At 71.7% G+C, this 56,538-nt stretch carries 50 protein-coding genes and 1 pseudogene (1 of these 51 only partly in view); 23 read left to right on the top strand and 28 right to left on the bottom strand.

Going from position 1 to position 56,538, the window contains the following annotated elements:
• Positions 1-1,132, top strand: the 3' portion of a protein-coding gene (locus E9998_RS03470) for a hypothetical protein (protein ID WP_136528308.1). 17 nt of this gene lie to the left of the window's left edge; only the last 1,132 of its 1,149 coding nucleotides appear in the window; its start codon lies beyond the left edge, outside the window; its stop codon occupies positions 1,130-1,132.
• 1 nt (position 1,133) lies between these two features.
• Here E9998_RS03470 and E9998_RS03475 read toward each other — a convergent pair whose 3' ends face one another.
• From E9998_RS03475 to E9998_RS03515, 9 genes are all read right to left on the bottom strand, one after another.
• Positions 1,134-2,243, bottom strand: a complete 1,110-nt coding sequence (locus E9998_RS03475) for a hypothetical protein (protein WP_136528309.1) — start codon at positions 2,241-2,243, stop codon at positions 1,134-1,136.
• On the bottom strand, positions 2,240-2,614 hold the full coding sequence (locus E9998_RS03480; protein ID WP_136528310.1) for an antibiotic biosynthesis monooxygenase: 375 nt from the start codon (positions 2,612-2,614) through the stop codon (positions 2,240-2,242). The genes E9998_RS03475 and E9998_RS03480 overlap by 4 nt, the downstream gene beginning before the upstream one ends.
• A gap of 25 nt (positions 2,615-2,639) precedes the next feature.
• Positions 2,640-3,023, bottom strand: a complete 384-nt coding sequence (locus E9998_RS03485; RefSeq protein ID WP_136528456.1) for a Fur family transcriptional regulator — start codon at positions 3,021-3,023, stop codon at positions 2,640-2,642.
• A gap of 26 nt (positions 3,024-3,049) precedes the next feature.
• Positions 3,050-3,364 (bottom strand): ArsR/SmtB family transcription factor, encoded by a 315-nt coding sequence (locus tag E9998_RS03490; protein WP_240037481.1) that lies wholly within the window; start codon positions 3,362-3,364, stop codon positions 3,050-3,052.
• Between the two features lie 62 nt (positions 3,365-3,426).
• On the bottom strand, positions 3,427-4,329 hold the full coding sequence (locus E9998_RS03495) for a metal ABC transporter permease (protein ID WP_136528312.1): 903 nt from the start codon (positions 4,327-4,329) through the stop codon (positions 3,427-3,429).
• Positions 4,326-5,096 (bottom strand): metal ABC transporter ATP-binding protein, encoded by a 771-nt coding sequence (locus E9998_RS03500; RefSeq protein WP_136528313.1) that lies wholly within the window; start codon positions 5,094-5,096, stop codon positions 4,326-4,328. The genes E9998_RS03495 and E9998_RS03500 overlap by 4 nt, the downstream gene beginning before the upstream one ends.
• Before the next feature lie 14 nt (positions 5,097-5,110).
• Complete coding sequence (locus tag E9998_RS03505; RefSeq protein ID WP_136528314.1) at positions 5,111-6,130, bottom strand: metal ABC transporter solute-binding protein, Zn/Mn family; 1,020 nt, start codon at positions 6,128-6,130, stop codon at positions 5,111-5,113.
• Between the two features lie 307 nt (positions 6,131-6,437).
• The gene (locus E9998_RS03510) at positions 6,438-7,163 is read right to left on the bottom strand and encodes a TIGR03943 family putative permease subunit (RefSeq protein ID WP_136528315.1); all 726 of its coding nucleotides are present in this window, start codon (positions 7,161-7,163) and stop codon (positions 6,438-6,440) included.
• Positions 7,160-8,197 (bottom strand): permease, encoded by a 1,038-nt coding sequence (locus E9998_RS03515; RefSeq protein ID WP_420842409.1) that lies wholly within the window; start codon positions 8,195-8,197, stop codon positions 7,160-7,162. Before E9998_RS03515 ends, E9998_RS03510 begins: the two co-directional genes overlap by 4 nt.
• Positions 8,198-8,613: 416 nt before the next feature.
• Between E9998_RS03515 and E9998_RS03520 the strand changes: the two genes are divergently transcribed.
• Positions 8,614-9,522, top strand: coding sequence for an ion transporter (locus E9998_RS03520; RefSeq protein WP_136528317.1), 909 nt, complete (start codon positions 8,614-8,616; stop codon positions 9,520-9,522).
• Positions 9,523-9,564: 42 nt separating this feature from the next.
• Here the strand turns inward: E9998_RS03520 and E9998_RS03525 are convergent, their stop codons facing one another.
• Positions 9,565-10,365 (bottom strand): isoprenyl transferase, encoded by an 801-nt coding sequence (locus E9998_RS03525; protein WP_192907039.1) that lies wholly within the window; start codon positions 10,363-10,365, stop codon positions 9,565-9,567.
• 587 nt (positions 10,366-10,952) lie between these two features.
• On the opposite strand from E9998_RS03525, the gene E9998_RS03530 reads away from it, so the two are divergent.
• A complete protein-coding gene (locus E9998_RS03530) occupies positions 10,953-11,702 on the top strand; it encodes an alpha/beta hydrolase family protein (RefSeq protein WP_158299678.1) in 750 nt (249 codons plus the stop codon).
• A gap of 138 nt (positions 11,703-11,840) precedes the next feature.
• On the opposite strand, the gene recO is transcribed toward E9998_RS03530, so the two are convergent.
• Positions 11,841-12,587 carry a DNA repair protein RecO gene (gene recO / locus E9998_RS03535; RefSeq protein WP_136528320.1) on the bottom strand — a complete coding sequence of 249 codons (747 nt, stop codon included), beginning with the start codon at positions 12,585-12,587 and terminating at the stop codon, positions 11,841-11,843.
• 112 nt (positions 12,588-12,699) lie between these two features.
• Between recO and E9998_RS03540 the strand changes: the two genes are divergently transcribed.
• Positions 12,700-13,356, top strand: coding sequence for an MOSC domain-containing protein (locus tag E9998_RS03540; protein ID WP_136528321.1), 657 nt, complete (start codon positions 12,700-12,702; stop codon positions 13,354-13,356).
• Positions 13,357-13,394: 38 nt separating this feature from the next.
• Here the strand turns inward: E9998_RS03540 and E9998_RS03545 are convergent, their stop codons facing one another.
• From E9998_RS03545 to E9998_RS25780, 3 genes are all read right to left on the bottom strand, one after another.
• Positions 13,395-13,850: a hypothetical protein gene (locus E9998_RS03545; RefSeq protein WP_136528322.1), complete on the bottom strand. Its 456-nt coding sequence runs from the start codon at positions 13,848-13,850 to the stop codon at positions 13,395-13,397.
• 82 nt (positions 13,851-13,932) lie between these two features.
• A complete protein-coding gene (locus E9998_RS03550; protein ID WP_204745226.1) occupies positions 13,933-14,619 on the bottom strand; it encodes an endonuclease V in 687 nt (228 codons plus the stop codon).
• On the bottom strand, positions 14,616-14,906 hold the full coding sequence (locus E9998_RS25780) for a hypothetical protein (protein WP_204745227.1): 291 nt from the start codon (positions 14,904-14,906) through the stop codon (positions 14,616-14,618). Before E9998_RS25780 ends, E9998_RS03550 begins: the two co-directional genes overlap by 4 nt.
• A gap of 146 nt (positions 14,907-15,052) precedes the next feature.
• Here E9998_RS25780 and E9998_RS03555 point away from each other — a divergent pair, with 146 nt between their 5' ends.
• Positions 15,053-16,090 carry an NAD-dependent epimerase/dehydratase family protein gene (locus tag E9998_RS03555; RefSeq protein ID WP_136528324.1) on the top strand — a complete coding sequence of 346 codons (1,038 nt, stop codon included), beginning with the start codon at positions 15,053-15,055 and terminating at the stop codon, positions 16,088-16,090.
• 36 nt (positions 16,091-16,126) lie between these two features.
• Here E9998_RS03555 and E9998_RS03560 read toward each other — a convergent pair whose 3' ends face one another.
• The 5 genes from E9998_RS03560 to E9998_RS03580 all read right to left on the bottom strand — a co-directional run bounded on the left by E9998_RS03560 (position 16,127) and on the right by E9998_RS03580 (position 22,371).
• On the bottom strand, positions 16,127-16,846 hold the full coding sequence (locus tag E9998_RS03560; RefSeq protein ID WP_136528325.1) for a hypothetical protein: 720 nt from the start codon (positions 16,844-16,846) through the stop codon (positions 16,127-16,129).
• Between the two features lie 104 nt (positions 16,847-16,950).
• A complete protein-coding gene (locus tag E9998_RS03565; protein WP_136528326.1) occupies positions 16,951-18,105 on the bottom strand; it encodes a uroporphyrinogen-III synthase in 1,155 nt (384 codons plus the stop codon).
• Entirely contained in the window at positions 18,105-18,446 is a 342-nt protein-coding gene (nirD, locus tag E9998_RS03570) for a nitrite reductase small subunit NirD (RefSeq protein WP_136528327.1), read from the bottom strand. Before nirD ends, E9998_RS03565 begins: the two co-directional genes overlap by 1 nt.
• Positions 18,447-18,451: 5 nt before the next feature.
• Complete coding sequence (gene nirB, locus E9998_RS03575; RefSeq protein ID WP_136528328.1) at positions 18,452-20,929, bottom strand: nitrite reductase large subunit NirB; 2,478 nt, start codon at positions 20,927-20,929, stop codon at positions 18,452-18,454.
• Positions 20,926-22,371, bottom strand: coding sequence for an FAD-dependent oxidoreductase (locus tag E9998_RS03580; protein ID WP_136528329.1), 1,446 nt, complete (start codon positions 22,369-22,371; stop codon positions 20,926-20,928). The genes nirB and E9998_RS03580 overlap by 4 nt, the downstream gene beginning before the upstream one ends.
• 318 nt (positions 22,372-22,689) lie before the next feature.
• Between E9998_RS03580 and E9998_RS03585 the strand changes: the two genes are divergently transcribed.
• The 9 genes and pseudogenes from E9998_RS03585 (at position 22,690) to E9998_RS03630 (ending at position 33,012) form a co-directional block, all read left to right on the top strand.
• On the top strand, positions 22,690-24,138 hold the full coding sequence (locus tag E9998_RS03585) for an ATP-binding protein (protein WP_136528330.1): 1,449 nt from the start codon (positions 22,690-22,692) through the stop codon (positions 24,136-24,138).
• Positions 24,139-24,223: 85 nt separating this feature from the next.
• Positions 24,224-26,275 (top strand): annotated as a pseudogene (locus E9998_RS03590) (terpene synthase family protein); the annotation flags it as partial.
• 946 nt (positions 26,276-27,221) lie between these two features.
• Positions 27,222-28,007, top strand: coding sequence for a bestrophin-like domain (locus E9998_RS03600; RefSeq protein WP_136528331.1), 786 nt, complete (start codon positions 27,222-27,224; stop codon positions 28,005-28,007).
• A gap of 90 nt (positions 28,008-28,097) precedes the next feature.
• Complete coding sequence (locus E9998_RS03605; RefSeq protein ID WP_136528332.1) at positions 28,098-29,522, top strand: family 2B encapsulin nanocompartment shell protein; 1,425 nt, start codon at positions 28,098-28,100, stop codon at positions 29,520-29,522.
• 139 nt (positions 29,523-29,661) lie between these two features.
• Positions 29,662-30,675 carry a polyprenyl synthetase family protein gene (locus E9998_RS26080; RefSeq protein ID WP_136528333.1) on the top strand — a complete coding sequence of 338 codons (1,014 nt, stop codon included), beginning with the start codon at positions 29,662-29,664 and terminating at the stop codon, positions 30,673-30,675.
• Positions 30,675-31,655, top strand: coding sequence for a 4-hydroxy-3-methylbut-2-enyl diphosphate reductase (ispH, locus tag E9998_RS03615; protein WP_136528334.1), 981 nt, complete (start codon positions 30,675-30,677; stop codon positions 31,653-31,655). Before E9998_RS26080 ends, ispH begins: the two co-directional genes overlap by 1 nt.
• A 65-nt stretch (positions 31,656-31,720) precedes the next feature.
• A complete protein-coding gene (locus E9998_RS03620) occupies positions 31,721-32,329 on the top strand; it encodes a DUF1349 domain-containing protein (RefSeq protein WP_136528335.1) in 609 nt (202 codons plus the stop codon).
• A gap of 39 nt (positions 32,330-32,368) precedes the next feature.
• Positions 32,369-32,596 (top strand): ribbon-helix-helix domain-containing protein, encoded by a 228-nt coding sequence (locus E9998_RS03625; RefSeq protein ID WP_204745230.1) that lies wholly within the window; start codon positions 32,369-32,371, stop codon positions 32,594-32,596.
• A gap of 5 nt (positions 32,597-32,601) precedes the next feature.
• Entirely contained in the window at positions 32,602-33,012 is a 411-nt protein-coding gene (locus tag E9998_RS03630; RefSeq protein WP_275669493.1) for a type II toxin-antitoxin system VapC family toxin, read from the top strand.
• Positions 33,013-33,062: 50 nt separating this feature from the next.
• On the opposite strand, the gene E9998_RS03635 is transcribed toward E9998_RS03630, so the two are convergent.
• The 3 genes from E9998_RS03635 to E9998_RS03645 all read right to left on the bottom strand — a co-directional run bounded on the left by E9998_RS03635 (position 33,063) and on the right by E9998_RS03645 (position 37,991).
• Entirely contained in the window at positions 33,063-34,187 is a 1,125-nt protein-coding gene (locus E9998_RS03635) for an alpha/beta hydrolase family protein (protein ID WP_136528338.1), read from the bottom strand.
• A gap of 170 nt (positions 34,188-34,357) precedes the next feature.
• Positions 34,358-36,454, bottom strand: coding sequence for a molybdopterin oxidoreductase family protein (locus E9998_RS03640; protein WP_136528339.1), 2,097 nt, complete (start codon positions 36,452-36,454; stop codon positions 34,358-34,360).
• Between the two features lie 124 nt (positions 36,455-36,578).
• A complete protein-coding gene (locus E9998_RS03645; RefSeq protein ID WP_136528340.1) occupies positions 36,579-37,991 on the bottom strand; it encodes an MFS transporter in 1,413 nt (470 codons plus the stop codon).
• Between the two features lie 322 nt (positions 37,992-38,313).
• On the opposite strand from E9998_RS03645, the gene E9998_RS03650 reads away from it, so the two are divergent.
• Positions 38,314-39,231: an ABC transporter ATP-binding protein gene (locus tag E9998_RS03650; RefSeq protein ID WP_136528341.1), complete on the top strand. Its 918-nt coding sequence runs from the start codon at positions 38,314-38,316 to the stop codon at positions 39,229-39,231.
• Entirely contained in the window at positions 39,228-40,325 is a 1,098-nt protein-coding gene (locus E9998_RS03655) for an ABC transporter permease (RefSeq protein WP_136528342.1), read from the top strand. Before E9998_RS03650 ends, E9998_RS03655 begins: the two co-directional genes overlap by 4 nt.
• Positions 40,326-40,472: 147 nt before the next feature.
• Here the strand turns inward: E9998_RS03655 and rsmI are convergent, their stop codons facing one another.
• Positions 40,473-41,324 carry a 16S rRNA (cytidine(1402)-2'-O)-methyltransferase gene (rsmI, locus tag E9998_RS03660; protein ID WP_420842404.1) on the bottom strand — a complete coding sequence of 284 codons (852 nt, stop codon included), beginning with the start codon at positions 41,322-41,324 and terminating at the stop codon, positions 40,473-40,475.
• Positions 41,325-41,634: 310 nt separating this feature from the next.
• Between rsmI and E9998_RS25135 the strand changes: the two genes are divergently transcribed.
• Positions 41,635-42,204, top strand: a complete 570-nt coding sequence (locus tag E9998_RS25135) for a restriction endonuclease (protein ID WP_158299679.1) — start codon at positions 41,635-41,637, stop codon at positions 42,202-42,204.
• 60 nt (positions 42,205-42,264) lie between these two features.
• On the opposite strand, the gene E9998_RS03670 is transcribed toward E9998_RS25135, so the two are convergent.
• The 3 genes from E9998_RS03670 to E9998_RS03680 all read right to left on the bottom strand — a co-directional run bounded on the left by E9998_RS03670 (position 42,265) and on the right by E9998_RS03680 (position 46,033).
• Complete coding sequence (locus tag E9998_RS03670; RefSeq protein WP_158299680.1) at positions 42,265-43,668, bottom strand: S1C family serine protease; 1,404 nt, start codon at positions 43,666-43,668, stop codon at positions 42,265-42,267.
• Positions 43,669-43,799: 131 nt separating this feature from the next.
• Complete coding sequence (locus E9998_RS03675; protein ID WP_136528346.1) at positions 43,800-45,320, bottom strand: sensor histidine kinase; 1,521 nt, start codon at positions 45,318-45,320, stop codon at positions 43,800-43,802.
• Entirely contained in the window at positions 45,317-46,033 is a 717-nt protein-coding gene (locus E9998_RS03680) for a response regulator transcription factor (RefSeq protein WP_136528347.1), read from the bottom strand. The genes E9998_RS03675 and E9998_RS03680 overlap by 4 nt, the downstream gene beginning before the upstream one ends.
• A gap of 302 nt (positions 46,034-46,335) precedes the next feature.
• Between E9998_RS03680 and E9998_RS03685 the strand changes: the two genes are divergently transcribed.
• From E9998_RS03685 to E9998_RS03705, 5 genes are all read left to right on the top strand, one after another.
• Positions 46,336-46,689 (top strand): STAS domain-containing protein, encoded by a 354-nt coding sequence (locus E9998_RS03685; RefSeq protein WP_125249150.1) that lies wholly within the window; start codon positions 46,336-46,338, stop codon positions 46,687-46,689.
• A gap of 279 nt (positions 46,690-46,968) precedes the next feature.
• On the top strand, positions 46,969-50,703 hold the full coding sequence (locus E9998_RS03690) for a multifunctional oxoglutarate decarboxylase/oxoglutarate dehydrogenase thiamine pyrophosphate-binding subunit/dihydrolipoyllysine-residue succinyltransferase subunit (protein ID WP_240037482.1): 3,735 nt from the start codon (positions 46,969-46,971) through the stop codon (positions 50,701-50,703).
• Between the two features lie 222 nt (positions 50,704-50,925).
• Positions 50,926-52,254, top strand: a complete 1,329-nt coding sequence (locus E9998_RS03695) for an extracellular solute-binding protein (protein WP_136528349.1) — start codon at positions 50,926-50,928, stop codon at positions 52,252-52,254.
• A 19-nt stretch (positions 52,255-52,273) separates the two neighbouring features.
• Positions 52,274-53,215 (top strand): carbohydrate ABC transporter permease, encoded by a 942-nt coding sequence (locus E9998_RS03700; RefSeq protein ID WP_136528350.1) that lies wholly within the window; start codon positions 52,274-52,276, stop codon positions 53,213-53,215.
• 1 nt (position 53,216) lies between these two features.
• Entirely contained in the window at positions 53,217-54,107 is an 891-nt protein-coding gene (locus tag E9998_RS03705) for a carbohydrate ABC transporter permease (protein WP_136528351.1), read from the top strand.
• A gap of 55 nt (positions 54,108-54,162) precedes the next feature.
• Here E9998_RS03705 and E9998_RS03710 read toward each other — a convergent pair whose 3' ends face one another.
• Positions 54,163-54,651 (bottom strand): hypothetical protein, encoded by a 489-nt coding sequence (locus E9998_RS03710; RefSeq protein WP_136528352.1) that lies wholly within the window; start codon positions 54,649-54,651, stop codon positions 54,163-54,165.
• A 209-nt stretch (positions 54,652-54,860) separates the two neighbouring features.
• Positions 54,861-55,823, bottom strand: a complete 963-nt coding sequence (locus E9998_RS03715) for a zinc-binding dehydrogenase (RefSeq protein ID WP_136528353.1) — start codon at positions 55,821-55,823, stop codon at positions 54,861-54,863.
• A 190-nt stretch (positions 55,824-56,013) separates the two neighbouring features.
• On the opposite strand from E9998_RS03715, the gene sodN reads away from it, so the two are divergent.
• Positions 56,014-56,424: a superoxide dismutase, Ni gene (gene sodN, locus E9998_RS03720; RefSeq protein ID WP_136528354.1), complete on the top strand. Its 411-nt coding sequence runs from the start codon at positions 56,014-56,016 to the stop codon at positions 56,422-56,424.
• The last annotated feature ends 114 nt before the right edge of the window (positions 56,425-56,538 follow it).

The raw sequence follows: 56,538 nt of genomic DNA on the forward strand, positions 1-56,538 counted from the left end.
GCCGCCCCCTCCTCCCGACCGGATGCACCTCGCGCCCGCGCAGGGCCGACCGCCCGCCTACCCCGCCGCCCACGGACCCGCGTACCCGCCGCCCGTCCCGGTACCCGGCGGCGAGCGGATCGCCAAGCCCGGCAGCGTCACCGGCGTCCAGGTGATCCTCACCGTCATGGGCTCGCTCTACATGGCCGGCGCCCTCGCCGCGATCGCCCTCGCGCCCATCGTCGAACCGATCGCCATCGGCGGACTCGTCGCGGTCTACTTCGCCGTCCACGCCTGCGTGTGCGCCGTCCAGATCGGCAGGGGCCGCGAATGGGCCTGGGTGTGGACGCTCGTGCACACCATCATCTGGTGCCTGCTCGCCCTGGTCGGCATCGTCGGCGGCGTCGTCAACCTCGCCTACGACGGCGGCGCGTCGCTCCTGTCGGGCGTCGTCTTCGCCGGCCTGTACGGCACCCTCCTCGGCATGCTCCTGGTGAGCCCCACCCGGACCTGGAACCGCCTGCACCGCAAGGAGCCCGGACGACCCGACCCGGTCGTCGCCGAACCGGACCGGCCCGCCTCCAAACCCGGCTCGGTGGGCTTCGCCCAGTTCGCGCTGGCCGCGCTGATCCTCCCGACGCCGGTGGCGACCTGGGCGTTCCTCGAATGGGTGCGCACGAGCCAGGGCACGGGCACGCTCGGCGAACGGCTGGAGCAGTACCCGGAGTTCATGTGCTTCATCGTGCTCGGCGTCGCGCTGGTCCTGGCGACGCTCGTGGTGAACCCGATCGTCGCGGTGCGGCTCGGCGCGGGCCGCCCGGGCGCGCGCATGTTCGGCGCCGCCTGGCTCGGCACGCTCGTCGCCGCCGAGGTCTACCTGGTCTCGATCGCCGCGATCGCGGTCATCGACGGCACGGACGGCGCGGGCGACGACGCGATCGTGAGCCCCGTGGTGGTCTTCGGCGGGCTCGGCCTGGCCGTCCTGGGGGTCGTGCTGGCCCTCGGCGGGCTCATCGCCGTCGGCTCCCGCGGGGCGCGCTCCTGGGCCCCGTTCCACGAGGTGCACCCGGGGCCGCAGTACGCGGCGCCATACGGACCTCCGGCCGGATACGGTGCGCCGCAGCAGTACCCGCCGCATCCGGGCGGGTACTGAGTCAGCCGTTGTCGCGCCAGCCGCAGACGCTCGTGTCGAGGGTCTCGGCGGACTGGTCGACGGCGATGTAGAGGTCGATCGAGGTGCCGTCGCCCAGACGCACCTCGACCTCGGTGGCGTCGGCGTTCACGGGGCCGACCTCGGCGCCGTCGACGGCCCAGGTCTCCCAGTCGCGCACGTAGTCCTCGACGGGGCGGTCGCGCAGGTCGTCGCAGAGCATCGCGTACGCCGCGTCCCAGTCCTCGTCGGCGATCTCGCCGACGAAGTCCTCCGCGGTGGCCTCGACCTTGTCGGTGACCGAGTTGGCGAAGACCACGAACGCCGCGATGATCGCGACGATCACGCCGACGGCGAGCAGGCTGCCGCCGCCGATGCCGAGCACGAGCTTGAGGGCGAAGCGCCCGCCGTTGCGCTCGGTCGGCGGGGCCGAGAACGGCACCGGGACGCCCGTGGGCGGCGGCGGTGCGGAGGGCTCCGGAGGCGGCGGCTCGACCTCCTTGGTCGTGGGCGGCAACGCGAGCGTCTCCTCGGTGCCCGGTTCCAGGGCGACCAGTGCCGGAGCGGGCTCGGGGGACGGCTCAGGCGAAGGTACCGGCTCGCCGGACTCGGGCCCGGCGGTCGTCGCGGCGCCGAAATCGGAGGCGGGGGCGTGGTCTGCGGCTGCGTCGGTGGCGACCGGCGCGAGCGGTTCGGGGGCGACCGGCGCGAGCGGTTCGGGGGCGACCTGCGCCGGAGCGACCGGCTCGGCCACCGCCTCGACGTCGGTGCGCGGTTCGGCCTCGACCGTCTCGTGCGGCGACGGCTCGGCGATCGGCTCGGGTGCGACCTGCGCGGGCGCCTCGGGCACGGGCGCGGCCTGCGCCGCCTCGGGTTCGGGGACCACCTCGGGCTCGGGAGCGCGCGGTTCGGGCGAGACCGCTTGCGCGGCGAGGTTCACGGCCGGAGCGGCAAGACCAGGTTCGGGTGCGAAGGGCTCGGGGGTCTCGGGGGCAGGGCTCGCGACCGAAGCAGCGAAATCGAGTTCGGGCGCGAGGGGCTCGGGGATCTCGGGGCCGGGATTCGCGACCGGTTCGCCCGACGGGGCCGGCTCGGGGGCCTGGCGGTCGGTCATCGGGCGGCCTCTCGGCGGGCCCGGTCGGGGTCGGCCGTGCGGTCGGAGTCGGTGCGCTCGGGCTCGCCGCCGGGGGCGCAGCGAGCGAGGACTTCGAAGCCGGAGGCCTCGGGGAGCGCGCGGGAGAGCAGCGGGGTCGACATCTTGACCCGGAAGTTCGACAGGGCCCGGCGGTAGGAGCCGACGCCGCCCCATTCCGTCCACAGCGTCCAGGTGGACTGCCCCTCGGCGCCGAAGTCGTCGACGGCACGGCCCAGGCCGCCCCGCAGATACCCCTCGCAGGAGGCGAGCGCGGCCAAGGCGTCCTCGGCGTCGCGCGAGAAGCTCTCCGCCTCGCCTTCGGTTACGGCGAAACGATATACGACCAGCACGGTCCCCACCCTACTTGTCATCGGGCTACTGCGAGCATGAGGAGCACAGGCCGTGGAGTTCGAGCGTGTGGCCGACCTCGGTGAAGCCGTGCTCGGCCGCGACCTTGTTGGCCCAGCGCTCGACCGTGGGCCCGGCGACCTCCACCGTGCGCCCGCACGAGCGGCAGACGAGGTGGTGGTGGTGCTCCTCGGCGCTGCACCTGCGGTACAGGTGGTCGCCTCCGGGCAGGCGCATGACGTCGACGATGTCGGCCTCGGCGAAGGCCTGGAGGGTCCGGTAGACGGTCGTCAGGCCGATCTTCGAGCCGGCCTCGCGGAGGATCGCGTGGAGGTCCTGGGCGCTGCGGAAGGCCTCGTCCTGTTCGAGGAGTTCGAGGATCGCGGTCCGCTGCTTGGTGGACCTGGCCATGTTCTCTGCCGGGGGCTTGGCGGCCACTAGCGTTCCTCCCGGGCGTGGTAGACGGCGTCGGTGACGATGTGCGCGATGTGGTCGTCGATGAGCGAGTAAGAGATCTCGCGGCCCGACCTGGTGCCGCGCACGATACCCGCTCCGCGCAGGACCCGCAAATGCTGCGAGACCAGGGGCTGGGTGACGGCGAGCGTCTCCACGATCTGGTGGACGTACTTGGGCCCCTCGGCCAGCTCCATCACGATGGCGATCCGCAGCGGCGCCGCGAGGGCGCGCAGCAGCTCCCCCGCCGCCTCGTAGTCGGCGGGCGGGGCGTCGGATGGCTCTGTCTCGGTCCGCACCCCGCAAAAATATCGCGTCGCCGGGCCGTCGGGGGGTCCAGGTGCCCCGCGTCCGGTCGCCGTCATGCGCTCGATGCCGGAAGCTCGACCTCCAGCGGCTCCCCTTCGGGCGGCAGATGGCCGCGGCGGGTGCGGCGCAGGCGGCGCACGACGGCCGCCGCGAGCGCGGTGGCGACGAACGCGGCGACGCCCAGGAGCACGATCGTGGAGCCGGGCGGCACGTCCTTCGCGGCCGAGGCGATGACGCCCGCCCCGGCGATGAGGAAGCCCGCGCCCATCGCGCTGAACATGGTGGCCTTGAACGAGCGGGTGAACTGCTGGACGGTCACGACCGGGATCACCAGGAGGGCGCTGACCAGGAGCAGGCCGACCGCGCGCATCGAGACCGAGACCGTGACGGCCGTGGTGATGAGCAGCAACAGGTTGAGGGCGGCGACCGGCAGGCCCGAGACGCGCGCGTACTGCTCGTCGGCACAGATCGCGGTGAGCCAGGGGCGCAGCACGAGCATGAGCGCGGCGACGACGGCACCGCCGGCGACGATCGTCCACACCTCGTTCCACGAGGCCGTCAGGAGCGAGCCGAACAGGTACTGCTGGAGGTTCGCGACGCCCTTGTCGGAGGCGATGCCGGTGAGGTAGACGCCGCCGGCGATGCCGCCGTAGAACATCATGGCGAGCGCGACGTCCCCGGAGGTCTTGGAGTGGCTGCGCAGCAGCTCCATGACGACGGAGGCGGCCACGGTGACCGCGAGGGTCGTCCACAGCGGTGCGGCGCCGGTGAGGAAGCCGATGGCGACGCCGGTGAGGGCGATGTGGCCGAGGCCGTCCCCGATGAGCGCCAGGCGCTTCTGGACGAGGAAGACGCCGACCGCGGGGGCGCACAGGCCGACCACGAGCGCGCTGATGAGGGCGCGCTGGACGAATTCGAACTCGAAGTACTGGAGGATCGTCGGGTCCGTGTTCATCTGCCGCCCCAGTAGTCGTCGGTGCCTTCGCCGCCGGTGCCGTTGGCGTGCGGGTGGGCGTGCTGGTGCGCGGGGTCGGCGTGCTCGCCGACCGGGCGCGGCGGCGCGCCGTCGTGGACGACGCGGCCGTCGGCGAGGACCACGGCGCGGTCGAGCCGGTCGGTGAGCGGGCCGAGCTCGTGGGTGACGAGGAGGACGGCGCAACCGGCGTCGATCCGGTCGGCGACCACGGCGGCGAGGGCGGCCTGCGTCTCGGCGTCGACGCCCACGGTCGGCTCGTCCATGATGAGCAGGTCGGGCTCGGTGGCGAGGGCGCGGGCGATGAGGACGCGCTGCTGCTGGCCGCCGGAGAGGGTGTCGACCGAGCAGTGGGCGTGGGCTTCGAGGCCGACCTCGGCGAGGCTGCGGGCCACGGCGTCGCGGTCGGCGCGGCGGGCGGGCATGCCGAGGAGGCGATGGGCGAGGCGGCCCTGGGAGACGACCTCGGCGGCGGTGGAGGGGACGCCGGAGGCCGCACCGGTGCGCTGGGGGACGTAGCCGACGCGCTTCCAGTCGCGGAAGCGCTTCTGCGGCGCGCCGAACAGCTCGATGGTCCCGCCGGCGAGCGGGACGAGCCCGGCGACGGCCTTGATGAGCGTGGACTTCCCTGAGCCGTTGGCGCCCATGAGGGCGACGGCTTCGCCGGGCGCGACCGCGAGGTCGACGCCGCGGACGACGGCGCGACCGCCGTAGGAGACGGTCGCGCCGAGGACGTTGAGTACGGGCATGGGGCAATGCTGCCTTATGCCGCGCCGAGCGCGGTCTGCAACGCGGCCAGGTTCTCGCGCATCACAGTGAAGTAGTCGGCTCCGGCGTCGGCCTCCTCGTCGGTGAGGCCTTCGAGGGGGTTGAGGACGGCGGTGGTCGCGCCGGACTCGGCGGCGAGGGTGTCGGCGATGTCGGGCGAGACGAGGGTCTCGAAGAAGATCGTGGTGACGCCGTTGGCGCGCACGAACTCGGCGACGTCGGCCATGCGCTGCGTGTCGGGCTCCTGGTCGGGGCTCAGGCCGGAGATGGCGATCTGGTCGAGGCCGTAGCGGTCGGCGAGGTAGCCGAAGGCGGCGTGCGAGGTGACGATGACGTCGGAGGTGCGGGCGGCGAGGGCCTCGGTGAACTCGGCGTCGAGGGCGGTGAGGTCGGCGGTGAAGGCCTCGGCTCCGGCGGTGTAGGCGTCGGCGTTGGCCTCGTCGATCCCGGCGAGGCCTTCGGCGACGGCGTCGCCGATCTGCGCGTAGCGGGTGGGGTCGAGCCAGATGTGGGGGTCGGTGCCGGTGAGCTCCTCGTCGTGCTCGTGGCCCTCCTCCTCGGCGTGGTCCTCTTCTGCGTGGTCTTCCTCTGCGTGGTCTTCCGCAGCATGGTCCTCTTCTGCGTGCTCGTGGGCGTCTTCGAGGACCTCGGTGTCGTCGTAGCCGATGGTGTCGACGGCGGAGGCGACGTCGAGGGACTTGTCGGCGGCGTACTCGTCGATCGCGGCGTCGAGCTCGGGGATGAAGTCGGCGAGGTAGACGACGTAGTCGGCCTGCTCGATGGCGGCGAGGTCGGAGGGGGAGAGTTCGAGGTCGTGGGGCTCCTGGCCGGCGGGGGTCAGGTTGGTGACGTTGATGTCGTCGCCGCCGACCTGCTCTGCCGCGAAGGCGAGGGGGTAGAACGCGGCGACGACGTTGATCTCCCCGTCGTCGGCGCCGCCGTCGCCGCAGGCGGCGAGGGTGCCGGCGGCGGCGAGGCCGGCGATGGGCAGGATCAGAAGGCTGGAACGGCGCATGTGAAAACCTTGCCCAATCATGACAATCATTGTCAACAGCTAATATGAGCGACTCTACCGCGATGACCGGTTCTGACCAGCGCGAACACTCCGAGCACTGGCCCGGACCGTGCACACCGCATGATCGGTATCACGCGATCGGGTGAACTCCGCGCGGCACCTGCTCGAACCGGCCGGTTCTTGTCGGACCCCCGCGCGAATCTGGGCGATAGCTTCCTTCCCCTCTCGGGAGGGTGGGGGTTGGGGATGGCAGGTGAGGTTCGGTGCGAAAACCGGCGCGGAACCGCTTCGAGACGCCTCCGCGGCGTCACTGGTATTCGTTGTCCGGGGTCGGGATGCCCGTGACCGACTCGACCGCGATGTAGGGCACCAGTTCGCCGTTGATCTCGTCGCGGCCCTGGCGGGAGGTGTACACGCCGACCACCTCGACCCACTGGTCGGCCGCGAGTTCGGGCCGCGCGCCGGCGGCCTCCCAGTCGAGGCCGATCTTCACCGGGCGCGCGTCGGCCGCGCAGCAGGACACCACCATGCGCGCCAGCTGCGGCTCGTCGCCGTCGTAGAGGATGAAGCCGCGCAACTGGATGCGGTGGCCCTCCATCGTCAGGCCGTCGTCGAAGATCGAGCGGGCGGCGTAGTCGAGGAGCGTCAGCGGCACCGGGTCGACGTCGTCGGGCAGCTCCGGGTAGCTCGACCGGCCCGCCTCGGCGCCGACCACCGTCCCGGTCCGCTCGGCCTCGTACGAACCGAGCGCGGGCGGCGCGACCAGCAGCATCCCGACAACCGGGGCGAGCAGCAGCCACGCGACCTTGGGCTCCCCGTGGCCGTCGTGCCCGTGGTCCTCGTGCCCGTCCTTGCGCTCGTGCCACGCCCCCCAGGCCGTCACCGCGGCGACCACCAGCAGGACAGCCCCGGCCGGGAGGATGAGCCAGAACGCGTACGGCTTCACATAGTCGAGGTAGTCCCCGGTCCAGGCCAGGCGGATGAGGCCGCCGCCGACCAGGAGCAGCAGGACCGCCTGCGCGTCGCGCCTCACAGCAGCACCACTCCCGCCAGGACGCTCGCGGCCACCGCCGTGCAGAACACCGCCGGGGCGAAGCGGGACGCGAACCGGCGCCCGAACGTCCCGGCCTGCATCGCCGCGAGCTTCACGTCGACGAACGGGCCCACCACCATGAACGCGAGCTTCGCGGTGGGAGAGAACTGGGTCAGGGACGCGGCCACGAACGCGTCCGACTCCGAGCAGATCGAGACCAGCACCGCCAGGACCGCCAGCGCGAGCACCCCGAGCACGGGGTGCTCGGCGATGGGGGCGAGCCAGGTCTCGGGCACGAGCGTGTTCAGGGCGGCGGCGATGGCGGCGCCGATGACGAGGTAGCCGCCTGCGTGCAGGAAGTCGTGGCGGATCGCGGCCCAGAACGCGGCCCACTTGCCGTTCTCGTGGTGGCGGTGGGCGGGGGCCTTGAGCCATTCGGTGCGGCCGAGGCGGGCCCAGAGCCAGCCGATGGTGACGGCGGCGAGGAGGGAGGCGGTGACGCGGGCGACGACCATCCTCGGGTCGTCGGGGAAGGCCACGAGGGTGGAGACGACGACGATCGGGTTGATCGCGGGAGAGGCGAGCATGAAGGTGAAGGCGGCGGCGGGGGCCACGCCTCGGCGCACGAGGGCGCCCGCGACGGGGACCGAGGCGCATTCGCAGGCGGGCAGGACCGCTCCGGCGATCCCGGCGACGGGGACGGCGAGCGCGGTGCGCTTGGGGACGACCCTGTGGAAGAACCCGGCGGGCACGAACGCGGCGATCGCGGCCGAGAGCGCGGTGCCGAGCACGAGGAACGGGAAGGCCTGGACGCAGACGGCGACGAATCTGGCGGCCCAGGCTTGGGCGGCCGGTGCGGCGAACAGTTCGACGAGGCCGGGCCGTGCGGTGAGTCCGAAGACGAGGAGCAGCGCGAGCGCCTCGATCGAGGTGGGCCCGCGCCGCTTCGGCGTCGGGGGCGGGAAGTCGTCGGGGGCGACCGGCGGGGAGGGTTCAGTGGGGGCGGTTTCAGCGGCGTCGCCGCTGTCGCCCAGGTCGCTGCTCCGACCTGGGACGGCGCTGCCGCCCGGGTCGACGCTTCCGGGCTCGGTGCCGGCCGGTTCCGTGCCGGCGAGTTCGGCGCTCACGGTCTCATTGTGCGGCATGGAGGCCGCTACGGAGGTGCCGCCTCGCGGGCCCGCCGGGATTCGGGGCCGAGCGGCCGGTCGCCTCGCACCGCTTCGAGGTGCGACCGCCGCGCGGGCGGGCGGGGACCGAACCGATTTCCACTGCGGGAGTCGGGCACTCGCAGCCGGTCCCGAGGTTCCCGGCGGGTCGGCGCACATGGGCGGGACCGGAACACGTGCCGGTTCTCATTGCAGGCGTGGGCCACTCACGTACAGCAGCGCATCGCGGAATCGTGTGAGCGGGCGGTGGGGGCGGGCGGGTCCGGAGTGACTACTCTGGTTCGGTGCAAGCGCCAACCACCTCCGAGACCGCCGCCGAACCCGCTACCGAGCCCGCGACGTCCCCCGCCGCGGCCCCCGTGAACCGCCGCCGCGTCAGCGGGTCCGCGATCTGCGCGGCGGTGCTGCGCCACCCGCGCTTCCAGGTCGTCTCGATGACGATAATCGTGCTCAACGGCGCGATCCTGGGCGCGATGACGTTCCCGGCGCTGGAGCACTCGGAGGTGCTCGTCTGGGCCGACCACGTTTGCCTGGCGTTCTTCACGTTCGAGGTGGTCGTGGGGATCGCCTCGTTCGGGCGGCGGCCGTGGCGGTACTTCGGGGAGGGCTGGAACGTCTTCGACTTCGCGATCGTGGTGGCCTCGTTCCTGCCGGGCCTGCGCGAGAACGTGACGATCCTGCGGATGCTGCGCCTGGCGCGGGTGGTCCGGATCTTCAAGTCGATGCCGTCGCTGCGGATCATCCTGGTGGCGGCCGGGAAGGCGCTGCCGAAGTCGGCGGGTGTGTTCGCACTGACCGGGCTGACCATGTACCTGTGGGCGATGATCGGCTGGATCGCGTTCGGCGACACCGACGAAGAGCACTTCGGCACCGTCGGGCGCGCGCTGCTGAACCTGTTCCAGCTGGTGGCCTTCGACGACATGGGCAACGTCATCCGCGAGAGCATGACCATGAACCTGTGGACGCTGCCGTACTACATCGTGTTCATCCTCTTCGGGGCGTTCATCCTGGTGAACATCATGATCGGCGTGGTGCTGGCCTCGATGGAGGAGGCGCAGAAACTCGACGACGAGGACGGCCAGGTCTCGGCGGACACGACGGTCCTCCTTGAGCGGATCGACCGCCTCCAGGCCACGGTCGACAAGCTCGCGGCCGAACGCGGGAACGAGCGCGGGTTCACGCCGTTCCGGTAGCGGCGGCGAGGCGGTAGGTCGAACCACCCGCGATGCGGGCGGCTAAGCGGCGCTTCCGGACTCGTCGACCTGGTTCGGGACGGCGCCGCCGAAGCGGCGGTCCCTGCGCGCGTAGATCTCGCAGGCGCGCCACAGGTCGCGGCGGTCGAAGTCGGGCCAGAGCACGTCGAGGTACACCATCTCGGCGTACGCGGACTGCCACGGCAGGAAGTTCGAGGTGCGCTGCTCGCCGGAGGGGCGCAGGAACAGGTCGACGTCCGGCAGGTCGGGGTTGTAGAGGTAGCGGGCGAAGGTCTTCTCCGTGACCCGCTCGGGGTTGAGGCGCCCGGCCTTGACGTCCCGGGCGAGCGCCGCGGCGGCGTCGGCGATCTCGGCGCGGCCGCCGTAGTTCACGCAGAACTGGAGGGTGATCTTGTCGTTGCGCTTCGACATCTCCTCGGCCACTTCGAGTTCGGAGATGACGCTCTTCCACAGCTTCGGGCGCCGCCCGGCCCAGCGGATGCGCACGCCCATCGCGTCGAGCTCGTCGCGGCGGCGGTGGATGACGTCGCGGTTGAAGCCCATGAGCCAGCGCACCTCGTCGGGGCTGCGGCGCCAGTTCTCGGTCGAGAAGGCGTAGGCCGAGAGGGTCGAGACGCCCATCTCGATGGCGCCCTCGATCGTGTCGAAGAGGGAGGCCTCGCCCATCGTGTGGCCTTCGGTGCGCTTGAGCCCGCGCTCCTTGGCCCAGCGGCCGTTGCCGTCCATGACGAGGGCGACGTGGCGCGGGACGAGCTCGCGGGGCAGCTCGGGCGGGGTCGCGCCCGACGGATGCGGCTTCGGCGGCTCGTACGTGCGGCTCACAGGACCTCCAGTTCGGCGTGACCCCCGCCGGTCCACGGCGGGCCTCGATCGTAGTCCGGCCCGAAGCCGGACCGGAATCCCCGTCCGCGCCGCAGACGGAGACGAAGGCACCGAGCGCGCAAGCGGCGCGGCAGCGGCTGCGGCGCAGTCCGCGGAGGTGTTGCGGGCAGAGGCCGCGGTGTGAACGGAGGCGCGGTGCGCAATGGTGCGGACCGAGACGCGACGCTGCCAGCGACCGCGACGCGTGATCTTCACCGCTTCGGCCGGTGCGCGAGCCCCGTTTCGTCGCACCCGCGCGCCAGCATTGCCGGTGCCGGGCGGCGCAGTCCCCACCCAGGGTGGGAGAGCGCACCCCCTGGCTCACCACGCACCGCACAACGCGCACTACGCGACGCGCCCGCCCCATCGCCTCCGAGCTTGCGCGGCGCACTCGGCCGTCGCTCAGGTGGGAGAGCGCTCGCGGCGGGCCCAACCTGCGCGCACGGAAAGAACATACGAGCCGCGCCGGGCGATCGCCCACAGCGGAGACCATTCGCGCCGAACGCTCGCGTCTGGCGCGGGCGTGTGGGCTCTGTTACGTTCGGCGCGTGGAACCTCTCAACGTCGAGCATGCCGGCCGCACCCTCCGCGGCGTCCTCCATCTCCCTCAGCCGCACCGCGAACCGGCGCCGGCGGTGGTCATGTGCCACGGCTTCGGCGGCAACCGGATGGAGTTCGGCTACACCTTCGTGCACCTCGCGAAGCGCCTCGCCGCCCAGGGCACGGCCGCCTACCGCTTCGACTTCGCCGGGTGCGGCGAGTCCGACGGCGACTTCGCCGCGCTCACCATCTCCGACCAGGTCGCGCAGGTCGAGGCGATCCTGGACGAGCTCGCGAACCACCAGGCGCTCCTGCCCGACCGGCTCTCGCTGCTCGGCATGAGCCTCGGCGGGCTCACCGCCTCCCTGGCCGCGACCCGGCGCGAGGTCCGCTCGCTCGCGCTGTGGGCGCCCGCGGCACTCGCCGTCGCGGCGAACGAGCCCGCGCACGTCCCCCACTGGGACGCGTTCGCCGACGGCGGCTACGACGACTACTTCGGGCTCCCCCGCTACCGGCGCTTCGTCGAGGACGGCTTCGCGATCGACCCGTGGGGCGAGGCCGCCGCCTACCGAGGACCGATCCTGTTCGCCGCCAGCGACGACGACGAGCACCTGCCCCCGATCGTCATGGAGCAGTACGAGAAGACGTACGGCGCCCGCTGGGAGCACCACCCGTTCACCGGCGTCGGTCACACCTTCAACGACGTCGCCGCCCGCGAGCGCCTCCTCGCCGTCACCGAGGCGTTCCTCCTGCGCTGAGCCTGATCCGGCGAAACGGCGCAAGCCGACAAGTCCGCGCTCTGGCGCGCCGCAAGCCGACAAGTCCGCGCCGCGAGTCGTCGGCGGGAGCCAGTGCGCAAAGCGGCTCGCAATGCCCTGCCTCGGCGTTCCCGCGACCTAGTGCGGCACGTACTTCAACGTGCGCAGCGGGCGCTCGGAGTGCCATTGGAAGTGCGCCGCGATGAGGCCCGCCGCCTCGGTCCGCTGGCGCGGGTCGGCGGCCGTGGCGTTCGGCCAGTCGCCTGCCTCCAGGGCCCGCATGAGGGCCAGGGACGCCGGGGCGGGCACAGTGGCGCCGCCGGGGCGGCAGTCGCCGCACACCGCGCCGCCCGCGGCGACCGCGAAGGCGCGGTGCTCGCCGTCCTTGCCGCAGCTGGCGCATTCGCCGAGCGAGGGCGCCCACCCGGCCGACTTCATGCCGCGCAGCAGGTAGGAGTCCATCACGAGGACCGGCGGCAGCTCGGTCTCGGCGAGCGCGCGGAACGCGCCGAGGGTGAGCTGGAAGACGTCGAGGTCCGGCTGGTGGTCCTCGGGGACGAGGCGTTCGGCGGCCTCGGCGATCACACACGCCGCGGTGTAGGCCGTCCAGTCCTGGCTGATCGCCCCGCCCGAGAGGTGCAGGCCGACCGCCTGCGTCACGGTGTGGAGCTCGCTTCGCCCCTCGATGAGCTGGAGGTCGACGTGGCTGAAGGGTGCGAGGCGGGCCCCGAACTTCGAGGAGGTGCGGCGCAGGCCCTTCGCCATCGCCCGGTAGCGGCCCCGCTGGCGGCCGAGCAGCGAGACGATCGCGTCGGCCTCGCCGAGTTTGAAGGTGCGCAGGACCACCGCGTCGTCGCGGAACAGTTTTCGAGTGCCGACCCCCACGTCGGAAGCTTAACGCGCGGGTACGACGGGTGCCCCGGTCCGCGGGGACGGGCGCGGTCCCGCCGACGCAAACCCGATTGACCGCCCGGCCCGGCGCCGTTACGCTCCGCGCGTGAAGATCCTCTCGGTGAACGTCGGCCGCCCCAGGGACAACCCCTGGAAGAAGGACCCCGACGCCACCTACATCGACAAGCGGCCCGTCGACGGCCCCGTAGCGGTGACCGCGCCCGGGCCGAAGGGCGACGGGTCGGTCGGGCTCGCGGGCGACCGGGTCGGGGACGTCGCGCACCACGGCGGCACCGACCAGGCCGTGTACGCGTACAGCACCGAGGACTACGCGCACTTCGCCGCGCTCACCGGCCGCGAGTTCGGGCCCGGCGCGTTCGGGGAGAACCTCACCACCGCAGGCCACGACCTCAGCGCGGCGCTCATCGGCGAGCGCTGGGCCGGGCCCGGCGGGCTGGTGCTGGAGGTGACGAGCGCGCGCATCCCGTGCGGCACGTTCCGCGGCTGGATCGCCGAGCGCGGCTGGCTCAAGACGTTCACCCGCGAGGCCCGCCCCGGCCCCTACCTGCGGGTGGTCGAGCCGGGCGAGGTCGAGGCGGGCACGGAGTTCGCGGTGGTGCACCGTCCCGACCACGGGGCCACGGTGTCGCTCCTCTTCAGGGCCTCCATGGGCGAACGCGAGCTCATCCCGGCGCTGCTGGAGGTCCCGGACCTGTCGGAGGGCGAGAAGGCGTACCTGCGCGCCCGGTACGAGCAGGGCTGACGGGCGCCCCGGCCCTCCTGCGGCCGGGGCGCCCGCGCTCAGGCCGCGGCGGGTTCGAGGGTCCGCTTGCGGAAGTGGCGGTTCGCCGACGGGGAGAACATGAGCCCGGTGGCGATGAGGACGGCGGCGATGTGGGCCGAGCGCGTCACGAAGAACGCGAGCGCGAACCGGCCGTCGCCGCCGACGGCCTCGATGAGCGGCGCGCCGTCGTACAGGTGCATCGCGGAGGGGACGACCATGGCGCCGAGGCCGATCACCGAGAGCAGCACGGCGAGGCTCGCGCGGGCCCAGCGCCGGCCGCCGGCGAAGGCCGCGATGAGCACGGCCGCTCCGATGTAGACGGCCGACCGCAGGCCGATGTTGAGGTACACGCCGGAGTCGAGGCTTGACTCCATGGCGATCTCGCTGACGGCGAGGACGGTCTCGACGATGCCGGCCGCGACGGCGGTCGCCCAGAGCAGGGTGGCTTGTCTGACGGTGTCGGGTGCTTTCATGACCACCACGGTAGGTTTCGGGCCCACCGGGAACCATCCTGCGTGCGCCCCGTCCGATGGTGGGGCACGCCCTACCGCGCCCTCAAGCGGCGAGTCGCCTGCGCCCCAACTGGTCCGCTGCGCGGATCGGTTCGGGCTGGCGGTAGTCGGGGGCGAGTTCGAGGACGAGCGCGCGGGCCGAGTCCAAAGTGGTGCGGTGCCCGGCGGAGACGTACAGGGGCTTCACGCCGTCCTGCGTGCGCAGCGCGGCGCCGACCGTCTCCTCCCCCGCGGCGATCGGGGTCCAGTCGCCGCGGCGCGGCCCCGGCGCGGTCACCGGCAGGTGCGGCGGGTTCTTGGCGACGCCGATCGCGGGCGCGTCGAGCACGACGCCGAGGTAGCAGGCGAGCCCGAAGCGGCGCGGGTGGGTGAGGCCGTAGCCGTCGCAGAGGTACAGGTCGGGCGTCACCGTGAGCGCTTCGATCGCTTCGAGCAGCAGCGGGAGCTCGCGGAAGGCGAGCAGGCCGGGAACGTAGGGGAACGCGGAGGCGCCGCGCACGACCGCCCGGTCGAGCACGGCGAGGTCGCCGCGGCGCATGACGACGGCGGTGGCGACCGCCGTGTCGGTGCCCTTCTCGTAGGCGATGTCGAGTCCGGCGACCGTGGCGGCGGGCCGCTCCTCGTCGGCGAGGACGACGCGCCCGGCCAGTTCGGTCTGGAGCGCCACCGCCGCGGCCTCGTCGGCGGGAGCGCGGGTGAGGGCGTCGCGGTCGAAGTGAGCGGGGGTCACGGCGTGTCGTCCAGGTCGGGGGCCGGGTCGTCGTAGTCGGCGCTGTCGGTCTCGAAGCTGCCGTCGCCTTCGACTTCGTAGAGGAACTCGTCGGCGCCGGGGGCGGTCTCGTCGGTTTCGAAGTCCGAGTCGAGGCCGAAATCGGAATCGAAATCGGAGGTCGAGTCGGCGTCGACGCCTTCGAGGTCGGCGGCGCCGTCCGGGGTGTCGGGGCCGAGGGACGCGAAGAAGTCCTCGCCGAAGGCGGGATCGTCTCCGGCCTCGTCGCCGTCCCAGTCGTCGGTCATCGCCGCCTCCCCGCTGCGTCTTCTCCTGCGTCCCAGCATATTGCGCCGATGCGACACGCGCATCGGCCATCGCGGGCGGCGGTGCGGGACTCCGCTGTGGGTGAACGCCCCTTGCCCGCGCGCGGCGCCCGCACCATGCTCGGGGGATGACCAACGCACCGACCGCGCCCAAGCGCGTCCTCGTCCTCGGCGGCACCGTCTACCTGTCCCGCACCCTCGCCCGGCTGGCCGTCGAGCGCGGCCACCGCGTCACCGTCGCCGCGCGCGGCACCAGCGGCGAGCCGCCGGAAGGGGCCGAGTTCGCGCGGATCGACCGCGCGAGTCCCGAAGGGCTCGAAGCGCTGCGCGGCAGGGACTTCGACGCGGTGGTCGACGTCGCGCGCGTGCCCGCCCAGGTCGGGCCGGTCCTCGACCTGCTGGCCGACCGGGTCGGGCACTGGTCGTTCGTCTCGACCATCTCGGTCTACGCCAGGAACGACGTCGTCGCCCCGGACCTGCTGGAGCCGACCGCGCCCGACTCCTCCGAACCGGCCGTGGAGTTCTACGGCGCCAGCAAGGTCGCCTGCGAGAACCTGGTGCGCGAGAAGGCCGGGGCGAAGGCCCTCGTCACCCGCCCGGGCCTCATCGTCGGCGCCGGGGACCCGCTCGACCGGCTCGGCTACTGGCCGCTGCGCCTCGCCGAGGGCGGCGAGGTCCTCGCGCCCGGCGACCCCGCCCGGCCCGTCCAGTGGATCGACGTCGCCGACTACGCGGCCTGGCTCCTCGACGCCGCCGAATCGGGCCTGACGGGCACGTTCGACGCCATCGCCGAACCGGTCGGCATGGGCGCCTTCCTCGACGGGATCGCCGAAGCCCTGCAAGGGATCGGGGTGCTCGACGGGCCGCCGCGCCTGACGTGGACGCCGCAGGAGTTCCTCACCGAGCACGGCGTCAACCCGTGGGCCGGACCGGACTCGCTGGGCATGTGGCTGCCCACCCCCGACTACGACGGGCACTGCCGTCCCGCGGCGCGGGCCGTGGCCGCCGGGCTGCGGCCCTCCCCGCTCGGCGAGACGATCGAGCGGTGGTGGCGCGCGAACGCCGAAGCGCCGCAGTTGAAGGCGGGCCTGTCGCGCGAGAAGGAGGGCGCGGTGCTCGGCGCCTGGCACGACCGCACACGCGCGTTCGCGGTCCCCGAGGACTGAACGCGAAACGGCCCCGCCGGAAGGCGGGGCCGTTCGTCACACCTGCGGCGGCGCGGGCGGCTGCTGGCCGCCGTACGGCGGCTGCGGGGGCTGCTGCCCGTACGGGGGCTGCGGCGGCTGGCCGTACGGCTGCTGCCCGTACGGGTAAGGGCCCGCGACCGACTCGTTCTTGCGGAAGAACTCGTTCGCGGCCGGGGTCGCGAGCAGCACGATCACGACGAGCGAGCCGACGATGAACAGGAACAGCGCCACCCAGTTCAGCGCGGTCGCCCACATCGGCGTGGCCTCCTCGATGGCCCGCGTCATCTCGTCGTTGAGCTCCTGGTCCTGCCCGGCGGTCATGGCGCCCCCGGCGAAGCCGATGAGCTGGCCCAGGCCGCAGCAGGCGAGCGCGATGCCCGAGAGGATCCAGCTGAGGATGCGCCCGGGCCGGTTCCCGCGGTTGACGAGCAGGCCGAGCACCAGGTAGAACACGGCGAACACGACGTAAGCGGCGACCCCGATGTACGCCCCGAACCTGATGATGTCCTCGATGCCCGACAGGTCGGTGCCCGTCAGCGAAGGGTCGCCTTCGAGGGCCTTCATGGACTCGCGGACGGTCACACCGACGACGCTGAGCGAGGCGATCCCCGACGCGACGAGCACCGCCGCGGTCAGGAACTGCGTCCACACCACGGCGCTCACCACCGTGGGCCTGGTCCTCGGCCCCTCGGGCAGGGGCTGCTGCGGGTACTGGGGCGCCGGCGGGTATGCCATGGCGGCCTCCGATTCTCAACGTGTCGGGCGGTCTCAGGCCCCTCATCGTACGGAGTCGCGGGCCCCGCCCGCCACCGCTCGGGCCCGGCGGCGCCCGCCGCCGATCAGACCTCCAGGTTCAGCCGGTAGCCGCGCTTGATCACGGTCTCCACACAGGAGCGGAGGCGGACGGCGTCGCGCAGGCGCGTCACGGCCATCTCCACGGCGTGCCCGTCGGCGCCGCGCGGGAGGTGGCCGAGGAGTTCGGCGCGGGAGAGGACGCGGCCGTTGGCGCTGGCGAGGGCGCGGATGACGGCCATGGGCGCGGGCGGGAGCTGGAACGGCTCGTCGTCGAGCAGGACCATGTGGCCGCGCAGTTCGATGCGGTGCCCGGTCGCGAGCTGGAGGCGCCGGGAGCGCTTGGGCAGGGCCGAGGCGACGGTGCGCACGAGCGAGCCCAGGCGCGCGCGCTGCGGCTGGACGGTGTCGACGCCCAGGCGCGTGAGCGGCGAGGCGGTGACGGGGCCGACCGCGACGGGGAGGACGCCGTTGTCCTCCGCCGGGGCCCGCAGCGCTTCGAGCAGGTCGGCGGCCTGGTCGCCGGCGATGCGCAGGAGCGCGTTCGCGGCGGGCGCCGAGGTGAAGGTGACCGCGTCGATCCGCCTGGCGCAGATGGCGTCCACGAGGCGCTGCACCGGCGTGATGTCGGTGGGCAGCGTCCAGCGGTAGACCGGGACGGGCACGGCCGCGCCGCCGCCCTCGCGGACGGTGCGGATGAAGTCCTCGGCGGGGTCGCCGTGGAGCTGGATGGCGACGCGCTGCCCCGAGACGCCCCGCTCGCGCAGGTACTCGACGACCTCGTCGCCGGTCTCGCTCGGCGCGGTCCACTCCTCGGTGAGCCCGGCCGCGCGCACCGCGCCGAGGGCCTTGGGCCCCCGGCACAGGATGCGGGCCTTCGCGCAGACGCGGAGCAGGTCCTCGCCCATGCCCCAGCCCTCGGCGGCCTCCAGCCAGCCGCGGAAGCCGATGCCGGTGGTCGCCACGACGAGGTCGGGCGCCTCCCTGATGAGCTCGACGGTGGCCGCGCGCAGCGCCTCGTCGTCGGGGAGCGGCACGATCCGCAGCGTCGGGGCGACGATGGTGCGCGCGCCCCGGCGTTCGAGGAGGGTCGCCAGCTCGTCGGCGCGGCGCTGCGCGGTCACGGCCACCGTGTAGCCGGTGAGCGGCGCGTGCGCCGCCCGGCTGTCGGCCTCACGGGGCGGGGCCTGGGCTGCGGCCATCAGGCGGCCGCCTTCAGCTCCGCGCCGACGCCCACGCGCACCTCGCCGCCCAGGACCTCGACGGCGTACACGTCCAGGGACGCGGACGGGTCGTCGAGGCATTCGCCGGTCTTGAGCGCGAAGGCCTGCTTGAGCAGGGGGCTCATGACGACCGGTTCGCCGGCGCGGTCGCCGACGATGCCGCGGCTGATGACGTTCGCGCCGGTGAACGGGTCGAGGTTCGACACCGCGAAGAGGCTGTCGTCGTGGAGGCGGAACACGGCCGCCTGGGTCCCGTCGGCCAGCAGGGCGGCGACGCCGCGGCCGGGGATGATGCGGTCGAACGCGCAGATCGGTTCCATCGCGATTACTTCCTTTCGGGAGTGCCGAGCAGCACCGGCTGGGTGTGCGACCGGGCGGTGGTCCCGGCCGGGAACTTCTGGCCGCGGACCTCTTCGAACTCGATCGAGGGGTCCGGGGTCTCGGGGGCGTTGACGAAGGAGACGAAGCGCTGGAGCTTCTCGGGGTCGTCGATGACGCCCTTCCACTCGTCGGCGTAGTGCTCGACGTGCTTGGCCATCATGGCGTCGAGGTCCTCGCAGATCCCGAGCCTGTCGTCCACGATGACCCCGCGCAGGTAGTCGAGGCCGCCTTCGAGGCCCTCGACCCACTTGGAGGTGCGCTGGAGCCGGTCGGCGGTGGAGATGTAGAACATGAGGAACCGGTCGATGGTGCGCACCAGCGTCTCGGAGTCCACGTCGGACAGGAGCAGGTCGGCGTGGCGGGGCGTGAAGCCGCCGTTGCCGCCGACGTACAGGTTCCAGCCGTCCTCGGTGGCGATGATCCCGAAGTCCTTGCCGCGGGCCTCGGCGCATTCGCGCGCGCACCCCGAGACGGCCGACTTGAGCTTGTGCGGGCTGCGCAGGCCGCGGTAGCGCAGTTCGAGGTCGATCGCCATCTTCACCGAGTCCTGGACGCCGTAGCGGCACCAGTCGGTGCCCACGCAGGACTTGACGGTGCGCAGGGCCTTGCCGTAGGCGTGCCCGGACTCGAACCCGGCGTCGACGAGCCTGCGCCAGATCTTCGGCAGGTCCTCGACGCGCGCGCCGAACATGTCGATGCGCTGGCCGCCGGTGATCTTGGTGTAGAGGTCGAAGTCCTTGGCGACCTGCCCGATGACGATGAGCTTGTCGGGGGTGATCTCGCCGCCGGGGATGCGCGGGACGACCGAGTAGGTGCCGTTGCGCTGCATGTTGGCGAGGAAGTGGTCGTTGGTGTCCTGGAGCGTGGCCTGCTCGCCGTCGAGGATGTGGCCGTTCGAGAGCGAGGCGAGGATCGAGGCGACGGTGGGCTTGCACAGGTCGCAGCCGGCGCCGGTGCCGTGGCGCGCGATGAGCTCGGAGAAGGTGGTGATGCCGGTGACCTTGACGATGTCGAACAGCTCGGCCCGCGACTGCGTGAAGTGCTCGCACACGGACTTGGAGACCTCGACGCCGCCTTCGGCGAGGAGCTGCTTGAGCATCGGCACGCACGAGCCGCAGGAGGTGCCGGCCTTGGTGCAGGACTTGAGCGCGGGCACGTCGGTGCAGCCCTCGTGGATCGCGCCCATGATCTCGCCCTTGGTGACCGCGTTGCACGAGCACACCTGGGCGCCGTCGGGGAGGGCGCCTTCGACCTCGCCGCCGCCGAGGAGGTCGGCGAGCGTCCCGGGGACCTTGCCGCCGACGCTGGCGCGCAGCAGGGGGTAGGGCTCGGCGTTCCCGACGAGCATGCCGCCGAGCAGGGTCGTGGCGTCGTCGGAGAGGATGAGCTTCGCGTAGGTGCCGTTCGCCGGGTCGAGGTAGGTGGTGGCGAGCGGGCCGTCGAACGCGCCGAACTGGGCGACGTCGACGCCGAGGAGCTTGAGCTTGGTCGACATGTCGGCGCCCGGGAAGGTCGCCTCGCCGCCGGCGAGGCGGTCGGCGACGACCTCGGCCATCGAGTAGCCGGGGGCCACGAGCCCGTAGCAGACCCCTTCCATGGCCGCGACCTCGCCGATGGCGTAGACGTCGGGGTCGGAGGTCCGGCAGGCGAGGTCGGTGGTGATGCCGCCGCGCTCGCCCACCTCGATGCCGCAGTCGCGGGCGAGCTGGTCGCGGGGGCGCACGCCCGCCGCGAAGACGATGAGGTCGGTGTCGAAGCTGACGCCCTCGCGGTTGGTCTCCATGCGCAGGCGCCCGTCGACGGCCTCGATCCTGGAGCCGCCGGTGCCGCAGTCGACCTTGATGCCGAGCTTCTCGATGTGCTGCTTGAGGACGCCGCCGCCGGCCTCGTCGAGCTGGCGGGCCATGAGCCAGGGCGCGAACTCCACGATCTGCGTCTCCAGGCCCAGGAGCGACAGGGCGTTGGCCGCTTCGAGGCCGAGGAGGCCGCCGCCGATGACGACGCCGTGGCGGCGCCCCGCGGCGTGGGCCTTGATGGCCTCCAGGTCCTCGATGGTGCGGTACACGAACACGCCGTCGAGGTCGGCGCCCTCCATGGGCGGCACGAACGCGTAGGAGCCGGTGGCGAACACGAGCTTGTCGTACGGGTACTCGCCGGTCGCGGAGCGCACGACCTTGGCGTCCCGGTCGACTTCGGTCGCGGCCTCGCCCAGGCGCACGCTGACGCCGTCGAGGTCGGAGGCGAGCGAGAGCTCCTCGGCGCTGACGCCGTCGAAGAACGCCGACAGCCGCACCCGGTCGTAGGCGGGGCGGGGCTCCTCGCACAGGACCGTGACGTCCCAGGACGGGTCGCGCTGGACGACCGCCTCCAGGAAGCGGCGTCCGACCATGCCGTCGCCGATGACTACCAGTTTGTCGCTCATGCTGACACCTCGTTCAATTGCTCAGCGGCCCGGCCACTGCGCCCTTGGGCGCCTGCGGCGCTAACAGCGACAGTGCTGTTCAGCCATTTGCACAGTCCGGCGACGTCTTCGGAGCAGGTACCGCAACCGGTGGACGCCTGCGTCGCCTCGGACAGGGCTTCGGGAGTGCGCGCCCCGTTGAGGAACGCGGCGCCGAGCTCCCCCTTGGTGACGTTGTTGCAGCGGCAGACCACGACCTCGTCGGGCATGGACGCCGGGGTCTCGGGGGCCACCGACACCGATTCGCCGGGGCGGCCCATGAGGAGGGTGCGGCGGTCGTGCGGCACCGGGTCGCCGGTGTCGAACAGCTGGACCACCTGGCCGACCATCGGGTTGTCGCCGAGCATGACCGCCCCGGCGAGGCGGCCCTCGGCGTCGATGACGAGCCGGGCGTAGGTGCCCCGGGTCGGGTCGGCGAAGGAGACGACCTCGTCGCCGTCGACCTCGCCCATCGCCGCGAGCTCGATCCCGGAGGCCTTGAGCCTGGTGACCAGGCGCGAGCCCTCGTAGGCCGCGTCGGGGTCCACGCCGGACAGGAGGTCGGTGACCACGTCGGCCTGCTCCCAGGCGGGCCCGACGAGCCCGTAGGGGATGCCTCGGTGCTCGGCGCAGTCGCCCACGGCGAACACGTCGGGGTGGGAGGTGCGGCACTGGTCGTCGATGACGATCCCTCGGCCGCACTCGATGCCCATCGAGGCCGCCAGCGCGGTCTCGGGCCGGATGCCGCAGGAGACGATGAGCAGTTCGCTGGTGACGGTGCGCCCGTCGGCGAGGACGAGGGTGAGGCCGTCGTCGCCGTGGAGGACCCGGGTGGTCTGGGCGTCGGTGATCGAGGCGACGCCCAGTTCGGCGTAGGTGTCGGCGAGGACCTTGGCGCCGAGGGGGTCGAGCTGGCGGTCCATGAGGTGCCCGGCGGCGTGGACGACGGTGACGTCCATGCCGCGCTTGGCGAGGCCGCGGGCGGCCTCCAGGCCGAGGAGCCCGCCGCCGAGGACGATCGCGGAGGCGCGGTTGGCGGCCTCGGCGAGGATGGAGCGGGCGTCCTCGACGGTGCGGAAGACGTAGGCGCCGGTGGGGAGCGGGTCGAGGCCGGGGATGGGGGGCACGAACGCGGAGGCGCCGGTGGCGATGACGAGCTTGTCGAAGGCGACGCCGTTGACGGTCTTGGCGTCGAGGTCGACGGCCTCGACGGCCTCGCCGAGCCGCACGTCCACGTGCTCGGGCGGGACGGGCAGGGCGATCTCGGCCTCGGTCTGCTTGCCGGCGATCATGCTGGAGAGGAGGATCCGGTTGTAGGCGGCATCGGACTCGGACCCGAAGACGGTGACCTCGACGCCGCGGCGCCCGAGTTCGCGGGCGATGCGGGCCCCCGCCATGCCGTAACCGACGATCGCGACCTTCACTCGCTGGACCTCCCGGTGCTGGACTGGCTGCGATGGCGCGGCGCCGGACCCGTGGAGTGCCCCACGGATCCGAGTGCGCCGCGCTGTCGTGGCGACAGCGCTGTCAGTCCCCGACTCGGGCTCTAGAGTCGCCCGGACCTGTTACGCGATCGAGCGACCAATGTTTCGCGTGTGCTAAGTAGTCCGCACTCTCCGCGCTCTGGGACCGGACAGCTCGTGCCCGGCGGCGGACGCGCGGTAGCGGTCAGCGAGCGAAACCGTGCAAAATTTAGGTAGAATTGTTTTACCTAAAACTCTTCTACCTTCTGGAGATAGTCTATGAACAGCAGTTTTATTGGTAGAGAACGAGAAATTCGACTTTTGCAACATCGTATTGACCGAATCTCGCAGTCCGGGCGGGGCGCGGCCGTGGCGATCCGCGGGCGGCGCCAGGTCGGCAAATCGCGGCTGGTCCAGGAGTTCTGCGACCGGGCGAGGCTCCCCTACTGCTTCTGGTCGGCCTCGAAGGGGGCGGCCCCGGCGCTGGCCGTCGAGGACTTCACCGCCGGGCTCGCCGCCTCCGGACTCGGCGGAGGCGCGCCCGTGCCCGCGGTGCGGACCGGGAGCTGGCCCGACGCGTTCGCGGTCCTGGCCACGCTGCTGCCCCAGTCGCCGAGCATCGTGGTGCTCGATGAGCTTCCCTGGGCGTCCGAACAGGACGCGGCCTTCGACGGGGCCCTCCAGACCGCTTGGGACCGCCTGCTCTCGACCAAGCCCGTCCTGCTGCTGCTCCTCGGCTCCGACCTCCACATGATGGAGCGGTTCACCGCCTACGACCGTCCGTTCTACGGCCGCGCCGACACGCTCAAGCTACTGCCGCTGAACCCGGCCGAGACGGCCGCGGCGACCGGCTTGAGCGGGGCCGACGCCGTCGACGCCCATCTGCTCAGCGGGGGCCTGCCGGGCGTGCTCCGCGCCTGGCCGGAGGGCTTGGCCGCCATGGAGTTCCTCCGTCTCGAGTGCGAGGATCCCGCCTCGCCCCTGTTCAGCGTCCCGCAGCAGACGCTGTTGGCCGAGTTCCCCACGCCCGACCAGACCAGGCGGGTGCTGGAGGGGATCGGCAGCGGCAACCGGACCCGTCAGAACATCGCCGTGGCCGCCGGCAGCGTCCAAGGAGGGCTGCCGTCGGGGGCGCTCGCACCGATCCTGCGGCGGCTCACCGTCGAGAAACAGGTGGTCGCGGAGGACGCGCCGTTGTCGACGCAGCCGGGCAGGCCCAGCGTCTTCCGCATCGCCGACCCGAACCTCCAGTTGTACTTCGCGGCGCTGCGGGACGCGTTCGAGCTCGTGCAGCGCGGCCACGCCGTGCAGGCATTCGGATCGGTCCGGCGGCACTGGGACTCCTGGCGGGGCCGAGCGGTCGAGCCGATGGTCCGGGAGTCGCTGCGGGTCGCGGGCATGCTCGGCGAACTCCCCTGGGACGGCGTCGAGGCGGTCGGCGGGTGGTGGAACCGGCAGTTCGATCCCGAACTCGACCTCGTCGGCGCCGACCGCGCCCCCGTCGCTCGCAAGGTGTTCTTCGTCGGATCGGTGAAGTGGCTCAACCGCCCCTTCGACCGCCGGGACCGCGACGCCCTCATGCGGAACGCGGCCCGGGTGCCCGGGTTCGATCCGGCCACGACCGGCCTGGTGGTCGCCAGCCGCGCCGGTCTGGACCGGGACACGAGCACCGATGGCATCGACCTGGTGTGGACCCCCGAGTCGCTCCTGCGAGTGTGGGAGACCTGAGCGCAGGGCGGGGGTGGCGCGGGGGCTTGCGAGGCCTTAGTCTGAGTCGCGTTGCAATCCGCCGGTTTGGCCGCTAAGGAGCGCTATGTCAGATAATCACCCGTTCGAGTTGCCCGTGTTCTATCTTCCGTATCCGGCGCGCCTCAACCCGAACGTCGAGACCGCCCGCGCCCACGCCCGGGTGTGGGCCCGGGAGATGGGGATGCTCGACGCGCCCTCGGAGGGCGGCGGCGTCATCTGGGACGAGGCCGAGCTCGACCGCCACGACTACGGCCTGCTGTGCGCCTACACCCACCCCGACTGCGACGCCCCCGCGCTCGACCTCGTCACCGACTGGTACGTGTGGGTGTTCTTCTTCGACGACCACTTCCTCGACGCCTTCAAGCGCACCCGCGACTCCAAGGGCGCCAAGGACTACCTCGACCGCATCCCCCTGTTCATGCCGCTCGACCTGGGCACGACGCCCGAACCGGAGAACCCGGTCGAGCTGGGCCTCAAGGACCTCTGGGAGCGCACCGCGCCGTCTATGTCGATGGCCTGGCGCGAACGCTTCCTCGTCGCCACGGTGAACCTGCTCTTCGAGTCGCTGTGGGAGCTCACCAACATCACCACCGACCGCGTCGCCAACCCGATCGAGTACATCGCCATGCGCCGCAAGGTGGGCGGCGCCCCCTGGTCGGCGGGCCTCGTCGAGTACGCCGTGGGCGCCGAGGTCCCCGCCGCCGTCGCGCACGAGCGGCCCCTCGAAGTCCTCCGCGACACCTTCTCCGACGCCGTCCACCTGCGCAACGACCTGTTCTCCTACGAACGCGAGGTCACCGACGAGGGCGAGCACGCCAACGCCGTCCTCGTCTTCGAGCGCTTCCTCGGCTACGACACCCAGCGGTGCGCCGACCTCGTCAACGACCTGCTCACCTCGCGGCTCCACCAGTTCGAGAACGCCGCACTCACCGAACTGCCGATCCTGTGCGCCGACCGCGGACTGGGCCCGGCCGAACAGCACGCGATCACCCTGTACGCCAAGGGACTCCAGGACTGGCAGTCCGGCGGGCACGAATGGCACATGCGCTCCAGCCGGTATATGAACGACGCCGCCGACCGGGTCCTGGGCGGCCCCAACGGCATCGGCACCTCCGCCGGGCGCATCGCCGCCTCCGGGCCGCGCCAGCACCAGCGCACGCCCTACCGGCAGGTCGGCCCGACCGTCCTGCCCGACATCACCATGCCCTACGAGTTGCGCCTCAACCCGCACCTCGAACTCGCCCGCGCCCACTGCGACGCCTGGAGCGCCCGCATGGGCTTCACCGAGGTCGACCCGCTCGTCCCCGGCTCCGGCGTGTGGACCGCCCGGCAGCTCGCCGGGTTCGACTTCCCGCTGTGCGCCGCCGGCATCGACCCCGACGGCACCCTCGACGAACTGTGCGAGGCCTCCGACTGGCTCTCCTGGGGCACCTACGGCGACGACTACTACCCGGCCGCCTTCGGCCACGGCCGCGACCTCGGCGCCGCCGTCGCCCAGCACCGCCGCCTGGAGCAGTGCATGCCGCTCGACCTCGCGCCCGTCCTCGCCCCGGCGAACCCGCTGGAGACCGGCCTCGCCGACCTGTGGTCGCGCACGGCCGCCAAGATGGACGACCGCACCCGCGCCGAGTTCCGCACCGCCGTCACCAGGATGCTCGAATCCTGGCTGTGGGAGCTCCACCAGGCCGGGCAGAACCGCGTCCCCGACCCCGTCGACTACGTCGAGATGGTCCGCGACACCTTCGGCTCCGACCTGACGATGAGCCTCGCGCGCCTGCGCACCGGCCGCCTCGTCCCCGACGCCGTCTACGCCTCCCGCGCCGTGCGCGAGCTGGAGGACAGCGCCATGGACTACGCGTGCCTCATGAACGACCTCTTCTCCTACCAGAAGGAGGTCGAGTTCGAAGGCGAGCTCATCAACGGCGTGGTGGTCGCCGAGGAGTTCCTCGGCTGCACCAGGGAGGAGGGCGTCGAGGTCGTCAACCGACTCATGACCGCCCGCCTGGAGCAGTTCGAGCTCCTCGCCGCCACCGAGCTGCCCGCGCTGGCCGAGGACCTCGAGCTGGACGCGGGCGCGCGGGAGGGCCTGGAGGCGTACGTGGCGGACCTGCGCAACTGGATGTGCGCGATCCTCCACTGGCACCGGGAGACCGACCGGTACCGCGAGGACGAGCTGCGCCTGGCCCGCACCGAGCGCGCCGCGGGCGCGGTCGGCGCCGAGCCCGAGGCGGCGGCCGAGGTCCCGCGGCAGGGCGGGTACCTGCGGCCGCCGTCGTGGCGGACCTACCTGCCCGAGCGGCCCGAGAACGCGGCCCCCGCGGAGGTCGCCATGCCGAACGCGAACACCGCGGCCATCATGCGGCGCTTAGCGGGCGTGCGGTCCTCCTCCTCTTCGGCCGGTTCGGCCGCGGGCTCCTCGACCGCGAGGACCTCGGGCAGCGGCCCGGGGTCCCGCGGTTCGGGGGCCTCGGACGCGGGCGGGTCCGCGGCCGGGGGCGGCGCCGGGCTCGCCGGGTCCGCGGGGTCCGGCGGCGCGGGGCTCGCCGGGTCGGCGGGCGCGGGCGGCGACGGCGCCGGCGGCTCCGCGGACGGGTCCACGGGAGCCGGCGGCGTCGGCGCGGGGGGTTCGGGCGCGGGCGGCGTGGGCGGCTCGGGCGGGTGCGGCGGCTCCGGGGGTTCCGGAGGGTGCGGCGGTTCGGGCGGCTCAGGAGGGTTGGGCGGGTGCGGCGGCTCCGGGGGGTTCGGGGGCTGCGGCGGCTCGGGCGGATGTGGCGGGTGCGGCGGCTTCGGCGGTTTGGGCGGAGTCGGGGCGTCCGGCTCCGGATGGTCCGGGTAGGTCGGATAGCCCGGGTACGTCGGGTAGCCGGGGCGCGCCGTGGTGTGCTCGGCGGCGTCCGGGTCCGGGCCCGCGTCGAACGCGAAGGCGAGCGCGGGCAGCACCGTCAGCGTCACCGCCGCGATGACCAGCGCGATGAGTCGCCTCATGAGGCCTCCGTGCCGGTTTCAAGGTGTTCATTAGGATTCACGGTGAATATTCTGCTTTATGAAGTTTGGTGGGAACAATGGCCATTTGGTGGCAAGGGCTGCTCTTCGCCCTAGTGGTGGTCGCGGCGGCCAGCGTGGTGGTCGCGCTGCTTCAGAAATTCGCGCCGCCGACGGCCCGGGGGCACAACAACGAGCTCGGCACGACGCTGTTCGAGCTGCTCACGGTGCTGTACGCGATCGTGCTCGCGTTCGTGCTCATCACGGCGTGGGAGAACAAGAACGAGGCCGGCCACGTGACCTTCAAGGAGGCGAACGAGCTGGTCGGCGTGTACTGGTCGGCGGCCTCGCTCGAACCGGAGGCGCGCGACGAGGTGCGGGCGGCGGTGCGGGCCTACACCGAGGAGGTGATCGCGGTGGAGTGGCCGGCGATGCGCGACCAGGACCCGGTCTCGCCGGAGGGGCTGCTGCTCCTGGACGCGATGCGGGCGCCGGTCTCGGGCGCGCAGACCGACGACGACGTGGTCCAGGCGCGCCTGGACACGACGCGCGACGGCGTCCTGGCCGTCTCGGAGTACCGCACCGACCGGCTGTTCCAGGCCCAGCGGGGCCTGGGTCCGACGATGTGGACGGTGCTGGTGCCCGGGGCGCTCCTGGTGTTCGCGGTGATGCTCACGCTCGGCACGCCGACGCGGAAGTACCAGTTCGTGCTCGTGGGGCTTATCTCGGGGATGGTCGCGCTGATGCTGTTCGCGGCCTACCAGCTCGAGTACCCGTTCAGCCGCAGCGGGGCGAGCGATCCGGTGCCGTACGAGACCGCGATCGAACGTTACGACGTCATCGATGCGCAGTATACACGTGAATAAGTTTTCTGTGGCGTAATATAGCAATTCATTCTTTCTGTCCGATATGATCTAAGGCGAGCCGTAACCGCCTCAACGTGAGGAAGTGTGAGCATGACCGATTCCGTCCTCGACAGCACGTCCGCTGCACCGCAGCAGACCGCGAACGGACAGCACCCCCAGACCAGCCTGAGCACCGCCGCCGCCCGCAACCTCGCGACCACGACGAAGTCCGTGCCGCAGATGCAGGAGATCACCTCCCGCTGGCTGCTGCGCGTCCTGCCGTGGGTCCAGACCCAGGGCGGCGCCTACCGCGTCAACCGACGCCTGACCCACACCGTCGGCGACGGCCGGGTCGAGTTCACCACCGAGGGCGACGCCGTCCGCGTCATCCCCACCGAGCTCGGCGAGATCGCCCAGCTGCGCGGCATCGAGGACGAGGAGATCCTGGCGACCCTCGCCGACCGCTTCGAGCAGCGCGAGATCGGCGCCGGGGAGCGCATCGCGCAGGAGGGCTCGCCGGTCGACGGCATCCACCTCATCGCGCACGGCCGCGCCGAGCAGTTCGGCTCCGGCCCCTTCGGCGACCAGTCCTCGCTCGGCCGCCTGGTCGACGGCGACCACTTCGGCGAGGAGCTGCTCACCGAGGACGCCCCGGTCTGGGACCACGACGTCATCGCCGCCACTCCGATCACCGTCCTCACCCTCCCGGCCGCCGCCGCGGCCGAGCTCGTCGAGCGCATCCCGGCGCTCGCCGACCACCTGGAGCGGTTCAAGGCCGGGCGCTCGGCCAAGGCCAACAAGCACGGCGAGGCCGCGATCGACATCGCCGCGGGCCACACCGGCGAGCCCGACCTGCCGAACACGTTCGTCGACTACGACCTGAGCCCGCGCGAGTACGAGCTCTCGGTGGCGCAGACGGTCCTGCGCGTCCACACCCGCGTCGCCGACCTCTACAACAAGCCCATGAACCAGATGGAGCAGCAGCTGCGCCTCACCGTCGAGGCCCTGCGCGAGCAGCAGGAGGACCAGCTGCTCAACAACCGCGAGTTCGGGCTCCTGCACAACGCCGCGCTCAGCCAGCGCATCCCGACCCGCTCGGGCGCCCCGACGCCCGACGACCTCGACGACCTGCTCAGCCGCCGCCGCGACACGCAGTACATGCTCGCCCACCCGAAGGCGATCGCCGCGTTCGGGCGCGAGCTAAACAAGCGCGGCCTCTACCCGACCCCGGCGCTCATCGAGGGCCGCGAGGTCCCGGCCTGGCGGGGCGTGCCGCTCCTGCCGTGCAACAAGATCCCGATCAGCGCCGCCCGCACGACCTCGATCGTCGCGATGCGGACCGGCGAGGACAACCAGGGCGTCGTCGGCCTGCGCCAGATCGGCCTGCCCGACGAGTACGAGCCGGGCCTGTCGGTGCGGTTCATGGGCATCGACGAGAAGGCCGTCATGTCCTACCTCGTCAGCGCCTACTTCTCGGTGGCGGTCCTGGTGCCCGACGCCCTCGGCGTGCTCGAGCACGTCGAGATCGGCCGCTGAACGACCCCGGGCGGCCACGGTCGCACCATCGCGGCCGCCCGGGCCCGACGTCCCCCACCCGAACCGACCCGCGGGTCCGACCGCGGCCGCCGGGCCGCCGCCCCCGCACCGACCGACGCGCCGCCCAGGGAGGCCCCGCATGACCGTCCTGACCGACCGATACGCCTGCGAACGCGAAGCCATCGACGCCGGGCTGCGCGCCGCCGCCGCGCGGCTCCCCGCCCCCGCCGCGCGCATCGCCGCCTACCACTTCGGATGGACCGACGCCGCGGGCGCGCCCACCGACGCCAGCTCCGGGAAGGCCCTGCGGCCCCTGCTGACGCTCCTGGCGGCCAAGACCGTCGACGGCGACTGGCGCCGGGCCGTGCCCGCCGCCGTGGCCGTCGAGATGATCCACAACTTCTCCCTCATCCACGACGACATCATCGACCGCGACGGCCTGCGCCGCCACCGCCCGACCGCGTGGAAGGTCTACGGCGTCAACGACGCGATCCTGGTCGGCGACGCCCTCCACGCGCTCGCGTTCGAGATCATCGCCGAGGCGGGCGGCGAGTGCGCCCGCTCGGGCGCGGGCCTGCTCGCGCAGACCGTCCGGGCGCTCATCGAGGGGCAGCTCGCCGACACGCGCTTCGAGGAGCGCGAGAGCGTCCCGCTCGACGAGTGCGTGGCGATGTCGGAGGCCAAGACCGCCTCGCTCATGGGCTGCGCGACCGCGCTCGGGGCGCTCTTCGGCGGCGGCACGCCCGCCCAGGTGGAGGCCCTGCGCGACTTCGGGTGCCGCCTCGGCCTGGCGTTCCAGCACGTGGACGACCTGCTCGGCATCTGGGGCGACCCGGCCGTCACCGGCAAGGCCGTCTTCTCGGACCTGCGCAACCGCAAGAAGTCGCTGCCGGTGACCGCGGCCCTCGGCTCGGGCCACCGCGACGTCGCCGAGCTCGCGCGCCTCTACGGCGGGACGGGCCTGCTCACCGAGTCCGAGCTCACCCGCGCCGCCGAGCTCGTGGAGTCCTGCGGCGGGCGCCGGGCGAGCCGGCGCGCGGCCGAGACGCTCACCGCGGCGGCCGCGGGCGGCCTCGCCTCGCAGCCGCTGCGCACCGACGCGGTCGAGGAGCTGACGAGCCTGGCCGCGAGCACGGTCGGCAGGACGAACTGATGGACCGCGAGCTGCGCCGCGAGGGTCCGGCGACCGGGCTCCGCCGGGTGCTGCTGCCCGCCCCCCGGTCGTTCTGCGCCGGGGTCGAGCGGGCGATCGAGATCGTCGAGCGGCTGCTCGACCGGCACGGCCCGCCCGTCTACGTGCGCAACCAGATCGTCCACAACACGCACGTGGTGGCCGATCTGGAGGCGCGCGGCGCGGTGTTCGTCTCCGGCCTCGACGAGGTGCCCGAGCGGGCCCTGGTGGTCTTCAGCGCCCACGGCGTGGCCCCCGAGGTCGAGCGCGAGGCCGCGCGGCGCGGCCTCGACGCCGTGGACGCGACCTGCCCGCTGGTCGCGAAGGTCCACGCCGAGGCCAAGCGGGCCGCCGAGGCGGGCGACACGGTCGTCCTCATCGGGCACGAGGGCCACGAGGAGGTCGTGGGGACGATGGGCGTGGCCCCGGAGCGGACGGTCCTGGTCGGGCACGCCGACGAGGTCGCCGCCCTCGACGTGGCCGACCCCGGGCGGGTCACGTTCCTGAGCCAGACGACGCTGTCGGTCGCCGAGGTCGAGGGCATCGCCGCCGCGCTCAAGGAGCGCTTCCCGCAGATCAAGGGCCAAGGGGCCGAGGACATCTGCTACGCCACGAGCAACCGGCAGGCCGCCGTGGCGGCCGTCGTCGGCGAGGCCGACCTGGTGCTCGTGGTCGGCTCGGCGAACTCCTCGAACTCGAACCGCCTGGTCGAGCTCTCCCGCGCGGCGGGCGTCGCCGCGCACCTGGTCGAGGACGCCGGGCAGCTCGACCGGGCCTGGCTCGACGGGGCCGCGACCGTGGCGGTCACGGCGGGCGCCTCGGCCCCGCCGCGCCTGGTGGACGAGGTCGTGGCGGCCCTGGCAGCACTGGGGCCGATCGAGGTCGTGGAGCGGGTGGTCACCGAGGAGACCCAGGAGTTCCTGCTCCCGCAACGGCTCAGGTCCCCCGGCCGCGGCGCCTGACCCTTTTTTCAAGTCTTCGCGAAAAGTACTGGATCGGCGTTCGCGGGCGCCGTTACGCTGACGCCATGACCGTCACACTCCCCTCCCTGCCCTTCGCGCTCGACTGGGACGGCGACGAGCCGCCCTCCTGGAGCGTCACCGACACCGGCCTGGAGGCGACCGCCGCCGCCGAGACCGACTGGTACGTCTACGCCCCCGAACCCGAGGGCAACTCCCCGGCGAACGGCGCCCGCCTCCTCGGCACCCCGCCCGAAGGGGACTGGCAGCTCAGCGTCCGCGTCGTGGTCGACTTCGACGCCACCTACGACGCCGGCACCCTGTTCCTGGTCGCCGGCGACGACCACTGGGCGAAGCTCGCCTTCGAGTACTCCCCCGACGGCGAGGGCATGGTGGTCTCGGTGATCACCCGCGGCACCTCCGACGACGCCAACCACCGGGTGGTCGACCACGGCCAGGTGTTCCTGCGCATCAGCCGCATCGCCGCGGGCTTCGCCCTCCACGCCTCCGACCTCGGAGAGCGCTGGGAGTTCGTGCGCTGCTTCGGTTTCGGCACCGACACGCCGGTGAAGGTCGGCTTCGGCGTCCAGTCCCCCACCGGCGAGGGCTGCAAGGTGGCATTCGACCGCATCGAGTTCAAGCCCGAAACCCTCCGCGAACTGCGCGACGGCTCGTGACGACAGGATCGGATCGACACCTTTGGTATGCTGGCATACATGGCACGAACCACCGTGAAGATCTCGGACCAGCTCGACGCCCGACTGCGACATGAGGCGGCGCGGCGCGGCATCACCGTCTCGGAGCTCACCCGAGAGGCGATCGAAGCGCACCTCGGAGGAACTCCGCGCAGACTCATGTCAGTGGGAGCCGGTCGCAGCGGTCGCAGCGACATCTCCGAGCGAATCGAGGAGATCCTCCGCGATGAGATGGGCATGAACTCATAAGCATCATCGTCGATGCCGGGCCCTTGTACGCAGCCGTCGACCTCGACGACAAGCACCACGAGGCATGTGCGGAGCTCCTTGAGCACTACCCCGGCGCCCTCATCGTGCCCACACTGGTGATCGCCGAGGTCGCCCACCTCGTCTCGACCCGCCTGGGCACTCGGGCCGAGGTCCGGTTCCTCGGCGACCTCGCGTCCGGAGCGTTCGCGGTCGAACCGGTCCACCCGGCGGACTGGCTTCGGATCGCACAGCTCACCAGCGTGTACAGCAATCTTCCACTCGGCACCGTCGACGCCTCGGTGGTCACCGCCGCAGAACGACTGAACATCTCGACGGTCGCGACCCTGGACCTCCGCCATTTCAACGTGGTACGCCCGAAACACTGCACGCACTTCGACATACGACCGACCGCTTGAGGCCCGGCCGCGCGTTGCGCGGCCGGGCCTTTCCGGTTTCCTGGTCCGGCTTACGGGTTGTGGAAGCGCAGTTCGGGCCAGTCGGGGCTCGGGCCTTCGAGGGTCGGGGCGTCCTCGCCTCGCAGGTGGGCGTCGACGAACTCGGTGACGAGGGTGCGGGCGATCGCGTCGGAGCGGAAGCCGTCGAGGTCGTCCTGGTTGAGTCCGGCCTGTTCGCCGAGGGGGCCGAAGTCGGTCAGGGAGCTGTGGGTGGTGCCGTCGACGGTGATCCAACGCTTCCAGCCGTCGAGCTTCTTCCAGGCCTTGGTCCAGGTCTTGTCGGCGCCGGGGAGGCCGTGGTCGGCGGCGCCGACCATCATGAACGGCCGGTCGAGCTTGTGCCTGTCGAGGGCGAAGAAGGTGCCGTCGAGGTTGAAGCCGGCGTCGAAGCGCTCGTCGGCGAGCATGACGCGGTGGCTGGAGGCGCCGCCGATGGAGTGGCCGCCCACGGCGATCCGCTCGGGGTCGATGACGCCGGAGTCCTCCCAGGCGGCGTCGTCGCCGGTGAGTTCGTCGAGGACGAAGGAGAGGTCGTCGGCGCGGTTGGGGACGACCTTGTCGACCTCCTGTTCGACGCAGGCGAGGCATTCGGTGGTGCGCCCGTCGGGGAAGGTGATCGGCGCTTCGTGGTTGTGGCCGACGGCGGCCACGGCGTAGCCGCGGCTGGCGAGCTCCTCGCCGAGGCCGGTGAGGGTGGCGCGCGGGAACGAGAAGCCGGGCGAGAGGACGACGAGCGGGAGGGTGCCGTCGTCGGCGAGCGGCGCGGCGCCGGTCACCGAGTTCGTCTCGACCGAGGCGAGGACGTCGCCGGGCACTTGCAGCTGCTCGCCGAACAGGTCGCCTTCGGCGGCGGTCATGTAGGGCGCGGTCTCGCCGCCGGTCTCGGCGGTCGGGTACCACATGGTGACCATGAGCTCCCGGTCCGTGCCGGGGGCCCACGGGTCCTCGCGGTCCTCGTCGACGAGGTGGAGCTGGACGGTGCCGGTGTGGAACGCGCCGCCCGGTTCGGGGACGGCCAGCGCGGGGGGCGCGGTGTCGGTCGGTTCGGCGTTGGCGGCGATGGCGTGCACGCCCGCGCCGGTCGCGACCGCGGCGGCGGTGGCGACGAGCAGGGCGCGTCGGAGTCGGCGGGCCATGGGTGTCCAATCGGTGCGGTGGTGCGGGCCCGGTCGGGCCCGCTCCACCAACCTAGGCGCGCGGGGCGCCGCTCCTCCTGGGTCTGGCGGCCGGACCGGGTCGGCCTAAAGACCGATGTTCGCTCCGTGGCGTCCCGGTCACGAAGGCGCGGTTGCGGTCCCGTCCCGGGTCACGGTCTCGCGGCGGGGGCGATCTTGACGGCGCAGACCTTGAACTCGGGCATCCGGCTGATGGGGTCGAGGACGTCGGAGACGGCGGCGTTGACGTTGGCGGCGCCCGGGAAGTGGAAGGGGCTGAAGACGGTGTCGGGGCGGATGTCGGCGGTGAGGCGGGCCGGGGCGGTGTAGGAGCCGCGGCGGGAGGTGACGCGCACCCGGTCGCCGTCGCCGATGCCGTGGCGCACGGCGGTGTCGGGGTGGATCTGGAGGAACTGCTCGCTGTCGGGGGTGCCGCCGAGGGAGGGGATGAGGCGGGTCTGGGCGCCGGACTGGTACTGGGTGAGGACGCGGCCGGTGGTGAGGTAGAGCGGGTAGACGCTGTCGCGGCGCTCGGCGGGGTGGCGGTGGTCGACGGCGACGAAGCGGGCGCGGCCGTCGGGGGTGGCGAACTTGAAGTCGGCGAACATGCGGGGCGTGCCGTCGTGGTCGGGGCCGGGGACGGGCCACTGGAAGGTGCGCTCGTCGAGGCGCTCGTAGCTGATCCCGGAGTAGTCGGCCTTGCCGCCGGAGGAGGCGCGGCCGAGCTCCTCGAAGATCGCCTCGGGGTCGGTGTCGTAGTGGCCGGGGGCGTCCAGGCGCGCGGCGAGCTCCTTCATGACCCACAGGTCGGAGCGGACGCCGTCGGGGGCGTCGCGCAGGGCGCGGCGGCGGATGACGCGGCCTTCGAGGTTGGTCATGGTGCCGTCCTCCTCGGCCCACTGGGTGACCGGGAGGACGACTTCGGCGATGCCCGCGGTCTCGGAGAGCACGAAGTCGAGGGAGACGAGGCAGTCGAGGTCCTTGAGCCGGTCGGCGACGCGGGTGGCGCGGGGGGCCGAGACGACGGGGTTGGAGCCGAGGACGAAGAGCATCTTGACCTCGTCGCCGCATTTGCGGAGCAGCTCGACGGCCGAGACGCCGGCGCCGGGGAGGGTCTCGGGGTCGACGCCCCAGACGGCGGCGACGTGCTCGCGCGCCTCGGGGTCGGTGATGGAGCGGTAGCCGGGCAGCTGGTCGGCCTTCTGGCCGTGCTCGCGCCCGCCCTGGCCGTTGCCCTGGCCGGTGATGCAGCCGTAGCCGGAGCTGGGCTTGCCGGGCAGGCCGAGGGCGAGGGCGAGGTTGATCCAGGCGGTGACGGTGTCGACGCCCTTGGCGTGCTGCTCGGAGCCGCGCGCGGTGAGGATCGCGGTGCGCTTGCCGGCCATGAGTCGGGCGGCGGCGTAGAGGTCGGGGACGGAGACGCCGGTGATGCGCTCGACGAACGCGGGCCAGTACCCGGCGGCGGTCTGGCGGACCTCGTCGAAGCCGGTGGTGTGGGCGTCGATGTAGCCGTGGTCGAGGTAGCCCTGCTCGATCGCGATGTGCAGCAGGCCGTTGGCGAGCGCGAGGTCGGTGCCGGGGGCGGGCTGGAGGTGGAGCTGGGCGGACTCGGCGGTGGCGGTGCGGCGGGGGTCGACGACGACGAGTTCGGCGTTCTGGAGGAAGCGCATGAACGGCGGCATCGTCTCGGCGGGGTTGGCGCCGACGAGGACGACGACCTCGGCGCCCTTGAGGTCCTCGGCGGGGAAGGGCAGGCCGCGGTCGACGCCGAAGGAGCGGTTGAGGGCCCCGGCGGCCGAGGACATGCAGAAGCGGCCGTTGTAGTCGATGTGCTTGCTGCCGAGGGCGAGCCGGGTCCATTTGCCGAGCTGGTAGACCTTCTCGTTGGTGAGCCCGCCGCCGCCGAAGACGCCGACGGCGTCCCGGCCGTGCTCGGCCTGGACGCGCCGGACCTTGTCGGCGACGTGGTCGAGGGCCTCGTCCCAGGAGACGGGGCGCCCGTGCAGGAGCGGGGTGGTCAGGCGCATGGGGTGGTCGAGCAGTTCGGGCGAGGTCCAGCCCTTCTTGCACATGCCGCCGCCGCGCGGCGCGGCGGTGACCGTGCCCTCGGCGTCCTCCTCCAGGCGCATCCCGCACTGGAGCGCGCAGTAGGGGCAGTGCGTGTCGGCGCTGCGGACGACGGGGAGCGCACGGCGTCCGCTCGGGTTCGAGTGGCGGCCGGCGACGGGAGGGCCTGTGCGTGCGGTCATGCGGCGAGTGTGCCCACGGGTCGTTTCGTCGTCACGAGGGCGATGTTTCCGGGATGCTAAGTGGCCCGCAATCGCCGGGCGGCGGCGATTGCGGGCCGGTGGGTCAGCCGGTTCCGGCCGGGGTTCAGACCTTGGCGTGGGCGAGGCTGGGGGCCTTGGCGACCAGGACCGTGCGCTGGTAGCACCACCAGTTGAGGACCAGGAAGACGCCGTAGGCGCCCACGAACGCCCACATGGCGGGGACGACCGAGCCGGTCTGCTCGTTCGCGATCCTAAAGCCCTGGTTGATGAGGAAGCCGCCGAACGCGCCGACGGCGGAGATCCAGCCGAGCGCGGCCGCGGTGACCTTCTTCGCGGCGAGGACCTCGGCCTCGGAGGCCTTCCCGCCGGCCGCGGCGGCGGCCTCGGCCTGGAAGATCGCCGGGATCGAGCGGTACGTGGAGCCGTTCGCGACGCCGCTCATGGTGAACAGCAGCATGAACGAGGCGAAGAACAGCGGGAACGACCCGGCGTTGATGCCCCAGATCGCGCCCATCGCGCCCGCGCCCATGAGGACGAACGCGAGGCTCGTGATCGGCGCCCCGGCGAGCCGGTCGGCGAACCAGCCGCCGATCGGCCGGGCGAGCGAGCCGACCAGCGGGCCCAGGGCCGCGATCCACAGGGCGCCGAACTCGGGGAACGAGAGCTTGATGACCAGCGGGAACGCGAACGAGTAGCCGATGAACGACCCGAACGTGCCGATGTAGAGGACGCTCATGATCCAGGTGTGGCGGCGCGCCAGCGCGGGCACCTGCTCGCGCAGCGGGGTGCGGGCGACGGCGAGGTTGTCCATCGCGCGCCAGGCCATGACCGCGGCGAACACCGCCAGGACCAGCCACAGCAGCGGCACGTTGTGCAGGAAGAACGCCTCGCCGGACTCGGTGGTGCCCTGCGAGGTTCCGAACACGGCCAGGCCGATGGCGAGGGGGCCGATGAACTGGACGGCCGAGACGCCGATGTTGCCGCCCGCGGCGTTGATGCCGAGGGCCGAACCGCGGTGGCGCTCCGGGTAGAAGTACGAGATGTTCGCCATCGAGGAGGCGAAGTTCCCGCCGCCGAAGCCCGCGGCGACGCCCGCGACGACGAACATCCAGTACGGGGTGCCGGGCGTCATGACGCAGTAGGCCAGGAGCGCGGTGGGCACCACCAGGAGCGCCGCGGAGATGATCGTCCAGTTGCGGCCGCCGAAGAGGGCGACGGCGGCGGTGTAGGGGATGCGCAGGAACGCGCCCACGAGGTTGGGCACGGCGGTGAGCCAGAACAGCTGGCTGGTGGAGAACCCGAACCCGGCGGCGGCCAGGTAGGGGGTGATGATGCTGAACATCGTCCACACCGAGAAGCCCAGGTGCTCGGCGAGCACCGACCAGACCAGGTTGCGCCTGGCGACCTTGCGGCCCGAGGACTTCCAGAAGGCCTCGTCGTCTGGCCGCCAGTCGGTGATCCAGCCCTTGCGGGCGCCGGCCCGCCCGTCGTTCGTCTGCGTCAGTGTCGCTGTCATGGCCCCACCTTCGGCGGGCGGCGTTGCCTGGACGTGCGGCGGCTGTGCCGCGCCGATGAAGTTCACCTCACGGTCCTGTTACGGAGGGTGTGAACGGGACGGCCGCGGCGGTCGCGCGGAACGGACGCGCGGCGGCGGGCGGCTTTCGCGGCGGGTGCGCACGGGCGGGACGCGGACCGGCGGCGCGGCGGTGTCGGACCCGCCGGGCACCCTTGTGAACGGGGGCCTAGCGATGTCCGTTTCGCCGGGAAACGCCGTTCACCTCGGCGCGCGCAAGGCCGAGAACCCGGTCACATCCGCCCATGGCATAGCGTTAGCGCCTATGGACGCCGCCATCGAGGTCGCCGACCTCCGCAAGACCTACCGCGGCCGGAGGAGCGGCGAGATCCGCGCGGTCGACGGGGTCTCCTTCCGCGTCGAACGCGGCGAGTTCTTCGGCATCCTCGGCCCGAACGGGGCGGGAAAGACCACCACCCTGGAGATCGTCGAAGGCCTGCGCAAGCCCGACTCCGGGACCGTGCGCCTCCTCGGCGAGTCGCCGTGGCCGCACTCCGCGGAGCTGACCGGCCGCGTCGGCGTGCAGCTCCAGGCCTCGGCCTTCTTCGAGTTCCTCACCGCCCGCGAGCAGATCGAGACCTTCGCCGAGTTGTACGGCGCCTCCAAGGCCCGCGCCGCCGAGATGCTCGACCTCGTCGGCCTCGCCGAGCACGCGGGCGTGCGCTGCGAGAAGCTCTCCGGCGGCCAGCAGCAGCGCCTGTCGATCGCCTGCGCGCTCGTGGGCGACCCCGAACTGGTCTTCCTCGACGAGCCCACCGCGGCCCTGGACCCCCAGGCCCGCCGCAACCTGTGGGACCTCATGCGCGCCATCAACGCCGAGGGCCGCACCGTCGTGCTCACCACGCACTACATGGAGGAGGCCGAGTCGCTCTGCGACCGGGTCGCCATCATGGACGCCGGGAAGATCAAGGCCGTCGACTCCCCCGCCGGGTTCGTCCGCGGCCTCGACGCCCCCACCCGCGTCACCGTCGCCGCCGGGCAGCTCGACGCCGAGCGCGTGCGCGAGCTCGCCGTGGCCGAGACCGTGACCGAGCAGGACGCCGCGATCGTCTTCGAGACCCGCGACCCCCGCAAACTGCTGACCGCCCTCGCCTCCGACGGGGCCCTGGAGGGCCTGTCGGTGCGCACCGCGAACCTGGAGGATGTGTTCTTGCACGTGACCGGACGGGAGTGGCGCGCATGACCCTCGGAGCGGTGCGCGAGCCGCGCACGCGGCAGGTGCGCACCTCCGCCTACCTGAGCCTCGTCAAGGCCCTCGGCCGCGGCTGGCTGCGCGACCGCAGCCAGGTGTTCTTCACGATCCTGCTGCCGCTGCTGTTCATGGTGCTGCTGGCGAGCGTGTTCGGCTCCTCGAGCGACTCGGCCTCGCGGGTCCTCGCCGTTGGCGAGGTCCCGGTGCTCGACGGCGCGGACTCGGGCGACTTCACCGTCACCGAGGTGTCCGACCTCGACGAGGCGCTGGCGATGCTGCGCGAGGGCGACGCCGACGCGGCCGTGTCCCAGGAGGGCGGCACGGTCCTCATCTACCCGTCGCCGACGAGCTCGACCTCGGGTTCGATCGCTGCGGGGAGGCTCTCGGCGCTCGTGGACGACGTGAACGTCGAGGTGCTCTCGGCGGCGGCCCCGGGCGAGGAGGTGCTCGCGGCGGAGGTCGAGGAGGCCGACGGCGGCGCGGTGCGCCCGATCCAGTACCTCGCGCCGGGCATCCTCGCGTGGGGCATCGCGATCTCGGGCGTGTTCGGCGCGGCGGGCACGATCGTGGACTGGAAGCGCGACAAGCTCCTTCGGCGCCTGCGCCTGACGCCGGCGTCGGTGTCGACGTTCCTGGGCGCGAAGGTGTCGGTGAACCTGCTGGTCGCGGTCGGGCAGACCGTGGTGTTCCTGGCGGTGGCGGCGCTGGGGTTCGGGCTGGAACTGTCGGCGTGGTCGTGGTTCGCGGTGCCGCTGGTGCTGTTGGGGACGCTCGCGTTCCTGGCGATCGGCGTGGTCATCGGCGGGATCGCGCAGACGAGTCCGGGCGCGGCGGGGCTGAGCAACCTGGTGACGATGCCGATGGCGTTCGTCTCGGGTGCGTTCTGGCCGCTGGCGCTCTCGCCGGCGTGGGTGCAGGCGATCTCGTACCTGTCGCCGATGCGGTACCTCAACGAGGCGCTCCAGTCGGTGGTGGTCTACGGCGAGCCGCCCTCGACGGTGCTGCCGCAGATCGGTTTCCTCGCGGCCTTCGCCGCGATCGTCGCCCTCGTCTCGTGGAAGACCTTCAAGTTCGACGAGCTGTGAGCGGGCCCGACAGGTCGTGAGCGTGGCTCATCTCCTTGGCGCGCAAGGGATGTCGGACCCCGGGAGTACTCTTGCGCCAGGGGTCCCTTAGGGGGTATATATCCGTTATATCGGGAATGTCATCCGTTCTCATCCGCCCCGTGACGCTCAGTCCGCCTTGAGGACCGCGTCGTAGACGTCGCGGCGGCTCACGCCGTACTTGACCGCGACCTCCTTCATGGCGGCCTTGCGGTCGGTACCGGCCGCTTCGAGGGCCGCGACCGCGGCGGCCATCGCCTCCGGGGTGGCCTCGCTCGCGTCCGGGCCCGTCCAGCCCGCGACCACGAGGGTGATCTCCCCGCGCGGCGGGTCGGCCTCGGCGCCCTCGGCGAGGGAGCCGAGCGTGCCGCGCCGGACCTCCTCGTGGGTCTTCGTCAGCTCCCGGCACAGCGCCGCGGGCCGGTCCTCACCGATCGCCGAACTCATGGCGCGCAGGGTCTCGGCGACACGCCGCGGCGACTCGAAGAACACCATCGTGCGCCGCTCCTCGGCGAGCTCGGCGAACAGGCGCCGCCGCTCGCCGTCCTTGCGCGGCGCGAAGCCCTCGAAGCAGAACCGGTCGCAGGGCATCCCCGAGAGCGCCAGCGCGGTCGTCACCGCGCTCGCCCCGGGCGCGCTCGTCACGGTGATCCCGGCGTCCGCGGCGGCCTTGACGAGGCGGAACCCCGGGTCGGAGACCGAGGGCATCCCGCCGTCGGTGATGACGGCGACGCGCCGGCCCTCGTGCAGCTGTTCGAGGAGCGTCCCGGTCTTGCCGCTTTCGTTCGCCTCGAAATATGACGTGATCGCAGCTGCTGGAACGAGATCGAGCTCGCTCAGGAGCCGCCGGAGCCGCCGGGTATCCTCTGCGGCGATGACGTCGGCGCGGGCCAGCTCGGTCCGGAGCCGAGACGAGGCGTCCTCTGGATTTCCCAGCGGCGCACCGAGAAGCACCAAAACGCCAGTTGATGTAGTCGACACCCGGCCAGTATCCCCCACCGCGGCGTGCGGGGGTGCGCGTCGGTGGACGCGCCGCAACGGGCCGCACATGCAAGCTGCCGATTCATGCTGTCGGGTACCGGACATTGGCCTTACGCGTGAGCGAACGGTAACGGATACTTGCAGTGACAACACATGCGACATATCGCCAGCCGTAAATCCGTCGAGCCCTCTGCACCCACTGGAGGCCGCCTTGTCCGTGATACTCAGAGTCGGAGCGGGAATCGCCGTTCTCATCCTCGGATACTTCGTTCTCGGATTCATAGCGGACCATTGGGCCTGGTTCGCCTCGGTGGCGATCCTGTTGGCGGGCACCGTGCTCGGGGGCTGGATCCTCTTCCGCAGCCGCGGCCACGAGTCGCGCGACCGGGCCCTGACCGCCGAGCGGCACGCGCTCATGCGCGGGGTCGACCGCATGAACCTCCCGGCCTTCGACCAGATGATCGGCCAGCTCCTGGTGGGGCTGGACGTCAAGCGGGTCAAGAAGTTCGGGCACCGCAAGAACGACCTGGGCTGCAACTTCGTGGTCACCTTCACCAACGGCAAGCGGATCATCGTGCGCGCCAAGAAGGACGACCGGGCGATGCGCAGCCGCAACGGCAACCGCCACGTGCAGATCCTCGGGGGCGAGATCAAGGCCCGCTGGGACTGCGACGCGGGCGTGCTCATCACCAACGCGAACCTGCACTGGATGCACCACGGCTCGCGCAACGAGGCCGTGGCCGCGCAGCTGGGCGTCCTCATCGTCGACCGCGACCGCCTCGCGGAGTGGCTCGAGACGGGGATGGCGCCCGCGGCGCTGCGGCCGGTCCGCGCCGCCCTGGAGGCGAGCGGGTCAACCGCGCCGTTACGCGAGCACTGACACGCGAGCACTGACACGAAGCGGCCCCGGACCTGGAGGTCCGGGGCCGCTTCGCGTCGGTCAGGAGGCGGCGAGGGTGGCCGTGGTCTCGGCCTGCTCCTCGTCCCTGGTGTAGGTGATGGCGATCTCGGTGCCCGAGGCCTGGCCCTGGACGGCCGCGACCACTTCGGAGGCGGTGGTGACGGTGGCGCCGTCGATCGCGGTGATGATGTCGCCCTCCTGGAGGCCGGCGGTCTCGGCCGGGGAGCCGGGCTCAACGCCGAGGACCATGGCCCCGTTGCCGTCGGTGTCGGCGACGGAGACGCCGAGGTAGCCCTGTTCGACCGAGCCGTTCTCGATGAGCTGCTCCACGACGCTCTGCACGGTGTTGGAGGGGATCGCGAAGCCGAGGCCGATGGAGCCGGAGTCGGTGGTGGCGATCGCGGTGTTGATGCCGATGAGGTCGCCGTTGCCGTCGACGAGGGCGCCGCCGGAGTTGCCGGAGTTGATGGCCGCGTCGGTCTGGAGCAGGCCGGTGAGCGTCTGGCTGGAGGACTGGCCGGGGCCTTGGCCCTCTTCGCCCGCGACGGTCATGGAGCGGTCGAGCGCGGAGACGATCCCGGTGGTCACGGTGCCTTCGAGGCCGAGCGGCGAGCCGATCGCGACGGCGGCGTCGCCGACCTGGATGGCGTCGGAGTCGCCGAAGGTGATGGGCTTGAGCCCGTCGGTGTCGGAGACCTGGATGACGGCGAGGTCCTGGGTGGAGTCGGTGGCGACGATCGAGGCGTCGGAGGTGGAGCCGTCCGAGAAGCGGACCTCCACGGCCTGCGCGCCGTCCACGACGTGGTTGTTGGTGACGATGTAGCCGTCCTCGGAGTAGACCACGCCCGAGCCCTCGGCCGAGTCGGTCACGATGGTGACGACCGAGGGGCCGATCTTGTCCACGATCTCGGTGTAGGTCATGCCGTTGCCCGCGTCCATGGACACGGACTCCACGACGGTGGTGCCGCTGTTGCCCTCGCCGAGGAACCATCCGGCGACCCCGCCGGCGCCTCCGGCGATGAGGGCCAGCGCGAGCGCTCCGGCGACGAGCTTCCCGCGTCCGCCGCCGCGCGGTGCCGCTGGGGCGCCGGGGCGGTACATGGGCGGGACGGGCGGGCCCTGGGGCTGCCAGGCGGTGGCGTCGCCGGGGGCGGCCATGTGGGGCGCGCCCTGGGGCGCGCCGGGGTGGAGGAGGCGGGTCTGCTCGGTGGGCTGTGGCGCGTAGGCGGGCGCGGCGGCGTACGCGGACGGCGGGGGCGGCGGCGCGTCGGTGGGCGCGGCGGGCGGCAGGCTCGGTTCGGGGGCGAGTGCCGCGGGTTCGGCGGGCGGTGCGGCCTGCGGGGCCGCGAGGGGCGGCGCAGGGTGCTGCGGGGAGTCGGGAGCCCCGTCGGGGCCCTGCGGTGCGGTCCCCTCGGGGCCCTTCGTGCTCTCAGTGTCGCTCATGTAAGGCAGCATGCAGGTCGCAGCTCTCGGCCCGCTGCGAAAACGCCTTAAAACCCTTTAATGATCAGATGCGGGCGCACTGGTCAGACGGGCGGTGGCCGCCGCGGGTCGGGCGCGGGGCCGCGCGGAGTTCAACGTTCGCTGAGATTCGGGGGCGCGGGGTCGGGCGGTTCGGCGGCGAGGAGGACGGTGAACGCGGTGCCCTCGCCCGGCTGGGAGGCGACGTCGACGGTGCCGCCGTGGGCGTCGACTATGGCGGCGACGATGGCCAGGCCCAGGCCGGAGCCGGCGTGCACGACCTCGTCGGAGCGGAAGAACCGCTCGAAGACGCGCCCGGCGGTGGCCGGTGCCATGCCGGGACCGTCGTCGGCGACGGTGAGGCGCACCCGGTCGTCCTCGGCGGCGACCTCGACGCCGACGTGGGTGCCGGGCGGGGTGTGGCGGACGGCGTTGGTGAGGAGGTTGTCGAGGACCTGGCGCATCCGGGCGCGGTCGGCGGCCACGACGGTGGCGGCGCCGGGCGCGCAGGTGAAGCTGAACTCGTGGTCCTCGGCCATGACGGCGTGGGCGGCGACCGCTTCGCGCCCGAGGAGGGCGAGGTCGACCGGTTCGGTCTCGACGGGGCGCTCCTGGCCGAGGCGGGCGAGGTGGAGCAGGTCGCCGACGAGCAGGCCCATGCGCTTGGCGGCCTCCTCGATCTGGCCGATGTAGTGCTGGCGCTCGGCCTCGGGCATCTGCGGGTTGGTGCGCACGAGTTCGGCGTAGCCGCGCACGCTGGTGAGGGGGGTGCGCAGTTCGTGGGAGGCGTCGGCGATGAACTCGCGCATCCGCTCCTCGGAGTCGTGGGCGCGCTCCTCGGAGTACTCGCGGGCGCGGATGGCGCCCTCGACTCTGGTGAGCATGGAGTTGATGGCGTGGCCGACGCGCCCGACCTCAGTGTTGCGGTCGTGTTCGGGGACGCGCCGGGAGTAGTTCCCGGCGGCGATCATCGCGGCGGTGTTCTCGATCTGGCGCAGCGGGGAGAGGCTGGCGCGGACCAGGCCCACGCCGATGGCGGCGAGCCCGGCGAGGACGCCCGCGCCGATGAGGATGTCGACCCACACGAGCCCGGCGACGGTCTTGTCGAAGTGGGCGAGCTTGTAGGAGAGGACGAAGTAGTCGTCGGCCGAGAGGGGGTGGGCGTCGGCGTCGTACTCGGGGTTCTCGGTGCCGATGTCGGTGCCGGGGAGGCCGAGGACGCGCCAGCGGGTGGTGCCGTCGGCGCCGAGCGCGGTGAAGCCCTCGCCGTCGGCCTCTTCGAGGTCGTCGTAGTCGAAGACGGGGTAGTCGGTGCGGTTGTCGGGCCGGTCCATGCGGTTGCCGTGCCCGTAGAGGAAGCTGAAGATGTACTGCTCGGGGCGCAGGCCGGGGGTGTCCTCGTCGACCTCGAAGTTCTCGGGGTCGAAGATCGAGGCGTTCAGGTTGCGCAGTTGGGTCTCCAGCTCGTCGTCGACGGTGCCGAGGAAGTACGAGTGGAGCGCCAGGAGCGTGGAGACGCTGATGAGCAGGAGCGAGCCGGCGACGAGGACGAGGACCGCGGCGGTCAGGCGGACCCTGAGCGGGGTGCGGTCCCACTTGTCGCGGGCGCTCTCGAACACGCGGGGTGCGCTCAACGCTGCTGCTCCCGCAGGACGTAGCCGATGCCGCGGAGGGTCTGGATGAGTTTGGGCTCGCCGGTGTCGATCTTGCGGCGCAGATAGGACACGTAGGACTCGACGATGCCGTCGTCGCCGCGGAAGTCGTAGCGCCACACGTGGTCGAGGATCTGGGCCTTGGACAGGACGCGCCCGGCGTTGATCATGAAGTAGCGCAGGAGCTTGAACTCGGTGGGCGAGAGCTGCACGGCCTTGCCCGCGCGCCAGACCTCGTGGGTCTCCTCGTCGAGTTCGAGGTCGGCGTACTGGAGGCGGGAGGGCCGGGGCAGCTCGCCCGAGGAGCGGCGCAGGACCGCGCGGATGCGGGCGACGACCTCTTCGAGCGCGAACGGCTTGGTGATGTAGTCGTCGCCGCCGACCGAGAGGCCGGTGACGGTGTCGGCGGTGTCGTCGCGGGCGGTGAGGAAGAGCACGGGGGTGTGGTCGGAGCCCGAGCGCATCCGGCGCACGACCTCGAAGCCGTCGAAGTCGGGGAGGCCGACGTCGAGGACGACCAGGTCGGGGCGGTGCCGGGCGATGGACCTGAGGGCCTCGTCACCGGTGCCGACGGCGTGGACGGCGAAGCCGGCGTAGCGCAGGGAGGTCGCGAGGAGCTCGCAGATGTTCTCCTCGTCCTCCACGACCAGGAGGGTGGCTTCGGTCTCGCTCGTCTGGCTGGTCGAAAGCGGCATGGGCCTCGTCTTCACGGTCTCGGCGGCGCCGGGCCCGCAGTTCGGGGCGCAGGTCGCAGGTGGTCCTGAAGCATACGCCGGAGGCCGGAAGGCGCCAAGCCGTCCGCGGCGGCCGAGGGCGCCAGGAGGGGCGCTTCGGGCTGCTCACGAACGGGTGACCTTTATCCGAAGTCTGCGCGCGTTCGTGAGAAACGGGCGCGCGCGAGCGGCTTTCGGTCGGCGCCGTCGGATAGACTTCAGGTTCCAGCCGAGTACGGCAGGCGTGCTCGGGCCAGGATCCCAACAGGGGCGAGGATCGCAATATGACGTTGTCTATCGAGACCGCCACCACCGACACCGGTGTCGTCACCGTCGAACTCTCGGGCGAAGTCGACTACGCCACGGCGCCCCAGATCCGCGAGACGATCACCAACGCGCTCGAAGCCGGCGGGGCCACCGCCATCCGCGTCGACGTCGCCAAGGTGACGGTCCTCGACTCCACCGGCATCGGCACCATCGTCGTCGCCTACCGCATCGCCCGCGAGATGGGCGTCGCGCTGGCCGTGGTCAACCCCAACCGGTTCATCACCAGGCTGTTCACCGTCGTCGGCGCCGAGGAGCTCCTGGAGGAGCCCACCGAGACGTTCTCCGGCAGGGAGCGCAGCGCGGCCGGATAGGCCCGCGTTCACCGGTACGCGTGACGCGCACGGCGCGCACGCGGCCGGTCCAAACGGACACCACAGGCGAAACCGACCGGCCCCAAGGGCCCCGTCGAAGGCTGTGTCGAACGAGACGCCCGCACGTTTTCACCTGCTGCGCAGCACATTCGCGGCGACCCGAGTGACCGGCCCCGCAACGGCGTTACCGGTACTACACTTTCGCGCTCCCCCGGTTACCCTTGAGTCCGGGGACTGCCGTCCCCGTTCACGCAGCGTCAAAGAAGAGGCGATTCAGTCGTGTCGAGTGCGACTCCGGGCAATCCGTTGACCGATTTCGGTGCCAATGAATGGCTGGTCAACGAGATGTATGAGCGTTACCGCGAAAACCCCGACAGTGTGAGCGCAGGGTGGCGCGAGTTCTTCGGCGGCGACCCCCGGAGCGCGTCGGCCGCCGAGGCCGCGCCCCAGGCGAGCGCCGCCCCCGAGCCGGCGCGTCCCGCCAAGGTTGAAACGGCAAAGCCTGAGAAGGCTCAGGTCGAGACGGCTCCTGCCGCCCCCGAGCCCGCCGCTCCCGTCGAGGCCCCGTCCCCTGCACCCCTGATCGAACCCGCGACCGAGAAGGCGACCCCCGTGATCGAACCTGGCGCTGAGCGCACCTCCGGCCCCGAAGGCGTGGCCGTGACCAAACCGCTCAAAGGCGTCGCCGCCAAGGTCGCCCAGAACATGGACGCGTCCCTGGAGATCCCCACCGCGACCTCGGTCCGGGCCGTCCCCGCGAAGCTCCTGTTCGACAACCGGATCGTCATCAACAACCACCTCAAGCGCGGCCAGGGCGGGAAGGTCTCCTTCACCCACCTCATCGGCTACGCGCTCGTGCAGGCGGTCAAGGCCCACCCGGGCATGAACGCCTCCTACAAGGTCGTCGACGGCAAGCCGCAGCTGGTCACCCCCGCCTCGGTGAACCTCGGCCTCGCCATCGACCTCGCCAAGCCCGACGGCACCCGCACGCTCGTGGTGCCCTCGATCAAGAACACCGAGTCGATGGACTTCCGCGAGTTCTGGCAGGCCTACGAGGACCTCGTGCGCCGCGCCCGCAACGGCAAGCTCACGATGGAGGACCACGCGGGGGCGACGCTGACGCTCACCAACCCCGGCGGCATCGGCACCGTCCACTCCGTGCCGCGCCTGATGAAGGGCCAGGGCCTCATCGTCGGCGTCGGCGCCATGGAGGTGCCCGCCGAGTTCGCCGGGGCCTCCGACGAGACCCTCTCCGACCTGGGCGTCTCCCGGATCATGACGGTCACCTCGACCTACGACCACCGGATCATCCAGGGCGCCGAATCCGGCCAGTTCCTCGCCACGCTCCACCGGCTGCTGCTCGGCGACGGCTTCTTCGACGAGGTCTTCCGCTCCCTGCTCATCCCCTACGAGCCGGTCCGCTGGGTCCGCGACGTCTCCAAGACCCACGAAGGGCAGATCGACAAGAACGCCCGGGTCATCGAGCTCATCCACGCCTACCGGGTCCGCGGCCACCTCATGGCCGACACCAACCCGCTGCACTACGAGATCCGCCGCCACCCCGACCTCGACATCCTCTCGCACGGGCTGACCCTGTGGGACCTCGACCGGACCTTCCCGATCGGCGGCTTCGCGGGCCAGCAGCGCATGAAGCTGCGCGAGATCCTCGGCGTCCTGCGCGACTCCTACTGCCGCCGCATCGGCGTGGAGTACATGCACATCCAGGACCCCGACGAACGCGCCTGGATCCAGCGGCGCATCGAGGTGCCCTTCGAGAAGCCGAAGGTCGAGGAGCAGAAGCACATCCTCGGTCGCCTCAACGCCGCCGAGGCCTTCGAGACCTTCCTCCAGACGAAGTTCGTGGGCCAGAAGCGCTTCTCGCTCGAAGGCGGCGAGTCGCTCATCCCGCTGCTCGACCGCATCCTCAACGAGGCCGCGGGCGCCGACCTCGACGAGGTCGTCATCGGCATGCCCCACCGCGGGCGCCTCAACGTCCTCGCCAACATCATCGGCAAGAAGCTCTCCAAGATCTTCACCGAGTTCGAGGGCCACATCGACCCCAAGAGCATCGGCGGCTCCGGCGACGTCAAGTACCACCTGGGCATGACCGGCCGGTTCACCTCCCCCGACGGCAAGGGCGAGACCACGGTCTCCCTGTGCGCCAACCCGTCCCACCTGGAGGCCGTGAACCCGGTCCTGGAGGGCGTCGTGCGCGCCAAGCAGGACCGCCTCAACCTCGGCGAGGACGGCTTCACCGTCATGCCCGTCGCCATCCACGGCGACGCGGCCTTCGCGGGCCAGGGCGTGGTCGCCGAGACGCTCAACCTCTCGCAGCTGCGCGGCTACCGCACCGGCGGCACCGTCCACGTGGTCGTCAACAACCAGGTCGGTTTCACCACCGCCCCGACCCACTCACGGTCCTCGCTGTACTGCACCGACGTCGCCCGCATGATCCAGGCGCCGATCTTCCACGTCAACGGGGACGACCCCGAGGCCGTGGCCGAGGTCGCCAAGCTCGCGTTCGCGTTCCGCCAGCAGTTCCGCAAGGACGTCGTCATCGACATGGTCTGCTACCGGCGCCGCGGCCACAACGAGGGCGACGACCCCAAGATGACCAACCCGCAGATGTACCAGGTCATCGACGGCAAGCAGTCCGTGCGCAAGCTCTACACCCGCGCCCTCATCGGCCGCGGCGACATCACTATGGAGGACGCCGAGGAGGCGCTCGCGGACTACCAGGCCCAGCTCGAACGGGTCTTCCGCGAGACCAAGGAGGCCCTGGCCGGGCAGACCGGCCCGCTGCCGTGGCGCCACCAGCCCGAGCCGGTCGCCGACATCGACACCAGTGTGGACGCCGAGACCATCGCCATGATCGGCAAGGCCCACACCACGCTGCCCGAGGGCTTCGGCCCCCACAAGGCGGTCCGCCGGGTCCTGGAGAAGCGCAGCGAGATGTCCACCTCGGGCACCGTCGACTGGGCCTTCGCCGAGACCCTCGCGTTCGGCTCGCTCCTCATGCAGGGCAAGCCGGTTCGCCTCGCCGGGCAGGACTCGCGCCGCGGCACCTTCGTGCAGCGCCACGCCGTCGTCATCGACCAGGCCACCGGCGACGAGTACACGCCGCTGGCCCACCTCGGCGAGCACAGCGCGAAGCTGTTCATCTACGACTCGCTGCTGTCGGAGTACGCCGCCCTCGGCTTCGAGTACGGCTACTCGGTGGAGAACCCCGAGATGCTCGTCGCCTGGGAGGCCCAGTTCGGCGACTTCGTCGACGGCGCCCAGACGATCATCGACGAGTTCATCTCCTCGGGCGAGGCCAAGTGGGGCCAGCACTCCGGCGTGACGCTGCTGCTGCCGCACGGCCACGAGGGCGCGGGCCCCGACCACACCTCGGGCCGCATCGAGCGGTTCCTCCAGATGTGCGCCGACGAGAACATGCGCGTGGTCAACTCCACCAGCCCGGCCAACTACTTCCACCTGCTGCGCCGCCAGGCGCTCGACCCGGTCAAGAAGCCCCTGGTGGTCTTCACGCCCAAGTCGCTGCTGCGCCACAAGGCCGCCGTCAGCCAGTTGGACGAGTTCACCAACGGCCGCTTCCAGCCGGTCCTGCACGACCCGGCCATCGCCGCCGGCGAGGTGCGGCCCGAGGACGTCAAGCGCGTCCTGCTGTGCGCCGGCAAGGTCTACTACGACCTCGCCGCCGCCCGCAAGAACCGCGGCGTCACCGACACCGCGATCCTGCGAGTCGAGCAGCTCTACCCGCTCCCGGCCGAGGAGCTCAAGGCCGCGCTCGGGGCGTTCCCGAACGCTACCGACACCGCGTGGGTCCAGGAGGAGCCGGCGAACCAGGGCGCCTGGTCGCACATCGCGCTCAACCTCCTCGAACAGCTCGGCGGGGTCCACCTGCGCCGCATCTCGCGCCCGGCCGCCGCCGCGCCGTCCACCGGCTCGCCGAAGGTCCACGAGGTCGAGCAGCAGGCGCTCGTCGACGTCGCGGTCCCGATGCCGCAGTAGGCGCACCAGAACCGCAGGGGGAGGCCGAAAGGCCTCCCCCGCTCGCGTTCTCGGGACGGCACGGGCCGCGCTCCGCCCGAGAAAGCCGGAAACTTTTTCACGTAGGACGGGTTTCTACGTGTGTGAACTCTTGACTCTCACCATGAGAGCGGTAACAATGTCAGGACGGCCCACCCTTCCACCGGCCGACCCGACAAAGTTTCACATTGGAGTGATGCATTGATGCGGAACCATCCCTCGCCCCCTGGGTCGATCTCCAGGCGGGCGCTCCTCACCGGGACGGCCGCGGCCGCCGGCGTCGGGCTGGCCGGGTGCGGCTCGATCACCGGCGGACTCAGCGGCAGGACCCGCGTGAAGCAGTGGAACCTCCTCGCCGGCGGCGACGGCGCGATCATGACCGAGATGCACGGCGACTTCTCGGCCGAGCACCCCGACGTCGAGCTCCAGGCCACCACCTTCGGCTGGGGCACGCCGTTCTACACCCGCCTGGTCATGGGCGCCTCCTCCGGCAACGCCTCCGACATCGCGACCATCCACCTCTCACGCCTCAAGAGCCTCTCCCCCGGGACGCTCATGGACCCGATCGGCGTCGACGAGCTCAAGGACCACGGCCTCAACCCCGAGGACTTCCCCGAGAAGATCTGGGAGAAGGCCTTCGCCGACGACGAGCTCTACGCCATCCCGCTCGACACCCACGCGCTCGTCAACTACTACAACAAGGACGTCTGCGGCCAGGTCGGCGCCCTCAACCCCGACGGCACCCTCCTGGTGACCGACGGCGTCGAGGAGTACTTCGACCTCCTGCGCGCCGTCAAGGAGGTCACCGGCGAGTTCGGCACCTCCCTCGACACCTTCGGCGGCTGGCGCCAGTTCTGGGCCTGGTACCGCCAGCAGGACGGCGAGATGACCTTCGCCGACGGCGACTACGAGATGGACGACGACAAGGCGCTCGCGGCCATCGAGATCATGTACAAGATGGCCGAAGAGGGCCTGTGCCCCACCTTCGCCGACGGCGGCCAGTGCTCGGCCAACTTCGAGACCGGGGCCGCCGGACTCGTCCAGGTCGGCAACTGGGAGATCAACCGCTTCAAGTTGTTCAACCCCGACAACCCCGAGTGGTTCTCCATGACCGAGATGCCCTCGTTCTACAACGGCAACCGCTACACCCAGGGCGACTGCCACTCCTTCGTGCTCCCCCGCCACAACAGCTGGGACCCCGACGTCCGCGAGGCCGCACTGGAGTACGCGGCCTACATGCTCCAACACAGCTTCCGCTGGGGCGAGGGCGGCGGCCACACCCCGGCCTACCTCCCCGTCACCGAGAGCGCCGAATACCAGGCTCTGCAACCGAACGCGGAGTACTCCGGCGTGGTCCAGAACGTCCAGTTCGACCCCGACGCCTGGTTCTCCGGATCGGCCGCGCGGCTCTTCGACGAGACCGGCTCGATCTTCAACCAGGTGTACGCGCTCGCGATGACCCCCGAGGACGCCCTGGCCCTCATGAAGGAGCGCATCGAAACGCTGCTCGCCCTCCCCTCGCCGGTCGATTGAAACGTTCCATAGGACTCCCATGACAGTGAAAACAGAGGCACCTCCGGTGCCGGCCGCGATGACGCGGCCCCCTCAAGCGAACGCCAAGAAGACCTCGTGGACCGGCCTGTGGTTCGTCCTCCCCTTCGCGGCCTTCTACGCCCTGTTCCTCGTCTACCCGACCTTCCTCGGGCTCTACTACTCGTTCACCGACAAGAGCCTCACCGGCCGCGCCGCCTCCTGGATCGGCCTGGAGAACTGGGCCGAGGCCTTCGGCGACGAGCGGGCCTGGGCCGCGCTCAAGAACACCGCAGTCTTCACCCTGTGGTCGACCCCGATCCTGGTGATCCTGGCGATCGTCTTCGCGCTCCTGGTCCACCGCGCCCGCAAGATGGGCTGGTTCCTGCGCATGGCGTTCTTCGCGCCGTTCGTCGTCCCGGTCTCGGTCGTCACCATGGTCTGGACCTGGATCTACCAGCCCGACGGCGGCCTGCTCAACCACTACCTCCAGCTCTTCGGCATCCAGGACGCCTCGACGCCGCAGATCTGGCTCCAGGGCGAGAACGGCATCGCCATGTGGTCGGTCGTCATCACGACCGTCTGGTGGACCCTCGGGTTCAACTTCCTGCTGTACCTGGCCGCGCTCCAGACCATCGACCCGAACGTCTACGAGGCCTCCTCGATCGACGGCGCGAACTGGTGGCAGCAGCTGCGGAGCATCACCCTGCCGCTGCTCAACCGCACCACCGCCATGGTCATCACGCTCCAGCTCATCGCGAGCCTGCGCATCTTCGACCAGATGTACATCATGACCGGCGGCGGACCGAACCGCGAGACCGAAGTGGCCATCCACTACATCTACATCGCGGGCTTCGAGGGCTTCCGCATCGGCTACGCCTCGGCGCTGTCCTATGTGCTCTTCGTGCTCATCCTCGTCGTCTCCGTCTTCCAGTTCCGGCTGTTCTCCCGGAAGGAGGACTGACATGACCGCAGTACAAGAGAGGGCCGCCGCCGCCGCGTCGGCGCCGCCGGCGGTGCGCCGCCGCCGCTTCAAGAAGCCCACCGTGGGCGCCGTCATCGTGTACGTCGCCGCGACCGCGCTCGCGATCCTGTGGCTGCTCCCGCTCCTGTGGGCGCTGTCGACCTCCCTGAAGGCCGAGACCGAGGCCAGCCTCGGGCAGGACATCCACTGGTGGCCCCGGGACTGGTCGATCGAGGGCTACAGGATCCTGCTCGAACGCGGGGACCACCTCACGTGGATGCTGAACTCCACGATCGTCTCCACGATCGTGACCGTGCTGACGCTGGTGCTGTGCACCCTCGCCGCGTACGGGTTCTCGCGGTTCGACTTCCCCGCCAAGAACATCATCTTCGGCGCGATCATCGCCGGCCTGATGGTGCCCGCCCAGGCGCTCATCATCCCGCTGTTCGACCTGGTCAACGCGCTTCACATGGGCGGCACCTACTGGGGCCTGGCGCTCCCGCAGGTGGTCGCCCCGGTCATGGTGTTCATCCTCAAGCGGTTCTTCGACGCGATCCCGCGCGACTACGAGGAGGCCGCGAAGCTCGACGGCGCCGGGCACCTCCGCATCCTGTGGAACGTGATCCTGCCGGTCTCGGGGCCGATCATGGCCGCGGTCGGCATCTTCACCTTCATCGGCTCCTGGAACAACTTCCTGTGGCCGATGCTCATCGCGACCGACCCGTCGATGATGACCCTCCCGGTCGGCCTCCAGGCCGTGGCCGGCGGTTACGGCCTGTTCTACGCCCAGACGATGGCCTCCGCGGTCATCGGCGCGGCCCCGCTGCTGATCATCTTCCTGATCTTCCAGAAGCGGATCGTCGAGGGCGTCGCGGGCGTCGGCCTGAAGTAGACGCGCACGAAGCAGCGGGACCCGGTGCGAACCGGGTCCCGCTTTCATGTGCGCGTCACAGGACCCCTTGCTCGACCAGGCAGGACGCCGGGCTGAAGCCGACGGTGTCGCCGGACTGGATCCTGATCCAGGTGGTCTCCCATCGCAGCCCCGCGCAGCCGATGGTCCTCCCGCCCTCGATCGTCTCGCACGCCCCGTGCACGACGGTGTCGTCGTGCAAGCGCACGAGCCGGCGCGCGCCCATGTCGGGCTGGGTGAAGATGGAGACGCCGAATGTCGCGTTCACGGTGTAGGCGCACGACAGCGACTGCTCGGCGGTCCAGCCCTCGGTGAGGATGGCGCGCTGCGCGGCGATCGGATGGGCGTCGGTGCCCGAGGCGCCCGAGCCCTCCGAGGCCGAACTCTCCCCGTGCTTGGCCAGTGCGACCGCCACGACCATGATGGCCGCCGCGATCGCGATCCGCACCAGGAGCTTCTTGGTCACCGCCCAGGTGCTCCCGGCGGCGGACTTGAGCCCGCCCTTGACACGAGCCATTGCTGACATGCCCGTTCTCCCCTGCCTCCGGCGCGCGAGTGCTCCCGGCGCCCGACCGTCGATGCCGGGGCGCGGAGCGCCTTCGCGTCCGGTCCGGTCCGCCGGGCGGCGGGCCGATCGGTCGCCGGCATCCGTTTCAGGGTGCGGGCAGGCAGGGGCCCGTGTGGGGCGAACGGGCGAGAAACCGGCCCCACTGTCGTACTTACGACGCTGGGTTTCTAGGCCGCGCGCACGACGACCTTGCCGAACGCCTCGCCCGAGGCCAGGCGGCGCAGGGCCGCCTCGGCGTCGGCGAGGGCGTGGACGGAGTCCACTACCGGGCGCACGCCCTGCTCGACGCAGAAGCGGACGAGCTCGGCGAGCTCCTCGCGGGTGCCCATGGTCGAGCCGAGGATCTCCAGCTGCCGGAAGAAGACGTGCCGCAGGTCGACCTCGGCCAGGTGGCCGCCGGTGACCCCGCAGTTGACCAGGCGCCCGCCGGGTTTGAGGGACTTGATCGAGTGCTCCACGACCGGCGCGCCGACGGAGTCGACGACGACGTCGACGCGTTCGGGCAGGCGCGCGCCGGGCTCGACGGCGACGGCGCCGAGCTCCTCGGCGCGCTCGCGCCGCTCGGGGCTGCGCCCGGTGGCGTAGACGCGCAGGCCCAGGGCCTTGGCGAGCACGATCGCGGCGGTGGCGACGCCGCCGCCGGTGCCCTGGACGAGGACGGCGTCCCCGGGACGGGCCCGTCCGCGGACGGTGAGCATCCGCCAGGCGGTGAGGTAGGCCGTGGGCAGGCAGGCGGCCTCGTCGGCGCTCCAGCCCGAGGGCAGGGGCAGGAGGTTGCGGGCGGGGACGGCGACGGACTCGGCGAGGGTGCCGGGGTGCAGCTCTGACAGGAGGGTGCGCGCGGGGTCGAGGGTCTCGTCGGGGAGCGCGGCGTCGGCGACGACGGGGTAGACCAGGGCCAGGTCGCCGTCGGCGGTGCGGGCGACGGCGTCGGTCCCGAGGATCATCGGGCACTGGTCGGCGCGCAGGCCGACGCCCGCGAGGGACCACAGATCGTGGCGGTTGAGCGAGGCGGCGACGACCGCGACGCGGGTCCAGCCCGCGGGCGTCTCGGGCGCGTCGGTCTCGCCGACCTCCAGGGCGGCGAACGGGTCCTCGGGATTCACGGTGCGGGCGTAGGCGGCGAGCATCGGATCTGACCTCCAGCGTGCGGGCCGGGTCGCGGCTCCGCGTCGATTGCACTGTCCATCATGGTGTTCGGAGTGGAACGTCGGAACATCCCAACTCTAGGGGGTGTCCCAGGGGCAGGCCCGGATCGGGCCTCCGGAGAGGTAGGGTCGGCGATGGAATCACTACCCAACTGAAGAAGCTGGAGGGGCGATGTTCAAGCCTCTGTTCAAGCGGATCCTGCCGCAGGTCTCGGCTTCGGCCCACTGCGATCTGCCTTGCGGGGTCTACGATCCCGCGCAAGCGCGCATCGAGGCGGAGTCGGTCAAGGCCATCTGCGAGAAGTACCAGGCCAACGAGGACCCGGAGTTCCGGACCCGCGCCCTGATCATCAAGGAGCAGCGCTCCAACCTGGTCAAGGAGCACCTGTGGGTGCTGTGGACCGACTACTTCAAGCCGCCGCACTTCGAGAAGTACCCGCAGCTGCACACCCTCGTGAACGAGGCGACGAAGCTCGCGGGCGCCTCGGGCGCCAAGGGCTCGGCCGACCCGAAGGTCGCCGAGGAGCTGCTGGCCAAGATCGACCAGATCGCCGAGATCTTCTGGGAGACCAAGAAGGCCTAGGACCGCACCGGTCGAGGAGCGCCCGGTCCCGCATGTCGGCGGGGCCGGGCGCTCCCCCGTTCGGTCGGGTTTCGGGGCGGGGTGGTCCGCGCGGCGGGGCCGTTCGGATTATCC

Origin of the sequence: Glycomyces paridis, assembly GCF_004912155.1 — a bacterium.
Classification (GTDB): Bacteria; Actinomycetota; Actinomycetes; order Mycobacteriales; family Micromonosporaceae; genus Glycomyces; species Glycomyces paridis.

Bases quoted from the DNA above. Each gene is read 5' to 3' on its own strand.
- E9998_RS03475 (WP_136528309.1), bottom strand. From the start codon at position 2,243: ATGACCGACCGCCAGGCCCCCGAGCCGGCCCCGTCGGGCGAACCGGTC.
- E9998_RS03485 (WP_136528456.1), bottom strand. From the start codon at position 3,023: ATGGCCAGGTCCACCAAGCAGCGGACCGCGATCCTCGAACTCCTCGAA.
- E9998_RS03495 (WP_136528312.1), bottom strand. From the start codon at position 4,329: ATGAACACGGACCCGACGATCCTCCAGTACTTCGAGTTCGAATTCGTC.
- E9998_RS03500 (WP_136528313.1), bottom strand. From the start codon at position 5,096: ATGCCCGTACTCAACGTCCTCGGCGCGACCGTCTCCTACGGCGGTCGC.
- E9998_RS03505 (WP_136528314.1), bottom strand. From the start codon at position 6,130: ATGCGCCGTTCCAGCCTTCTGATCCTGCCCATCGCCGGCCTCGCCGCC.
- E9998_RS03545 (WP_136528322.1), bottom strand. From the start codon at position 13,850: ATGAAAGCACCCGACACCGTCAGACAAGCCACCCTGCTCTGGGCGACC.
- E9998_RS25780 (WP_204745227.1), bottom strand. From the start codon at position 14,906: ATGACCGACGACTGGGACGGCGACGAGGCCGGAGACGATCCCGCCTTC.
- E9998_RS03555 (WP_136528324.1), top strand. From the start codon at position 15,053: ATGACCAACGCACCGACCGCGCCCAAGCGCGTCCTCGTCCTCGGCGGC.
- E9998_RS03560 (WP_136528325.1), bottom strand. From the start codon at position 16,846: ATGGCATACCCGCCGGCGCCCCAGTACCCGCAGCAGCCCCTGCCCGAG.
- E9998_RS03565 (WP_136528326.1), bottom strand. From the start codon at position 18,105: ATGGCCGCAGCCCAGGCCCCGCCCCGTGAGGCCGACAGCCGGGCGGCG.
- nirD (WP_136528327.1), bottom strand. From the start codon at position 18,446: ATGGAACCGATCTGCGCGTTCGACCGCATCATCCCCGGCCGCGGCGTC.
- nirB (WP_136528328.1), bottom strand. From the start codon at position 20,929: ATGAGCGACAAACTGGTAGTCATCGGCGACGGCATGGTCGGACGCCGC.
- E9998_RS03585 (WP_136528330.1), top strand. From the start codon at position 22,690: ATGAACAGCAGTTTTATTGGTAGAGAACGAGAAATTCGACTTTTGCAA.
- E9998_RS03600 (WP_136528331.1), top strand. From the start codon at position 27,222: ATGGCCATTTGGTGGCAAGGGCTGCTCTTCGCCCTAGTGGTGGTCGCG.
- E9998_RS03605 (WP_136528332.1), top strand. From the start codon at position 28,098: ATGACCGATTCCGTCCTCGACAGCACGTCCGCTGCACCGCAGCAGACC.
- E9998_RS26080 (WP_136528333.1), top strand. From the start codon at position 29,662: ATGACCGTCCTGACCGACCGATACGCCTGCGAACGCGAAGCCATCGAC.
- ispH (WP_136528334.1), top strand. From the start codon at position 30,675: ATGGACCGCGAGCTGCGCCGCGAGGGTCCGGCGACCGGGCTCCGCCGG.
- E9998_RS03620 (WP_136528335.1), top strand. From the start codon at position 31,721: ATGACCGTCACACTCCCCTCCCTGCCCTTCGCGCTCGACTGGGACGGC.
- E9998_RS03625 (WP_204745230.1), top strand. From the start codon at position 32,369: ATGGCACGAACCACCGTGAAGATCTCGGACCAGCTCGACGCCCGACTG.
- E9998_RS03635 (WP_136528338.1), bottom strand. From the start codon at position 34,187: ATGGCCCGCCGACTCCGACGCGCCCTGCTCGTCGCCACCGCCGCCGCG.
- E9998_RS03640 (WP_136528339.1), bottom strand. From the start codon at position 36,454: ATGACCGCACGCACAGGCCCTCCCGTCGCCGGCCGCCACTCGAACCCG.
- E9998_RS03645 (WP_136528340.1), bottom strand. From the start codon at position 37,991: ATGACAGCGACACTGACGCAGACGAACGACGGGCGGGCCGGCGCCCGC.
- E9998_RS03650 (WP_136528341.1), top strand. From the start codon at position 38,314: ATGGACGCCGCCATCGAGGTCGCCGACCTCCGCAAGACCTACCGCGGC.
- E9998_RS03655 (WP_136528342.1), top strand. From the start codon at position 39,228: ATGACCCTCGGAGCGGTGCGCGAGCCGCGCACGCGGCAGGTGCGCACC.
- E9998_RS03670 (WP_158299680.1), bottom strand. From the start codon at position 43,668: ATGAGCGACACTGAGAGCACGAAGGGCCCCGAGGGGACCGCACCGCAG.
- E9998_RS03680 (WP_136528347.1), bottom strand. From the start codon at position 46,033: ATGCCGCTTTCGACCAGCCAGACGAGCGAGACCGAAGCCACCCTCCTG.
- E9998_RS03685 (WP_125249150.1), top strand. From the start codon at position 46,336: ATGACGTTGTCTATCGAGACCGCCACCACCGACACCGGTGTCGTCACC.
- E9998_RS03695 (WP_136528349.1), top strand. From the start codon at position 50,926: ATGCGGAACCATCCCTCGCCCCCTGGGTCGATCTCCAGGCGGGCGCTC.
- E9998_RS03700 (WP_136528350.1), top strand. From the start codon at position 52,274: ATGACAGTGAAAACAGAGGCACCTCCGGTGCCGGCCGCGATGACGCGG.
- E9998_RS03705 (WP_136528351.1), top strand. From the start codon at position 53,217: ATGACCGCAGTACAAGAGAGGGCCGCCGCCGCCGCGTCGGCGCCGCCG.
- E9998_RS03710 (WP_136528352.1), bottom strand. From the start codon at position 54,651: ATGTCAGCAATGGCTCGTGTCAAGGGCGGGCTCAAGTCCGCCGCCGGG.
- E9998_RS03715 (WP_136528353.1), bottom strand. From the start codon at position 55,823: ATGCTCGCCGCCTACGCCCGCACCGTGAATCCCGAGGACCCGTTCGCC.
- sodN (WP_136528354.1), top strand. From the start codon at position 56,014: ATGTTCAAGCCTCTGTTCAAGCGGATCCTGCCGCAGGTCTCGGCTTCG.